The sequence below is a fragment of the Kitasatospora sp. GP82 genome (assembly GCF_029892105.1).
GTDB lineage: Bacteria > Actinomycetota > Actinomycetes > Streptomycetales > Streptomycetaceae > Kitasatospora.
The window spans coordinates 1-57,671 of sequence record NZ_JARZAJ010000010.1 but is presented as its reverse complement, the minus strand read 5'-3'; the positions used below and the strand labels follow the sequence as shown (position 1 = coordinate 57,671).

Genomic DNA, 57,671 nt, shown 5'->3' with positions numbered 1-57,671 from the left:
GATCGGCGAAGTCCCGCCCCAGGCGGGGGTGCAGCTGCCGCCGTCCAGAATGAAGGCGAGCTGGAACGCCTTCTGGCCGGTCGCGTCCATCACGGCGGCCGGGTCCTGCGGGTTGTTGTCCTCGGGCATCAAGTACGGTGCACCGGCGTACCAGTTGCTGCCGAGCGCGGCGGTGGCAGGCGCGGTGGTGGTCACGGCGGCGGCGTCCGGGCCGGCCGTGAAGGCGGTGACGAGCCCGCCGGTCAGCAGGGCGAGGCCGAGGCCGACGGCGAGCGGCGCACGGGCGCGGGGTTGGCGGCGTCTGCCGGGGGTGGGCGGCTGGATCAGGGCCCGTTCCATGTGAACCTCCTGGTGTGTCGGGGAGGGCCGCCCCCGCGCGGACTTCGACCGGGTGCGCGGGGCGGTGGCGCTGATCTTCGGGCGACGGTCGGGTCGCGGGCGGACGGTCAGGTTCGGGTACGGGGCAGGTCGGTGGAGTTCGGCGCAGGTAGTCGACGAGCCCGGCCGGCTTGAGCCCCGCGGCGTCGGCGGCGGCGAGGGCGCGTTGCAGGTCGCTCGGCAGGGTGTCGGTGAAGTGCATCAGGATCACGTCGCCGGGCTGGAGCGGGCCGCCGTGGTAGATGTTCGACTGCCCCCGGCTGAAGTCGGCCGTCGCGGTGAGGACCGTCCGGATGCCGCAGTCGGCGGCGGCCTGGAGGGTGCCGGCGTTCCAGCTGAAGTACGGCGGCCGGAAGACGGTCGGCGGGCGGCCAGCCGCCGCAGGGGCGTGGACACGAGTGAACTCCTGTGTGGAGGAAGGCCGGAGAACTCCCCGAGGGGAGCGGGACGTCGGCATGCCGCACACGGGCCGGAGCCATACATTGGACTGGACCAGAGGCCTCGTCAAGGGTTCGACGGCCTCACTGGAGAGCTTCTGGCGAGTCTTTACCGGCCCAAGACCCTTGCTTCCCGGTCCCGTTGGAGGGCCTGCCATGGTCGTGGCACCCGCGCAGCCGTCGCCGGCGTCCAGGGGAGGTTCAGGGGCGGTAGAGCTCGTCGATGTCGTCCGCGTAGTGCCGGATGATGGCCTGGCGGCGGAGCTTCAGCGAAGGGGTCAGCAGACCCTGGTCGGTGCTGAACTCTCCGGGGAGCAGGCGGAAGGCGCGGATGGACTCGGCGCGGGAGACGGCGGTGTTGGCGACGGCGACGGCGCGCTGGATCTCGGCCAGGAGGTCCTCGTCGGTCAACACGGCCCGGCTGTCGAGCTGTTCGCGGCCCCGGCTCTTGAGCCAGTGGGCGAGGGCGAGCGGGTCGAGAGCGATCAGGGCGGCGACGTAGGGGCGGTTGTCGCCGACGATCAGGCACTGGGAGACCAGCGGGTGGGCCCGGACGCGTTCCTCCAGGGCAGCGGGGGCGAGGTTCTTGCCGCTGCTGGTGACGATCAGCTCCTTCTTGCGGCCGGTGATGGTGAGGTAGCCGTCCTCGTCGAGGGAGCCCAGGTCGCCGGTGGCCAGCCAGCCTTCGTGCAGGGCCTCCTCGGTACAGCGAGGGTGGTTGAGGTAGCCCGTGAAGACCGTGGCGCCGCGTACCCAGACCTCGCCGTCCTCGGCGATCGCCACCGTTGCGCCGGGCACTGGGGGGCCGACGGTGCCGAACTTTGGTCTGCGCGGCGGGTTGGCGGTGATCGCGGCGCTGGTCTCGGTCAGCCCGTACCCCTCGTACACCGTCATACCGGCGCCCGCGAAGAAGAGTCCCAACTCCCGCCCCAGTGCCGAGCCTCCGCTGATCACATTGCGAACCCGGCCGCCCAGCACGGCGCGCAGCCGCTGGTACACCAGCCGGTCGTACGCGCTGTGCCGCAGACGCAGCGCGGCGCTGGGTCCCGGCCCGCGTCCGAAGGCGCGCTGCTCACGGGCGGCGGCCCACTGGATGGCGACTTCGCGTGCCTGCGCGAAGAGTTCACCGCGTCCGGCCTCCTCGGCGGCCTCCCTGGCCCGCTGGTGGATCTTCTCGAAGACGTACGGCACTGCGTGCAGGAAGGTCGGCCGGAAGGAGGCGAGGGCGGGCAGCAGGGTGTCGGTGGAGAGGGTGCCGTGGTGGCCGACCCGGATGCCGCCTCGGAGCGCCGCGATCTGCACGATCCGGCCGTAGACGTGGGCCAGTGGCAGGAACATCAGGGTGGCGGGCGGAACCCCGCCGCTGTCCTGGAACACCTCGTCCCAGCCGATGAGCAGGGCGTCCGCCTCGGCGGCGAGGTTGCCGTGGGTGAGCAGACAGCCCTTGGGGTGGCCGGTGGTGCCCGAGGTGTAGATGACGGTGGCGATGGAGTCCGGTGTGACGCCCAGCCGTTGGCGGTGCACCAGGGTGTCGGGTACGCCGCGTCCGTCCTCGACCAGGGCGGCCACACAGTCGCGGTCGAGCTGCCAGATCCCGGTGAGCTCGGGGAGCGCGTCGCAGACCGCGCCGACCGTCATGGCGTGGTCCTCGTTCTCCACCACGCAGGCGACGGCGCGGGTCTCGGCCAGGATCCAGCGCACCTGCTCGGCGGCCGAGGTCGGGTAGACCGGAACCGGGATGGCGCCGATGGACCACAGCGCATAGTCGAAGAGCGTCCACTCGTACCGGGTGCAGGACATCAGCGCGACCCGGTCGCCGTACCGCACGCCCCTGGTCAGCAGGCCCTTCGCCAGGGCGAGCACCTCGTCGCGGAACTGGAGGGCCGTCACACCCAGCCAGGCGGAGCCGGGCCAGCCGTCCTGAGGGGAGCGTGCCGGGGCGAGGCGGGACAGCTGGACCATGCCGGGGGTGCGCTCGGCGGCGTCGTACACCGGGTCGGCCAGACCGCCGGTGGCGGCGACGGTGACGGGAGGGCTGCTGAACTCGCGCACGCTGCCCCCGATCCTCGTCGCCCGATGCTCGTGGTCCGATCCCTCTGGTGGATCCGGTGGTCCGCGCCGGTGGTCCGATCCGCGGCTGGCTGCGAAGCTACCCGATTGATGCAGGACTTCCCAGGGTTGTCGCGATCCCCGACGAGAACCGGCACATGCCAGGGTCTGCGGTGCCGACGCCCGCCCTGGACAGAGTCCCCTTTATCCGGCGAAAACGGGATCATCACGGCGGCTGCCCCCGGACAATGGATTCGACCCTTCGAACGGATGGTCAGTGAGTAGTAAGCTCGCGCAGATCGACCGGGCCGGTGGCACCGCCGAGCCCGGACGATCCGTGGCCCGGCATGTTGTCCTGCACGGATGCCCCGACAGACACCGTGACCGCAACCCGAGCAGCACAGCCGAAGTACCGTCCCCGTCCGCGCCCGGCCCATCCCGACCGAGGACTCCATGCGTCTGCGCCGCAGTTCGATCCGCGCGAAGATCATCGCGCTGCTCATGGTGCCCATCGTCGCCCTCACCGCTCTCTGGGCCTACGCGACCCTGGTGACCACCGGTGACGTCTGGCAGCAGCTGGGCCTCACGGCCGCCTACCGCTCCTTCGGCAGCGCGACCGACCAGTACGCGCAGGACGTCCAGGCGGAGCGCCGGGCGGCCGTGCTCCGGCTCGCCGGCCCCGGCTCAGACGCGCTCAGGGACGCCTACCAGCAGGCGCAGGCGGTCACCGACCGGGACCTCCAGTCCCTCCGCGCCAAGGCGGACGACTCGAAGGCGGGGCGGCTCGCCGCCAACCAGCAAAGGCGCCTGAACGACATCCTCAACAGCTCCGACCAACTCGCTCCGATCCGGAGTCAGGTGGGCCGCGAGGCCAACAGCTGGGGGTACGTCCTCGACCAGTACAGCGCGCTGATCCAGCCGGTCTTCAGCTTCCGCTCCGCCTTCGTGAGCCGGCAGAGCGGACAACTGCCCAGGCAGGGCACCATCCTGACGGAGCTGGTCCGGGCGCGCGAGTACCTCTCCCGCGAGGATGCGGCGATGGAGGGCCTGCGGCTCACCGAGAAGCCCGACAGCGCGATGCTCCAGCAGGCTCTCGACGGCCTGCACAACCAGCGGGCGCTGTTCGACGTGTACATCGACGAACTGGACCCGCAGGACCAGACCGACTACCGCAACCTGCGCACCGGCAACAACTGGATGGCGCTGGTCAGCGCGGAGGCGTTCTTCGAGGACTCACCGGATCACGCCGGAGCGGTCAAGAAGCTCTCCGACAACTCCTGGCGCGAGGCCGCCGACCGGGCACTCTCCGACCTCGCCTCCCTCAACAGCCGGCTGGACGCGACCATCGGCGAGCGGGCCCGCTCGTACGCGATCAACCAGCTGGTGCGTGGTGGGATCGCCGGTGTGATCGGCCTGGTCGCGGTGGTGCTCTCGATCATGATCTCGTACCGGATCGGCCGGGGGCTGGCGCGCGAGCTGATCGCGCTGCGCAATGCCGCCCAGGAGCTGTCCGGGACCCGGCTGCCGTCGGTGATGCTCCGGCTGCGCCGGGGCGAGGCCGTGGACGTGGCGGCGGAGGCACCCGCGCTGGACCTGGGACCGGCCGAGATCGGCCAGGTCGGACGGGCCTTCAACGCTGTGCAGCGCGCGGCCGTCGAGGCTGCCGTGGAACAGGCCGAACTGCGCCGGGGAGTGTCGGCGGTCTTCGTCAACCTGGCCCGCCGCAACCAGGTCCTGCTGCACCGTCAGCTCACCCTGCTCGACACCATGGAGCGGCGCACCGAGAACCCGGCCGAGCTGGAGGACCTCTTCCGTCTCGACCACATGACCACCAGGATGCGGCGGCACGCCGAGGGTCTGATCATCCTCGCCGGCGGCTCGCCGGGCCGCGCCTGGCGCAAGCCCGTCCGGATGGTGGATGTGGTCCGGGCGGCCGTCGGTGAGGTCGAGGACTACGCACGCGTCATCGTCCGGCCGTTCCCCGGCACCGGGCTGCTCGGCAGCGCGGTCGCCGACGTCACCCACCTGGTCGCCGAGCTGGTCGAGAACGCCACGGTCTATTCCCCGCCGCAGACCCAGGTCACCATCCAGGGCGAGGTGGTGGCCCACGGATTCTGTCTGGAGATCGACGACCGGGGTCTCGGGCTGAGCGAGCAGGCGCTCGCGGAGATCAACCAACGGCTCTCGGTGGAGCAGGAGTTCGACCTCGCGGACACCGACCGCCTCGGCCTGTTCGTGGTCAGCCGACTGGCGCTGCGGCACGGCATCCGGGTGCACCTGCGGCCCTCTCCGTACGGCGGCACCTCGGCGGTCGTGCTGATCCCGCGTGAACTCCTCGCGGAGGCGCCGGACCTGGTGGGCGACGGGAGGCCCTCCGGCGCCGGTTCGCCCGGCGCGGGACGGACCGCGCCCGGTGCGGAGTCGGGTGCGGCTCCGGCCGGAGCGCCGTCCGCGCGGCGCGGGCAGCGTGAACTGGTCGCCGTACCGGCGCTGCCCGAGGACGACGGTGCCCCGCACAATGCGGGGGCGCCCATCTCGGGCGAGGGGCCTGTGCGCGCCGCCGAGCGCCCGCGCGGCGGGCCGCGCCCCTCGGTGCCCGAGCCCGCCCGTACACCCGGCGGACTGCCCCGGCGCCGTGCCGCGGCTTCCGGAGGACCGTCGCTGGTTCCTGCGGACGCCGTGCGCGGTACGGCTGCCGACGGTGCTGCCGTCGCCCCCGACGCAGCCGGCGCCGGCTCGGTCGGCACCGGGACGGGGCATGACCCGGACGCCGACAGCGCGGCCGGTACCGGTCGGCACCGCCGGGCGGACAGCCCGGCCGAGCGAGAGCCCGCAGATGGCGCGGCAGGTGCCGTCACCGCGCCCCCGGCGCACGCTGCTCCGGCCCCGGCAGAGGCGGCCGCAGCTCCGGCGGCGGCCGCACCACCTCCGGCGGGCGGTCTGCTGCCCCGGCGGGTCCGGCAGGCCAACCTCGCACCCCAGCTGAAGGCTGCTGCCGCCGAGGCCGCAGCGGCTGCCGCCGCAGGGGTGGACGGAGCGGCTGCGGCGCGCGAGTCGGTACGCGAGCGCTCGCCGGAGGAGGCCCGGTCGACCTTCGCCTCGTTCCAGCGCGGTTACAAGCGCGGTCGAGGCGACCGGGTCCAGCCGGCCTCGCTGACCGTCGTCCCGGACCCGGACCCGGACCCGGACCCGGACCCGGACCCGGACCCGGACCCGAAGCCGAACCGGGAGTCGAACCCGAACCGGGAGCCGGGCCCGAAGCGGAGCCTCAACCCGAAGCGGAGCCTCAGGCTGAAGCCGGGCCCGAACCCGGACACGAACCCACCCGCGTCCGCCGGGACGGCCGGGCCCGGCACGCAAGCTGCGCCGTCGGCTGCCCCACCGTCCGGCGAAGCCGTCCCCCCGCGCTCGGCGCTGCCCCCGGCACCGGCCCCGGCTGCCCTGCCCGCGCCGCGCGTCCGGCCGGCGCTGTCGGCCCGGCCCGTGCCGCCGCCGCAACCCGCCAAGCCCGTATCACCTGCACGACAAGCTCAGCCTGCACCAGCGGAAGGAACCGAATCATGACCGCAACGACACAGCCCTCCGGAGATCTCAACTGGCTCCTGGACGACCTGGTGGGACGAGTCGCGGCCCTGAGGCATGCGGTCATCCTGTCCAGCGACGGGCTGGCGACCGGCACGTCCAGCGACCTCGCCCGAGAGGATGCCGAGCACCTCGCCGCCGTCGCGGCGGGCTTCCACAGCCTGGCCAAGGGCGCCGGAAGGCACTTCAAGGTCGGTGGGGTCCGGCAGACCATGGTCGAGCTGGACGAGGCCTTCCTCTTCATCACGGCCGCCGGTGACGGCAGTTGCCTCGCCGTGCTGAGCGACGCCGAGTCAGACGTCGGTCAGATCGCCTACGAGATGGCACTGTTGGTCAAGCGGGTCGGCGAACACCTGTCGGCCGAGCCGCGCAACGAGGCCACTCCGCCCGGGAGATGAGTGAGTCGATGAGCATCGAGGACGCCGCACCCGAACCCCTCGCCGCGCTGCCGGCGACGGATCCGTTCGAGCTGCGCCCGCCCGAGGAGGACCGCTGGTTCGACGCCGAAGCGGGCCCGCTGGTGCGGCTGTTCTCGATGACGCGTGGCCGGGTCCGGCCGGTCGAGGACGGTCTGTTCGACCTGATCTCGCTGATCAGAGCGGTCGATCAGACCGAACGGCCGGGCGCGGAGCCCGCCATGGGTCCTGAGCACCATGCCCTGCTGGCGCTCTGCCGCGACGAACCGCTGAGCGTCGCGGAGTTGGGCTCCTACACCGACCTGCCCGTCAGCGTGGTGCGGGTCCTGCTCGGCGACCTCCACGAAGCCGAACTGATCAGCGTCGTCCGACCCGTCCCGCTCGCCCAACTGCCGGACGAGCGCCTGCTGCGAGACGTGATCAATGGCCTCCGTGCACTCTGACCTGTCCGTGTCCGCCGCTGCCTCGCCCTGGGGCGCGGTCGCGCTGAAGATCCTGGTGGCCGGCGGCTTCGGTGCCGGCAAGACGACGCTGGTCGGCGCGCTGAGCGAGATTCGGCCGCTGCGCACCGAGGAGCAACTCAGCGAGCTGGGGCGCCCGTTGGACGACACCTCGGGTGTGGAGGCGAAGCGGACCACCACGGTGGCGATGGACTTCGGCAGGATCGACCTGCGGCCCGGCCTCGCCCTCTACCTCTTCGGCACGCCGGGTCAGGACCGCTTCTGGTTCGTCTGGGACGAGCTGGCGCAGGGCGCACTCGGTGCCGTGGTGCTGGCCGACACCCGGCGGCTGTCGGACTGCTTCCCCTCGGTTGACTTCTTCGAGCAGCGCGGCATCCCGTTCGTGATCGCGGTGAACTGCTTCGAGGGCACCGAGGCGTACGCCCCGGACGACGTGCGGGAGGCGCTCGACCTGGATCCCGGCGTGCCCGTGCTGCTCTGCGACGCCCGCCGCCGCGAGGACGGCAGGGAACTGCTGATCCAGCTCGTCGAACACGCCGCAGCCCGCCGCTGACCGTCTCGGCCGAGCGCCGCACGCCGGTGTTCACCGCTCCACCGTCCCGACAGGTGGGATCACAGTCCGCATATCGGGACGGCCGTCGGATCCGGGTTGCTTCGGACGGCCTGGCCATGGAACGCTCTTTGCCGACAGACACATCGCCGGGCGTCACGTCCGGACCAGTCGGGCCCAGCGCCCGCACCATCCGGGGGGAGGGCAGTGCCGTGACCACAACACGCGTGCTCGGCGTCATGGCCGCCCCTGCCCCGGTCCTCACAGCGTTGACGGTCCGCCGGTTCATCGACCTCGCGCTCAGCTCCAGCGCTCGCTGTCGTTCCTGCCGTTGCGACAGTGCCTGCCGTTGCGACGGTGCCTGCTGTCGCGGTACCTGCTGTCGCGGTACCTGCTGTCGCTGAACTCCTCCTCCAGTCGCACCGACCGTTCCCACCCGCGCACCCACCCACCCCGCGGGATGCGGACGCCAGGTGCGCACCCGGCCACACGCACCGCACATCGAACCTCTCCCGGATCGGGCGAAATGAGCCGTACGCAAGCACCACCGCACCGAACGCTGCGCCAAGGGACAGGGCGCGGCACCCCGTTGAGCCGGTTCAACGGGTGCATGAACCCCGCCGTGGACAGCAGCGCCGAAGGACGCTCCGACCTGGAGCCCTTCTGGCCGTCCCGGCAGCCGCACCTCTTCGACCAGACGTGTCCGGGCTCGCCTCGCGTGTCCCGGTCCTCCGCCCGCTGACCCAGGGTCAGCCGCGGCAGTACGGTCCGGTGGACGCGCAGACGAATCCCTTCATCCGTCACGCGCGAAAGAGCGGCACCATGTCTTCCTCCTCCACTGCCACCCTGTCCATTCCCTCCGCGACCCCGCATCTGCGTGCGGTCCGGTCCATTCCCTCGACGGCCGAGCGCCGGCACTCCACCGGAGCCCAGCACCCCGGCCCCGCGGCCGCCCGCCCCGCCGCCGTACCGCAGCAGGCGGTGCCGCAGCCCGCGCAGGCACTGCTGAAGGCGCTCCCCGAGGGAGCCGCGGTGGTTGCGGCGCTTCCGCAGTCGGCGCTTCCGCAGGGCCTGCTCGCCCAGTACAGCGCACAGTTCGGCACCGCGGTCGGCGCCGACAGTCCGCTGGTCGGATACCTGGTGCTCGTCCCCACGGGGCCGGCCGAACCCGTCGAGGGCCAGTCGCTCCTCGGTCAGCCGACCGTCGGCCAGCCGGTTGCGGCGGCGACGCCCGGGGCCGGGTCCGCCCGGCCCGCCGCCCGTGGCATCAGCGTGGACGTCGAGCGCCGAAGCGCCTATGTGGACGGCAGGCTGCTCGACCTCACGTACCTGGAGTTCGAGCTGCTCGCCCACCTCACCCAGCACCCGCAGCGGGTGCACACCCGCGACCACCTGGTCTCCGCGGTCTGGGGCTACGGCCACGTCGGTGACGGCCGGACCGTGGATGTGCACGTGGCCCGGCTGCGCCGCAAGCTCGGCGCGGCGTACCGGGACAGCATCGTGACTGTCCGTCGGGTGGGATACAAGTACACGCCGGTGGCGTAACGCAGATGAGCAGTACGCGGGCCGACCCGCCGTCAGGCAGGTCGGCCCGCCTGCGTCGGTCCTGGTGATCCTGGTACGACGTCAGCTCGCGAGGAGGCCGCCCGGGCCGGCGTCAGCGGCTCAGCCGGTCGATCTCCGCGAGCTCCTCCGCCGACAGCGGAGTGCCGCCGAGCGCGTCCAGGTTCTGGTCGAGCTGGGCGACGCTGCTGGCACCGATGATCACCGAGACCACCCGCGAGTCCCGCAGTACCCAGGAGAGCGCCAACTGCGCCAGGCTCTGCCCGCGTTGCTCGGCGACCTTCGCCAGCGCCCGCAGCTGCTCCAGCTTGGCGCCGGTCAGCGCCTCCTCGCGCAGGAAGTGCCCCACCGACATCCGGGAGCCGGCCGGTACCTCGCCGCTGAGGTAGCGGTCCGTCAGCAGGCCCTGGGCCAGCGGGGAGTAGGCGATCAGTGCGGTCTGGGTGTCGCCGACGGCGTCCAGCAGGCCGCCGTCCTCCGGCTCCCGGTTCAGGATCGAGTACGATGCCTGGTTCAGCAGCACCGGCGTGCCCAGCTCGCGCAGGATCGCCACCGCCTCCCGGTGCTGCTCGGCCGGGTAGTTGGAGATGCCCGCGTACAGCGCCTTGCCGGAGCGGACCGCCGAGTCCAGCGCCCCCATGGTCTCCTCCAGCGGGGTGGCCGGGTCGTGGCGGTGCGAGTAGAACACGTCCACGTACTCCAGGCCCATCCGCGACAGCGACTGGTCCAGGCTCGCCAGCAGGTACTTGCGCGAACCGCCGTCCCCGTAGGGTCCGGGCCACATGTCCCAGCCGGCCTTGGAGGCGATGAACAGCTCGTCCCGGTAGGGGCGGAAGTCCTGGGCGAAGAGCGTGCCGAAGTTCCGCTCGGCGCTGCCGTACGGCGGGCCGTAGTTGTTGGCCAGGTCGAAGTGCGTGACGCCCCGGTCGAAGGCGCGGCGCAGCACCGCGCGCTGCACCTCCAGCGGCTGGGTGTCACCGAAGTTGTGCCACAGGCCGAGCGAGACGGCGGGCAGCTGCACACCGCTGCGCCCGGCGCGGCGGTAGGTCATCGAGGAGTAGCGGTCATCGGCGGCGAGGTACGTCATGACCCGCATCCTGCCAGTTCACGGCCTGCACAGCGGACCGCTCGCCGAGCGACACCGGCGCGGGCGCCGGGGGCTGCTCAGTGCGATCGCCTCGCGCACCGGCACCATACGGCTCTTCACCACCGTGACGGTGCTCTCCGTCCTGGACCCGGTGCGGGTGGCGGAGGACTACGCGCTGTTGGACCAACTCTCGGCACTGGTCGACCACTACCGACAGGGTGGCCCTTTCCTCTCGCATTCTGTACCTACTGGTATGTACAGTGAGCTCATGGCGACCTCGGAACGACTGATCGAGACCACCCAGGAACTGCTCTGGGAGCGCGGATACGTCGGCACCAGCCCCAAGGCGATCCAGCAGCGCTCCGGTGTCGGCCAGGGCAGCATGTACCACCACTTCGGTGGCAAGACCGACCTCGCCGCCGCCGCGCTGCGCCGCAGTGCCGAGCAGCTCAAGGCGCTGGCCGAGGAGCAGTTCTCCGGCCCCGGCACGGTCTACGAGCGCATCGAGGCGTACCTGCTGCGCGACCGTGAGGTGCTGCGCGGCTGCCGGATCGGGCGGATGGCGCAGGACCCGGAGGTGATCGCCGAGCCGCAGCTGCGCCGTCCGGTCGAGGACACCTTCGACTGGCTGCGCGGCCGGATCGCCGAGCTCGTCGCCGAGGGCCAGGCGGCAGGGGAGTTCGCCACCGGGCCCGACCCGGCCGAGGTCGCGGCGGCCATCGCTGCCGTCGTCCAGGGCGGCTATGTGCTGGCCCGGGCCGCGGACTCGCCCGAGCCCTTCCACCAGGCCGTCCGGGGCGCCCTCGCGCTGTTGCGCACCCACTGAGACCGCGCCGCGGCCGTTCCGTACGCGCCCGTTCCGTACACGCCTGTGCCATAAGCGCCGAAACTGCCCAGTCAGCACCGAAGGCTCCGCAGTCGCCGAGCGCAGCCGAACCGACCACCAGCGCCGAAGGGCCCGCCCGTGCAAGCGATGCAGTACGAGATCACCCTCCCCGCCGACTACGACATGCAGATCATCCGGCGCCGTGTCGCCACCAAGGGCCACCTGCTGGACAAGCTCCCCGGCCTCGGCCTCAAGGCGTACCTGATCCGCGAACGCGGCCAAGAGGGTTCGCCGGTCAACCAGTACGCGCCGTTCTACCTCTGGCGCACCGCCGAGGCGATGGCCGGTTTCCTGCAGGGGCCCGGCTTCGCGGGCCTCAGTGCGGACTTCGGCCGCCCGCCCGTCCGGCACTGGGCCGGCACCGCACTGCGCCCCGGGCCCGCCCGCGAGCTGCCGCCACGAACGGCCACCCGTCACATCGAGCGGCTGGCCGAGGGCGCCGACCCGGCCGAGGCCGCCGCCCGCCTGCTCGCCGACCTGCCGGCCGGGCCGGGTCTGCACTCCGTGGCCGTCGCCCTCGACCCCTACCGCTGGGAGCTGCTGCGCTTCGCCCTGTGGGAGCGGGACGCCCCGGCCGACGAGCAGACGCGCTACCAGGTCCTGCACCTCTCGGCACCCGAATTCGCCACCCTCGCGGCCGCCCCGGCAGGAGCAGCATGAGCATCCCCGTCATCCGCACCGTCCTCGGTGACCTCGCCCCCGCCGAACTCGGCGTCTGCGACGCACACGACCACCTCTTCATGCGCAGCCGGGCGCTCCCCGGCCAGGAGTTGGACGACCCGCTCGCGGCCGAGGCCGAGCTGCGCACCTTCGCCGCGCTCGGCGGCCGGGCAGTCGTCCAGTGGACCCCGCACGGGATGGGACGGCGAATCGCGGACCTGGCCGCGCTCTCCCGTGCCACCGGCGTCCACCTGGTCGCCGCGACCGGTCTGCACCAGGCCGCGCACTACCTGCCGGAGCTCCTTGAGCGGCTGCACGCCCTGGATCTGGCCCAGCTGTTCGTCACCGAGCTCACCGAGCTCACCGAGCTCACCGAGCTCAGTGAGGGTGCCGGGGGTGCCGGGCAGGCCGCCCGCGCCGGTCTGATCAAGGTGGCCGGCGGCTACCACGGCCTGGACGAGCACGCCCGCTGGACCATGGCGGCGGCAGCCGAGGCCCACCATGCCACCGGTGCGCCGATCGCGGTCCACCACGAGCTGGGTACGGGCTCCCTCGACGTCCTCGACCTGCTCTGCGGCCGTCTCGGAGTGCCGCCCCACCGGGTGATCCTCGGCCACCTGAACCGCTTCCCGGACCTGCGCCTCCAGCGCCAAGCCGCCGAATCCGGCGCGTACATCGCCCTGGACGGACCGTCACGGATCAACCACGCCACCGACCACCACCTGTTCGACACCCTTGCCGCGCTCATCGAGGCGGGCCACGCCGAGCGTCTGCTGCTCGGCGGCGACACCACCACCTCGGCCGCCCGTGGCACACCCGGGATGCCGTACCTGCTGGCAACGCTGCGCCCGCGCCTGGTCAGGGAGTTCGGGCCGGAGCCGGCCGAGCTGGTGTTCCGGGCCAACCCGGCCCGTGCGCTCGCCTTCGCACCGAGGTGACCTGCGACAGTGCGTCGCCCGATCGGTGAGGCGGCGGAGCGGCGTGCCGGTGGCCGGAGTGCCGGTGGCGGGGCCCACCCCGACCACCGGCCGGCCCCGGTCTCGGCCGGCTGGTCGCCCGGGCGCAGGCCCGATGGCTCCCGCGGCGGCGCCCGGCAATCCGCGGCCCGCCTTCGCCGGTTCGCCGGTGTCTCCAAGGCAGGCCCGGCGGTGCATCCTGGTACCAGGGCCTTGGACCACGGTCCGAACCGGAGAGGTGCGGAGCGGGCCGGACGAAGGCGTGGAGCACTCCGGGAGCCGATCATGAACAGCAGATCCCCCGCAGGCATCGTCGCCGGGGTGGACGGTTCGCCCCAGGCAGCGGCCGCCGCCGAGTGGGCGGCCCAGGAGGCCGAGCGGCGCGACTGCGCCCTTCACCTGGTGCACGCGGTCAACACCGGCACCGTCACGCTCTCCCCGCGCACCGGCGAGGCCGTGACCGACCTCATCCTCAAGAACGCCCAGAGTGTCCTGGACGAGGCCCTCGGCAAGCTCTCCGCCGCGCACCCCGGTCTACGGATGACCGGCGACGTCGTCCCCCGGGACGCGGCGGTAGCCGTGCTCAACGCCGCCGAGCACGCCGAACTCGTCGTCGTCGGCTCGCGCGGCCACGGAGGCTTCGCCTCCCTGCTGCTGGGCTCGGTCAGCCTGCGGGTCAGTGCCCACTCCACCTGCCCGACCGTCGTGGTGCGGCAGACGCCGTCGGTGAGCGAGCACATCCTGGTGGCGATCAGGGACGAGCGGGACGGCGAGACGCTCCGCTTCGCACTCCGCGAGGCCGAGACCTGCGGGCTGCCGGTGCAGGCCCTGCACTCCTGGTCGCCGGTGGTGGCCGATGTCGCCCACGCGGCGCCGATGATCGACGAACTGGGGGAGGAGGCCAGGCTGCACGAGCAGTTGCTGCGCCGCACCTGCGACCCCGTCCGGGAGGAGTTCCCGGACGTCGTCGTCCACATGGAACAGCGTGCGGGAGCCACCGCCGCCACCCTGGTCGAGGCATCCCGGCAGGCTGCCCTCCTGGTCATCGCCAGGCACCAGCCCGCCCCGCACTTCGGCCTCCGCCTCGGCACCGCCGTCCATGCCGTCCTCCACCACGCCCACTGCCCGGTCGTGGTGGTCCCGTGCTGACCTGGAGATGACGGTCGGTCAGTTCTGCCGAGTTCGTCAGTTCGACGGCCTGGCCGTCGTCCAGAGGTGCAGGCCCGCCGTCAGCTCCCGGATGCATCGCGCCGCCAGCTCGGCGGCCGCCTCGGGCGGTGCCTCCGATGCGGCCCAGGACTCCATGGCCACCCGCATGCCCGTGTTGGCGGCGGCCGCGACCAGCCGGAGCTCCAGCGGGTCCACGTCCGTCCCGGCCAGCTCGGCCAGGACGGGGGCGAGTTCAAGCTCGGAGTCATGGTGTACCCGGTGCCAGACGGCGAGCAGGTCGGGGTCGTGCTGCGCCGCGCGCAGGATCCCGCGCATCAGCTCCAGTGCCGCCGCAGGACGCTCGGGCGCGGGTGTGAGTGCGAGTCCGGCCGAGCGCTCCAGTGCCTGAGGCACTGTCAACTCACCAGGGCCGGCGGTTAGTTCGTCCAGCCAGTGCTGCACGCCGTTGGCCAGCAGTGGGGCGACGGCGTCCTCCTTGGTGCGGAAGTACCGGTAGAAGGTGCGCAGTGAGACACCCGCCGAGCGCGCGATGTCCTCGGCGGTGGTGCTCTCGGCCCCCTGGTGGGCGAAGAGCTGCGCGGCGGCCAGCGAGATCTCGTTCAGGGTGGCGGCCTTGCGGCGTTCGGTCAGCGACGGTCGCGGTGTGGTCACGAGTGCAGCCTACCGCCAGCAGGGCGCGATGTGCGGATATGGCACAACGTGCCATCCAGGCGTAACGTGAAGCCCGAACCGTCAGTACCGTTCCCACAGGGAGAGCACCATGAACCGCTTCGAGGGCCGCCGCGCACTGATCACCGGCGCGGGCTCGGGTATCGGCCAGGCCACCGCCCGCCGCATGCTGCAGGAGGGCGGCACCGTCGTGGCCGCTGACGTTGCCGAGTCCGGCCTGACGGCCACCCGTGAGCTGGCGCTCGCCGACGGCACCGCCGACCGCCTGCTCACCAAGGTCCTCGACATCTCCGACGAGGCTTCGGTCAAGACCGGTGTCGCCGAGGCGGTCGGCGAGCTGGGCGGACTGGACGCGCTGGTCAACGCGGCGGGAATCCTGCGGTCCGCGCACACCGAGCAGACCACGCTGGACTTCTGGAACCGCGTGCTGGCCGTCAACCTCACCGGCACCTTCCTGATGACCCGCGAGTCGCTGCCCGCCCTGCTGTCCACGGGCCGAGGCGTCGTGGTCAACTTCAGCTCGACCTCGGCGAGCTTCGCGCACCCGTACATGGCGGCGTACGCGGCGAGCAAGGGCGGTATCCAGTCCTTCACCCACGCCATCGCGCTGGAGTACGCCAAGCAGGGACTGCGCGCGGTCTGCGTCGCACCGGGCTCGATCAGCAGCGGTATGACCGACGCCTCCGGTGCCAGCGGCCAGAACCGCGGCCCCGGAATCCCCGGGGACGCGGACATGTCCCTGTTCGCCAAGCTCAGCCCGGCCCTCCGGGCGGGCAACGCGTACGGCTTCGCGGGCCCGGAGACGGTGGCCGCCGTGGTCGCGATGCTGGCCTCGGACGACGGCGCCTTCGTCACCGGCACCGAGATCCGGATCGACGGCGGCACCCACGCCTGACCGCGCCCAGGGCCTGTCCGGCCGATCCTTCCGCAGACGGTGCGTATGCACCGTCCCGGGCCCCGCACCCCTGAAGAGTGCATGGCCGGCGTCGTGCCCAAGATCGTCCGGACCGGCCCGTGGGCCCGTGCGGCGACCCCCGTGATCCGGCGTGGAGACGGAGTGCATACTTGAGCCCCGGCGGGGAATTGCCGGGAGTTTCCTGGGCGTCCCCAGCGACCTGACCGCAACCGAGCGTCCCCCTCTCGGCGTAGGTTCGTCCGGGAGCCGCCGCAGTGCCTCCCGCCGGGTCGGAGTTCCGGGTCTGCGGGCCCGGCGGAGCGTACGGGAGCAAGCAGGCGATGGGGCTGACGAGCCACAAGGTGCTGGCGCTGGCGATACTGGTCGCGGTGCTGGCGATGACCGCGACGGTGTGGCTGTGGCCGAGGCTGGCCAGGACGAGCTGGCAGTCGGTGCTCGGCCGGATCGGTGCACTGCTGGTCACCCAGCTGACGGTGCTCTGCGCACTGGCCCTGGTGGCCAACAACTACTTCGCCTTCTACAGCAGTTGGAGCGATCTGCTGGGCACCGGCAACCAGGGTCCGGTGATCGTCCAGAACAAGGCCGAAGCGGGCGGTGACGGGCACAAGTCCCAGGCGTCCGGTGTGCAGTTGCTCGGCAAGGAGGCAGTCCAGGGCGGCGGTGCCGTCAGTCGCGACCCCAAGCAGGTCGGCCAGATCGACGCGGTGCGCATCCCGGGACCGGCCAGCGGGCTGAGCACCGACGGCTACGTCTACCTGCCCCCGCAGTACTTCGACCCCGAGCACGCGCACAGCAGGTTCCCCGCCGCGATCGTGATGACCGGCTTCCCCGGGGACGCCAAGAACCTGATCACCCGGCTCAACTACCCGGGCGCCGCGCTGGCCCTGATGCAGTCCGGGAAGATGCAGCCGACCGTCCTGGTCCTGATGCGCCCCTCCCCGGCGATGCCGACCGACACCGAGTGCGAGGACATCCCGGGCGGCCCGCAGTCCGAGACGTACTTCGCCAAGGACGTGCCCAAGGTGATCGGGACCAGCTACCGGGTGATCGCCGATCCGCACGCCTGGGGCGTGGTGGGCGACTCCACCGGCGGTTACTGCGCGCTCAAGCTGACGATGCGCAACCCCGGGGCCTTCCTGACCGGGGTCTCGCTCTCCGGCTACTACAAGGCGGCCGAGGACGCCACCACCGGCGACCTGTTCAAGGGCAGCCAGCAGCGCCGCAACGAGGCCGACCTGGTGTGGCGGCTGAAGAACCTGCCCAAGCCGGCGGTCTCGGTGATGGTGGCCGGCACCGAGGAGGGCGACGGCAGCTACAAGCAGCAGACCGCCGCCTTCGTGGCCGCCGTCCAGGCCCCGATGACGGTGGCGACCGCCACGCTGCCGAGCGGCGGCCACAACTTCAAGACCTGGGGCCGACTGCTGTCCCCGGCACTGGAGTTCCTCTCCCAGCACCTGGTGGCGCCGACCGCGTAACGGGCCCCGGGCCAGGTCCGGCTGTCCGGCCGACCGTCCGGCCGACCGAGGTACGCCTTCGGCAGTGCCCGGACACCGTCCGCGGAACGGTCAGGAGATCTGCTCCAGCGTGCCGGTGTGCAGCTCGCCGACCCGGCCGCCCTCGCCCTCGTACGTCCAGAAGGCGCGGACCGTCAGCTTGCCGAGGTCCATCACATGGCTGACGGTGAGCCCGCTCGCCTCCGTCCAGCTGACGAAGTACAGCTGCGGGCCGACCTCGGCGACGTGCAGGGCCACGTCCTCCCACTGCCCGGCCGACTCGCCGAGGCCCTCCCAGCGCAGCCGCGTCCCGTCGGCCGAGTAGGCGTTGCGGAAGGCGGCGCCGTTGTCGACCTGGAACAGGTAGGTGTGTCCGGCGAAGCCTGGCAGGGGCGCGGTCATCGTGTGGGTGTTCCTCTGGCAACTCGGCTGGTGGGTGCGACCGCGGTTCGGCCGCACCCACCAACCTATCCGACGCCGCCCCTGATTCGCCGTTGGGTTTCGAAGCGGATCGCCGTGCCGGTTGCTCGGGTGGGCCCGGTCAGCAGCCGAAGTCGATCAGGCGGAACGTCGCGTAGTGGTCGGAGGTGTAGTAATCCTCGTGGTCCGCCTGGCCGGTGATGATCCGCCGGGTGCCTCTGGTGCGGGCGCCGGGAGTTATCACGGTGTACTCGTGGTAGTAGCCGTAGTCCTCCGAGGGCAGCACGCCCTCGCGGTTCGTGAAGACGACGCCGTCCTGCGAGTACGGGAACGGCCCGTCACTGTCGATCAGGGCGAGGGTGTCGTCCGCCTGGCTCGGCAGAGCGGTAAGACAGACGCTGCCGCTGACGTCGGCGTGGGCCTCGGTGGCGACAACGGTGGGGGCCAGGGTCAGCAGAGCGACGGTGGCGACGGAAGCGGCGCGGGTCTTCCACGCGCGTAGAGTGTTTGTCATGGCAGCAGTGTGACGCCACGTCAGTGCAGTTCGGAAGGGCTGACCGAGGTCATGACAAAGACTTCACCTGCAGGTTACTGACGCAAAACCTGCCTGCCTTGTGCCGTATCGCCACCCGTCCCGGACACTCTGTGGTGAACCACCCCGTGGGTGCCCGCAAGGCCGGCCCCGGGATCTCGACGAGAGCCGCAGGCCCGGCGGCGGTATCGTCTTCACAGGCCCACGGCGTTGCCGCCACCACCCGGGACAGGCCGGGGACGGTCTCGGCGACGGCCGCTCCACCGATCCCCGGCCTGTCATTGACCTGGTCGGACGAGTTCACCGACGGTATCGCCTGGGGCTCCAAGTGGGCCGGCGGCAGGACCACCGCCTACCGCTACGACAACCACGTCAACGGGGTCAAGGTCTACGAGGACCACGCCGGTGTCGGTGCCGGCTGGTCCGCGTACCTGGTCCTCAACCTCTCGATATCCGCCGGCCTCTACCACCCGGCGCCCTCGGGCACCGCGCCGATCACCTTCGCCGCGGACTGCGTACGGGTCTACCGCTGACCGGTCGGGCCCGGCCCAGCCCGGCCTGGCGACCCACCGCTTGCCCGAGCAGGGCACCGGGCCTGCGGCGTAGCCTGGATCTGCGGAGGTGATCGCGATGTCCGGACGGGTGTTGAGCGAGGTCAGCGCCGTGGTGGCGGCCGAGCGGGAAGCCGATTTGGTGGACTCCTACCGGGAGTTGGTCGCAGGTCCGCTCCCGGAAGGGCTGATCAGGACCGAGCTGCTGCGCGGCCCCGGCGGGCGCTGGCGGGTGCAGTCCCTGTGGCGGGACCGGGAGTCCCTGGAGGCGGTCCGGGCGAACCCGAAGCTCGCCGCCGCACCCCGGCTCTTCGCCTACGTGGGCGCCGAGCCCGAGCTGACGGTGTTCCAGGTCACGGTCACGCAGGTCGGCACACCGATCCTGGACTAGCGCCCGGGGGCGGGCCTTCGGAGCCCCGCGCCCCCGAGGCTGTCCGAGCCCCCGCAGGGGTTGCTCAGGGGGCAAGAACCTGACCGAGTCGAGTCGCGATCTGGCTCATCACCGGGACGAGCGAGGTGTCGCCCGCCTGTGCCTCCAGCGCTCGGATCCGCGCCTCGGGGCCGGAGACCGAGAGGGCGGTCGGCGTCGGCGCGCCGGGCACCGCCACCGCGATACAGCGAACCCCGATCTCCTGCTCCTGGTCGTCCACCACGTAGCCGCGCTCGCGGGCCACGGCGAGCTGCTCGAAGAGCTGCGCCGGGTCCGTCACGGTGAACGCGGTGTGCGACTGCAGCGGCTGGGTGCCGAGCACGGCGCGGGCCTCGTCCTCGGGCAGCTGTGCCAGCAGGGCCTTGCCCACACCGGTGCAGTGCGGCTGGACCCGCCGTCCGACCTCGGTGAACATCCGCATCGAGCGCCGCGACTGGACCTGGCCGACGTAGACGACCTCGCCGCCCTCCAGGACGGCCAGGTTGGCGGTCTCGCCGGTGGCCTCCATCAGCTCGGCCAGGTAGGGGCGTGCCCAGCTGCCCAGCAGGCGCCCGGCGGTCTCGCCGAGCCGGATGAGGCGGGGGCCGAGGGTGTAGCGGCGGGCGGTGTCCTGCCTCACATAACCCTGCTGGACGAGGGTACGGATCAGACGGTGGATGGTCGGCATCGGCAGACCGGAGGTGGTGGACAGCTCACTGAGGGTGGCGATGCCGCCGGAGTCGGCCAGGGCCTCCAGCAGCTGGAAGGCGCGTTCGACGGACTGTACGCCGCCGGCCGCGCGGTCGGTCCCTGTGGGCGCTGTGGACGGGGTGCTGGCCACCGGCGTTCCCTTCGCTGTCGGAGGAGGAGTAGAGTCCCAGCGATCTCTCAACAAACCGTTGAAATTCTGTATCGCGGAAACTACTCTCCACCTTACAGAACAGAACCCGCCAGTACGCGGGTTCAGATCAAGGAAGTTCCCACCGGAACTCCCTTCGCTGGCTCAACCGTCCAAGGAGTGTCCTGCCCATGGCTGCAGAACAGGGACCCGTCGGCGCTTCCCCCGCCGCTCCGGTCGTCACTGTCGCCGGTCCGCGCGTCCCCCGCGCAGAGGAGGTGCTCACCCCGGAGGCGGTCGCCTTCGTGGTCGGGCTCCACCGCGCATTCGAAGGCCGCCGCCAGGAACTCCTGACCCGACGGAAAACCCGCCGCGCCGAGATCGCCAGGGCCGGCACCCTGGACTTCCTCCCCGAGACCGCCGCGATCCGCGAGGGGGACTGGAAGGTCGCCGAGGCCCCGCGCGCGTTGCAGGACCGCCGGGTCGAGATCACCGGCCCGACCGACCGCAAGATGGTCGTCAACGCGCTCAACTCCGGCGCGAAGATCTGGCTCGCCGACTTCGAGGACGCCACCGCGCCGACCTGGGAGAACGCGGTCACCGGCCAGATCAACCTGATCGACGCCTTCGAGGGCCGGATCGACTTCACCTCCCCCCAGGGCAAGGCCTACACCCTCAGGCCCGCCGCCGAGCTCGCGACCGTCGTGGTCCGCCCGCGCGGCTGGCACCTCAACGAGAACCACCTGCTGGTCGACGGCACCCCGGTGGCCGGCGCCTTCCTCGACTTCGGTCTGTACTTCTTCCACAACGCCGCCCGACTGCTCGCCAAGGGTGCGGAGGACCCCAACTCGGGCCCGTACTTCTACCTTCCGAAGACCGAGAGCCACCTTGAGGCCCGGCTCTGGAACGACGTCTTCACCCACGCCCAGGCCGCACTCGGCATCCCCTACGGCACCATCCGGGCCACCGTCCTGATCGAGACCATCACGGCCTCCTTCGAGATGGAGGAGATCCTCTACGAGCTGCGCGACCACGCCGCCGGTCTCAACGCGGGCCGCTGGGACTACCTCTTCTCGATCGTCAAGAACTTCCGCGACGCGGGCGCGCACTACATCCTGCCGGACCGCAACAGCGTCACCATGGCTTCGCCGTTCATGGCCGCCTACACCCGGCTGCTGGTGCAGACCTGCCACCGGCGCGGCGCCCACGCCATCGGCGGTATGGCCGCCTTCATCCCCTCCCGCAAGGACCCGGAGGTCAACGCGGCCGCCCTGGAGAAGGTCAAGGCCGACAAGGACCGCGAGGCCGGCAACGGCTTCGACGGCTCCTGGGTCGCCCACCCGGACCTCGTCCCCGTCGCCCGCGCCTCCTTCGACGCCGTCCTGGGCGAGCGCCCCAACCAGAAGGAGAACCCGGGCCCTGCCGGGAGTGTGACGGCGGCTCAGCTGCTCGACATCGCGGGCGCCGGCGGCAGTTGCACCCGGGCCGGACTGCACAACGCCGTCCAGGTCGGTATCCGCTACATCGAGGCGTGGCTGCGCGGCCTCGGCGCGGTCGGCATCTTCAACATGATGGAGGACGCCGCCACCGCCGAGATCTCCCGCTCGCAGATCTGGCAGTGGATCCACAACGGTGTCATCCTCGCCGACACGGGCGAGAAGGCCACCGCCGAGCTGGTCCACCGGCTCGTGGCCGAGGAACTCACCGCCCTGCGCACCGAACTCGGCGACGTCACCTACGCCGGTGGGCGCTGGGCCGAGGCCGCCAAGCTCTTCGAACAGCTCTCGCTGGCCGAGGAGTTCGTCGACTTCCTCACCCTTCCGGCGTACGAGCTGCTCGGCTGAGCCTCAATCTATCCACCCGCCGCCGGTCGGCCCTCCTTACAGGTCGGCGAATCCGCAGCACCGATTGCTCCGTTCCGTAGGGCGCGCCGCCCGCCAGATACGTCACGGACACAACAGCACGGCTGCGGCCGGGGACTCCTGGGGAGGTTCGCCCCGGCCGCAACCGTTCGTCCCCCGCGCATTCCCTGTCAGGAGAGACCTCTGATGGCCCGTATCTTCTTCAACGGCCAGGCCATGGTCGGCGGCCCCTTCCACCACTCGGTCGCCGACGCCCTGATCGGCCCCGTCACCACCGCTCCCGGCTACCGTTTCTTCTCCATCCGCGACGAGTGTCCCGGGCTGCTGCCCGCGCCCGAGGTCGGCACCGCCATCGAGGGCGAGCTCTACGACGTCACCCTGGAGCACCTGCGCGACGTCATCCTCCCCGGCGAGCCGCGCGAACTCGAACTCGGCATCATCGAGCTCGCGGACGGTTCCCCCTGCCTCTCCATGGTCCTCGCCCGAGGCGAACTGGAGCGCGGCGTCCACAAGGAGATCACCGAGTTCGGCGGCTGGCGCGCCTACCTCGCCACCCTGGGCCGCACCTCCTGACCCCTTGCAGGGCCTGCCGCCTGCGGCGTTGTCAGTGATGATCGCTACGGTCGTGCGCAGCAGAGCAACAAGGAGCGCAGACCCATGAGATCCCCGGCTGAACTGGACGAGGTCCAGTGGCACACCCTGACCCACGCCTACGGTTCGGCATCGGACGTCCCCGAGCTGATCAGGGCGCTCCACTCGACCGACGAGGACACCGTCGCCGAGGCCGTCGACGAGCTCTACGGAAACATCCACCACCAGGGCACGGTCTACCCGGCCTCGGCCCCCGCCGTGCCGTTCCTCGCCCACGCCGCCCGGCACGCCCCGGCCAAGCGGGACGAGGTGCTGATGCTGCTCGCCACCCTCGCCGACCACGACCCCGAGGACATCGACTCGCCGCACTGGCCCACCAGTCCGGTCGCCGCGGTCTGCTCCGAGCTCTGCCGGGTCCTGCCGGAGCTGCTGCCGTGCCTCGACGACCCCGAGCGCGCCATCCGCCGGGCCATGCTCCGAATAGTCGGCGCCGTGGCCGAGCTGCTCCCGGCGCAGCTGCGCAACTCCGTCCTGTCCGGGGCCGAGCAGCTGTACGCCGACGATCCCGTCCCGGTGGTGCGGGCGGACGCGCTGTACGTACTTGCCCGTCTGGGCCGTCGGATCGAGGCGCTCGACAGCCCGCTGCCCGAAGTCCGGCTGGCGGCGGCCATGCTGGCCGTGGAGCAGAGCGAACCACCGTACCCGGCCGAGCCGGTGGCGATCCTTGCCGAGGCCGGTGCCGACCCGGGCGCGGCGAGCGACGAATTCCCCTGGGAGGGCGGGACCACCCAGGACGAACGGCTGCGCCAACTGCTCACCAGGGACCCGGACACCGCACTCGCCGTCGCCGCCCGCTGGATCGAGGACGGCGACCTCGGCTCGCGCGGCTCCTGGTTGGTCGACGACATCGCCGCGACCTGGCGCGACCGCGAGCCGGAGATCGTCGCGCTGCTGATCGCCGCCCTCCCGCACCAGAAGGACGCCACCGGCCTCAACTACCGCCTCCGTCAGGTCACCCGCTGGATCGGGTACCTGCCCAGCCCCGGCGCGGACGTCCGGGACACGCTCCACCGCCACGCCCGATCGCAGGACGAGGGGACGGCCGCCGCCGCGCTCGCCGCCCTGCTGCGCTGCCGGGACTCGCGAGCCCTGCCGCTGGCGCTGAGCCGCCCCACCGCCCAGGCGCTCGGCGCCGCCGCCGAGTTCTTCCCCGAGGCGGCCGATCAGCTGATACCGGCGATCCGCCGCGAACTGGCCCAAGGGGCCACCGACAACGCGGCGATCGCCCTCGTCAACGCCCTCGCACCGATGGGTGCCGCGGCCCGCCAGGCACTGCCCGAACTGGCCGACTGCCTGCGGACCAACCGCGCGGCCGTCGTGGCGGCCCGTCAGCTCGGCCGCTGCGGCATACCGGACCAGGAGATCCTCGCCCTCCTCACCGCGGCCATGCGGAGCGACGACCCGTCGCTCCGCAGCTCGGCCGCCGTGGCCCACTACCAGCTGACCGGCGACGCCGCCCCGGCGCTCACCGCCTTCGAGACACTGCTCACGACCTCGGGCCAGACCCACTGGCACCTCAGTCGCCTCCAACCGCTGGGGCCCTGTGCCGTCGGGCTCCTCCCGCTCGTCGAGCCGCTGCTGACCTCCCCCCAGGACTGGAGCAGAATGGCCGCCGCCGAGGCCCACCACTGGATCACCGGCACCTCCACCCGCGCCGTCCCGGTCCTCGCCGACCTGGTCGCCGCTTCCCCCATCGGCCTCCGAGCCCTCCAGGCCCTCGCCGACACCGGCCGGATCCCCGACCGTCTCCTCCCCACCCTCCGCGCCTTCGCCTTCTCCCCACTCCGCCTCCTCGGCGACACCTGGCCCGCCACGCGAGTCCACCCCGACGAGCAGCTCCGCACCCTGGCCCGCCGCCTGCTCACCGCTTCCCGCTGAGCGCCGTCCCGCCCGGGTGGGACGGAAGCCCCATCCGGCATCCGGCATGCGGGATGCGGAGGCATGGCATCGGCAACTCGGCCCCCGACGCGACCCTGGGATCGCATCGGGGGCCGGCGTACGGCAGCGGGTGGCACCTGGGTCAGAACGCCGTCGTCAGCTCCCGGGGAGCGCGGCGGTCCGCACGGGTGCCGCGTTCGAGATGCTCCAGCGCTGAGCCGTCACACTGGCGCAGTCCCAGACCTGGAGGCGTGTCCCGTTGTCGGTGCTGGCGTTGTTGTCGTCCAGGCAGCGACCAGAGGCCGGGTTGTACAGGCCGCCGGTGCCGGTCGGAAGCCACTGCTGGTTGAGGTTGCCGACGCAACTCCACAGCTGGACGAGGGTGCCGTTCGCCGCCGTTCCGTTGCTGACATCCAGGCAGTGGCCCTGATTGGTGATCGTACCGTTGGCGTTGACGCTCCACTGCTGGTTGGTGTTGGCGGGGTTGCAGTCCCAGATCTGGACGGAGTTGCCGTCGCTGGTCTGGCCGTTGCTGTCGTCGAGGCACTTCGCGGGGCTGGTGGCGCCCTGGATCACTGTCGGCGCGGCGGTGGTCACCGCACTGGCGAACGGGTAGACCGAGACCTCGGCCGCGCTGCCGTTGAAGTAGCTCGCCGACGCGCCGTTGCTCTTGGACCTGCCCAGTACGAGCGGTCCACCGGTCTGGAACATGGAGCGGTGCAGTCCGGTCGAGGCGAGTGAGCCGTTGACGTAGAGCAACAGCTGCTTGGTGTCGGCGTTGTAGGAGGCCGTCAGCTGCTGCCAGGTACCGAACTGCACCCGTGCGGCGGCGTTGCTGGAGTCCGTCTGGTCGATGACGGCGCCGTTGGTGTCGGACGCCGCCATGCCGAATCGCCACTCGGACACGCCGGACCCCCGGTCGATGGGCCAGAGTTGGAGGGTGCTGGCAGCCGTACCCTCCTGGGAAAGGACGACGCCGCCGGAGGTGTTCGCCTTGGCCCAGAGGGAGACGGTGAACGACTGGGTGGTGTCGAGGTTGAAGCCGCCCGTCGTCAGTGTGGAGTCGGTGCCGTTGAACGCGGCGACGTTGGCTGTCCGGCCGCCGACCGGCTCGCTGTGGAAGGCTGTGCCGCCCTGGGCAGTCAACGGGTGGAGCCCAGTGGCGTCGGCTGCGGTGGTGCTGCCGGTCGCTTCGTTGAGCTTCCAGCGGCCGAGCGGCGCGCGGAGGTCGCCCACCGTAAACCGGGTGCCGAAGTCGGTAACCGGTTTGGCGGTTGTGTTGTCGGAGGTATGGCCGGGCCAGACGACCAGCGTCCCGTTGGCGTCCAATGCCCAGAGGTCGGCGATGCCGTCACCAGTGAGATCGCCATTGGAGCCGACCAGGGGGAAGGCGGAGGGGGACACTCCGCCGGTGTTCGCAATGGTGCCGGTGGTCGGATCGGCGAGCGCGCTGAAGTTGGGTGAGCCGTCCGCGTTCTTGGTGATCGGATAGGCGTGGATGGTGCCGTTGATACGGTCGCGTGTCCACAGGGTCGGCTGGTTACCGCCGTTGGCCGGGCCGGGCCCGATCAGGTCGTAGTTATCCCAGTCGCCCTTGGAAACCTGGGTGTCGGTCGGCTTGAGCAGCCGGGCACTGGTGGTGCCGGGAGGGAAGAGCCAGAGCTGGTGGTTGATGACGGCGAGGAGTGAGGTACGGGTGAGGACGTGGTTGCCGTTGGTGTCCGTGGCAACGTTCTCGCCCTCCGGGGTGCCGACGGCGAGGATCTGAGTGGCGTTGGACCAGTCGCTCCCGAAGTCTGAAGGGCAGGCGATGGTCGCGCCGGTGATGTCCTGGCAGGTGACGGGGGTTTTGGCGGTGGTGCCGGACTTGTAGAACGAAGTGCGGGAGACGAGGTTGCCGTGGCCGTCGTTCTGGTAGAGGTACAGCTTGGGGTCGCGGGCAGGGTGGGCGATCAGGTCGTCCACCGCGACGCCGCCGAACAGCGAGGCGCGGTGGGTAATCTGGACCCCCGTCCAGTTACCGGTCGGTGAGGTCGCGGCAGCGCCGCTGATGTTCCCGGCAGAGGTTGCCCCGTCGAGTGCGGGGCGGATCAGCCGAAGGTTGCCGTTGGCGTCCGGCAGCACCACATCGGGTTTCCCGTCTCCCGTGAGGTCGCCGAAGACCGGCAGACTGTTGGGCTTCCACGGTGCGTAGAAGCTGTAAGCTGCGGGCTGGCTGTAGTTACCGGCGTTGTCCTGCGACTGCACATAGAGGATGTTGGTACCCCAAGTGCCCGGTGTGTAGTTGAAGTTGGCCGTACCCGAGGCGTCGGCCGTGACGGTTCCCGCATCACCGCACCGCCAGCCGGTGACCGGCGCGGGGTTGTTGGTCCAGCGGAAGCACGCGACGCCTGAGGCACTGCTGCCGTTCGGAGCCGGATCGGTCCCGCTGATGGTGAAGCTGCCCGCGTCGGTGTTGAACTTGGTCGGGTTGCTGTTCGCCGTGCCCGAGGGGGGAAAGTCGGTGGAGATCACGCTCACCGTCGGGGCGGTCTTGTCGACCCGGAAGTAGCACGAGGCGGAATCCGACGAGGTGAGGACGTCATCGGTGGCGTTGGCCGCCCAATGGTACTGGTGGCCGTCGCTGAGGGACCCGATGCCGATGGAGACGCTCGCCGCGTTGGACGAGCCCTGCCATCCGCTGTCGGCGGACCAGTTGAACTGGCTGTTGTTGTCGTCCCACATCCGGAACCCGGAGTGCAGGTTGAGGCCGGCAGGGGACCAGTTGTTCACCGACAGGGTGACATTCTGGTTGGCGCCCACCCAGCCTGGGTTGTACGAGGCGTTGCCGCCGGGGCTCTGGCAGTCGTTGTGCTGGTTGGTGCTGGCGAAGCCCGGTGCGGGGCTGGTGCGCGGGTACCAGATGCTGGGGGTGATGTCGTAGTTGGTGACGATCTTCGGGTTGTTGGAAAGGTGCTTCCGATAGGTTTTGTCGGTCTCGTCGTCGGGCACGATCGCGACCGTCCAGTTGCTCCACTTCTGAGCGACGGCGCTCTGCATCATGGAGGTCACGTCGTAGGTGATCGGGCCAGTTCCGGTGATCCTGAAGGAGGCCCCGACCTTGTCGCAGCCGCTCATCCCGTCGCCGCACGGCTGGTTGTTCCACGCCGTGTGGCTGTTGATCTGCGGTGTGTCGTAGAGCCCGAGCGGAACCTCGGTGCCGGGGCTGGAGGCGTCGGTCACGTTCCCGTAGAACGTCGAGCTGTAGATGGTCGGCGGTTTGGGTGCGCCGCTCGGCTGAGTGTAGAGGGTCGGGTTGACACCGATCTGGTAGTAGGCCCGGTAACGGCCGTAGCCGGTGCAGTCGTCATAGCCGCAGTAGCCGGTGCCGAGGTTGGTCACCGCGTTGTAGTTCTCGATGTCCGGGTAGTTCTCCTGGACCTGGACGGAGGCCTGCGTGCTGCTGGCCCCGCTGCTGAGCGTCGGGTCGAGATACCAGGGACCGGTGCCCTTGCCGAATGTCGCGGTGTCGGGGGTGAGGTCGATCGCGGTGTCGGTGGCCTTGACTCCGATCCGGGTGACGGTGGCGCCCGCACCTGGTGCTGTCGCGCTGGACCGGCCATCGGCTGGCGGAGCTGCCGCCGTGATTCGCGGGCTCGCTTTGGCGGCCCTGGCGGCAGCGACGGGCGCAGCGGAGTCCCACTGGAATGGCGTTGGGGCGTGCAGACGCACCTTCCCGTCGGTGTCCTTGAGGCTGATGTTGCCGACTGTGTCGGTCGTCACGCTCAGGCCGGTGGCGCTGAGCGGGAAGTGCAGGGTCTTCAGCTTCGGATCGGCGGCTGCGGTCGCGGTGCGCACGATGACGACGTCCCGCCAGCCACCGTCCGGCAGGGCGGTCAGCTGTAGATCGACGTCGGGCAGGACCGCGGGATAGGTGGCGGTGTCACCGGCCAGCGTGGGTGCGGGCAGCGTGAACGGGGCGGTGACGGCGAGCTTCTTGCCGTCGGCGGTGGTGATGGTGGCCAGCGGGTTGCCACCACCGCCGGAGATTGTCAGTCCGTTCGTGGTGACTGCCGGGCTGATCGTCCCGTCGGCATTCCTACGCAGCGTGGTGTCCAGGTCTGCCCAGTTCGTACCGCGCCTGGCCCGCACGGGTGCGACGTAGTCGGAGCTTGTCAGTGTTCCATTCGGGTTGGCCAGTGTCTGCGAGGTCTCGGTGGTCAGTGCGTCCACCACGACAGCCTTGCCAGTGGACTTCGCCCCCAGGCGGGCGTTCAGGATGGCCTGATCCCGATCCGTCGGAGTGGCCTGGACGGCAGCCGAAGGCGTCGACCCGGTGGCGCCGACGGCCGGAATGGTCGGCAGCCCTATAGCCAGCACGGTGGTCACTGCCAGAGCCACCAGCCGTGAGGTTCGTCGTTGCGGTGCGCCTGGTGTTTTCGGCACCGGATTTGTCGGTTTTGTATACAGCATGATGGTGATTCGCTCCCCTCTCAGCACTCGCGGACTTCGCGCAGCTGTTCGGAGCGGAACGATGTGGGTTCCATAGGGGTGCCGTCAAATGACAAATCGCGATATCGCCATATGTCCTGATTGATAGTCAGCTAATCGGTAAAGAATTTGCAAATCACTGGCCCTGTCGTGTCCGTGGACAGACGGATCGTCGGTGACGGCTTCTAAGGTCTGACTGATCTTCGGATCTTTACGTCAACAAGCCCACCCGTTGGGGTGGATAACACTCGGAGTGGTACTTTGAGAGCCGCGTGCGCTCAAGGACCAGTCGGGCGATGGCTGCGTAGTCGGCCTCGCTGGCTGAGTCTCATAAGTCTGCTGGCGGTCCTGATGACCCTTCTGGCGGCGCCGTCCGCCGAGGCGTTGGCAGCCCGTCGGCCCCATGGCAAGGTGTGGACCCCGCTGGGTACACCCCTGGGCAAGGGCATGAAATCGGTCCGCGGCAAGGACCTCGCCATAGGTAAGCTCGGCCCGCCCCAGTTCCCCGTACCGCGCGACTGGAAGCCCTCGGGACATCAACCGGTGGCCGGGTCGGCGATGGTGGCCCTGGGCGCCGACGCAGGCCCTCTCCCCAGGAGTCTCGCCGGTTCGGCTCCCGCAGCGGGAGGCCAAACTCCCATGCAGGCAGGGAAGTTGCCGGTAGCGCTCGCTCCGGCCAAGAGGGCCGACGGCTCGGCCCGGCAGGTGCGTGTCGAGGTGACGGACCCGGCGAAGGGTGAAGCCGCCGGAGTCCGCGGGCCCGTGGTCGCGCTGACGGACACGGCTCCCGTCGAGGGTGTGGCGCACAGCGTCACGGTCGCGATCGACGTGAAAGCTCTTCAGGGCGACGGATGGTCGGACCGCGCCCGCTTGGTGGCCCTGCCTGCCTGCGCGCTGACGACACCGCAGCTGGCCGAGTGCCGCGAGCACACCCCCGTCGCCTCCTCCGTCGACGCGCGTACCGGTGTGGTCACCGCCGAGGTGAAGTTGCCCGGTAAGCAGCCGGCGGATTCCGCGAAAAGCGCGCTCTCCTCCGGCGCCCACCGTGCCGGTACACCGCAGCAGGGCCTGCTCCAGACCGCCGCTGTCGGCTCGTCGTCGGCCACCGTGCTGGCGGCCGAATCCGCAGCAGGCGGAGCCATGGGCAGCTATTCGGCGTCACCGCTCTCGCCGTCCGCGGCCTGGGGCGCCGGATCCAACACAGGCAGCTTCACCTACTCGTATCCGATCCAGACCCCGGCCGCCATCGGTGGCTCGGCGCCGTCGGTCAGCCTCTCGTACGACTCCTCGTCGATCGACGGCAAGACCTCCTCGACCAACGCGCAGGCATCCTGGGTCGGCGAGGGCTGGGACTACCAGCCCGGCTTCATCGAGCGGTCGTACCGGAGCTGCGACAAGGACGGCATCAGTAACTCCGGCGACCAGTGCTGGGCCGGCTGGAATGCCCAGCTGAACCTCGGCGGCCACTCCGGGACGCTGGTGCGCGACGACGCAACCGGTACTTGGCGCCTACAGGGCGACGACGGCTCGAAGGTCGAGCGGTTGACCGGCGCGGCCAACGAGGCGCGCAACGGTGAGTACTGGAAGGTCACCACCACCGACGGTACTGCGTTCTACTTCGGTGCCAACCACCTGCCGGGTGGCGGTAACAGCGACCCGGCGGCCAACTCCGTCGAGTACGAGCCGGTGTACTCGCCCAACAGCGGTGACGACTGCTACGACGCCGCCAAGGGCAAGGCGTCCTGGTGCCAGGAAGGTTGGCGCTGGAACCTCGACTATGTCGTGGACCCGCACCAGAACCTGATCACCTTCGGCTACCAGCAGGAGATGAACAACTACAGCCGCGGTGGCGGCCAGAACAATGGCAACGGCACGCTCACCGCCTATGTCCGAGCCGCCGAGCTGGCCCAGATCGCATACGGGCAGCGCCTGCCCGAGCAGATCGCGGCCAACGGCAGTGCGAAGCCGGCGGCCAAGGTGCTGTTCACTGCCGCCGAACGCTGCACCCCGAACGGCAGCATCACCTGCACCTCTGCCCAGCGCACCACGGCCAACCAGTCGTCCTGGCCGGACACTCCGCTCGACCAGAACTGTGCCGCCACCGGTGCCTGCACCAACTACTCGCCGACGTTCTGGTCCCCGCTGCGGCTGGCGAAGATCGAGACCCAGGTGCTGGTCGGCACTTCCTACACCACGATCGACACCTGGGACCTCAAGTTCAAGTTCCCGGACCCGGGTGACGGGACGAAGCCCTCGCTGTGGCTGAGCTCGATCCAGCGTACCGGCAGCAATGGACAGTCGGCTCAGACGCTGCCCGCAGTCACCTTCACCGAGCGGATGCTGGCCAACCGCGTGGACGGTCTCGTCCCCGCCGAGCCGGCGTTCAACCGGCCGCGCATGCAGCAGATCGTCACGGAGACCGGCGGCAAGATCACGGTCAACTATCAGTCGACCGAGTGCTCACGGATCAACAACACCATGCCATCCTCCGAGGACGGCAACACCAGAGCTTGCATGCCGGTGAAGTGGTATCTGCCCGGCTCGTCCTCGCCGGACCCGGTGAAGGACTGGTTCCACAAGTACCTGGTCTCCTCGCTCTCCGAGCAGGACGCGGTCACCGGACCAAGCCTGGTCAAGTCCACCGACTACAGCTACGGCGGCGGCGCAGCGTGGCACCGCAACGACTCCGAGCTGACCGAGGACAACACCCGGACCTGGGACGAGTTCCGCGGCTACCAGACGGTCACTACCACCACCGGTAGCGCCTACCCCGGCGAGGCCCCGAAGACCCAGCAGGTGAGCACCTACCTGCGTGGCATGGACGGCGACCGCAAGGCTGACGGCAGCACCCGCAGCGTCTCGGTGTCCTTCACCCCGTACCTGGGAGCCACGCCGGTCACCAGAACCGACGACAACTGGCTCGCAGGTGCCGTCCTGGGCCGGCAGACCTACGACAAGTCGGGTGGCGCCGTTGTCGTCGCCGACGCAGCGGTCGCGTCCGGGGATGTGGTCACGGCTACCCACAAGCAGGCCAAGGGCATGCCGGACCTGGTCGCCCGCTTCACGTCCACCCGATCCGACAGCACCTCCTGGGGGCAGAAGGCGGACGGCTCGTGGCGGGCCATCTCATCTGTCGCGACCACGGACCCCACCCACGGGAACCGGCCGCTCCAGGTCGACGACAAGGGCGACGGCACCGCCGCCGTGCCTGAGATCTGCTCCACCAACAGCTACGCGGTCGGCAGCAACCCGATGATGCTCACCCTCGTCTCCCGCGAGCTGACCGTCACTGGCCCCTGCGGCACCACGCCGAACACGTCGAACACCCAGAAGGACAGCCGCACTCTCTTCGACGGCCAGCCGTTCGGCCAGGCAGGCGCGACCGCCGACCCGACCAGCACCCAGACGATCGACTCGTACGGCACCGACGGCAACCCGGTCTACACCACGCTGACCACGGCGACCTTCGACGCCTACGGCCGGCCGAAGACCTCGGCGGGCCCTGACGGCAGGGTCACAACCACCGATCTGACGCCGACCAGCGGCGCGATACCGACCCGGGTCACCCTGACCGGACCGATGGGTGCGGCCTGGGCCACGTCCCAGACCTTCGACCCGGGCCGCAGCCAGCCGCTCGTGTCGACCGATGCCAACGGCCGTACCACGACCAAGCAGTACGACGGCCTCGGGCGCCTGACCTCGGTCTGGAACGCCGATCGCGCGACCAATCTGAAGCCCAACTACACCTTCTCGTACGCAGTCAACGGTCTCACCGCACCGTCGGTGGTCACCTCCAACTCGCTGAACGAGGACGAGTCCTACTCGACCCGCAACGATCTGTACGACGGACTCGGCCGGCTGCGCCAGACCCAGAGCACCTCGGCAGCCGGCCCGGGCTTCGGCCGTCTGATCACGGACACCCTCTACGACTCGCACGGCTGGCCCGTCAAGAAGTCGTCGCCGTACTTCGATGCTGCCAACCAGCCGAATGGGACGGTGTTCGCCCCGCAGGACTCGCAGGTGCCGGCGCAGGACTGGGCCACCTACGACGGCCAGGGCCGGGTCGCTTCCGACGCGTTCGTCTCCTACGGGCAGCAGCAGTGGACGTCCAGCACCGCCTACCCGGGTGTGGACCGGACCGACTCGACGCCGCCGCAGGGCGGACAGCCGAGCAGTACGCTCACCGACGCCCGCGGCCGTACCACCCAGTTGTGGCAGTACCGCACCGCCACTGCCACCGGCGTTGCCTCGGACGCGAACGTGACGTCCTACACATACACGGCGGCCGGCCAGCCGGATAAGCGCACCGACTCCGCCGGGAACGTCTGGTCGTACGTCTTCGACCTGCGCGGCCGGCAGACCTCGGTGACCGACCCGGACAGCGGTACCACCACGACGGCGTACGACGCCAATTCGCGGATCTCTTCCACCACCGATGCCAAGGGCAACACGCTCCTCTACACCTACGACGTGCTCGGTCGTAAGACCGGCATGTATGCGGGCAGTGCGGCGCCGACCAACCAGCTCGCGGGCTGGACGTACGACACGGTGGCGGGCGCCAAGGGCCAGGTCGCCTCGTCCACCCGGTACGTGGGCGGTGCCTCGGGCTCCGCGTACACCCAGGCCGTCACCGGCTACGACACCATGTACCGCCCGCTGGGCACCAGCACCACCATCCCGGCGTCCGAGGGTTCTCTCAAGGGCACGTACACCACGGGCAACCAGTACTCGCCGATCCTCGGATCACTGATCCACACGGATCTGCCAGCGCTGGGGGGCCTGCCCTCGGAAGGCGTCGACTACGCCTATACCAACACCGGTCTGCTGCTCGCCTCCGGCGGCAACAGCACCCTGGTGACGGACGTTCAGCACGACCCACTGGGTCGGCCAACGCGGACCACCATCGGTGACTGGGGAACCCAGGTCGTCTCCACCCAGCAGTACGACTGGGCCACCGGGCGCGTTACACAGTCGTTCGTGGACCGGCAGGTGAGCAAGACCTCGCTCGACCAGACCGGCTACACCTACAACCCCGCCGGCCAGGTCACTTCGGCCACCGACCTGCAGAGCGGATCGGCGACCGACCAGCAGTGCTTCACCTACGACTACCTCGGCCGGCTCACCAACGCCTGGACCGACACCGCAGGCACCACCACCAAGCCCACCGGCACGTGGACAGACACCTCCGGTACGGCCCACGGCTCGGGCACCGCACAGTCGGTCCCCGGCATCGGCGGCTGCACCAACGCCAATGGCCCGGCCTGGACCGGGACTCCGTCCAAGCCGAGCGTCGGTGGCCCCTCGCCGTACTGGCAGACCTACGGCTACGACACCACCGGCAACCGCACCGGCCTCGTCCAGCACGACACCACTGGTGACACCAGCAAGGACGTCACCACCACCCAGACGTTCGGCACCGGGCGTAACACCGCGACCAACGCCCCGAACACGGGTGGCGGCACGGGTGGTCCGCACGCCCTGCTGAGCTCCTCGGTCAAGTCGGCCTCCGGTACCAAGGTGACCTCCTACCAGTACGACGTCGCCGGAAACACCACCGGAATCACTGACACGGCGGGAACGACGGCCCTCACCTGGAATGGTGAGGACAAGCTCGACACCCTTGCCAAGAGCGGCCAGTCGCAGCCCACGTCCTATCTCTACGACGCGGACGGTAGCCAGCTGATCCGCCGCGACCCCGGCAGGACCACGCTCAACCTGGGTGCCGACGAGGTCACTCTCGACACATCGTCAGGAACGATGTCCGACGTGCGCTACTACAGCGCCCCGGGCGGCCTGACGATCACCCGGGTCACGGCGGCCACCGGCGGCGGCAAGCTGGTGTACCAGGTGTCCGACCCGCACGGTACCAACGGTGTGCAGATCGACACCGACGCCGCGCAGACCGTCACCCGCCGCCCGACCGATGCGTTCGGCGACCCGCGCGGCACCCAGCCAGATGCCTCAACGTGGGCCGGAGACAAGGGATTCGTCGGCGGCACCAAGGACGACGTCACCGGCCTGACCAACCTCGGCGCCCGCGAGTACGACCCCGCCCACGGACGCTTCCTCAACCCCGACCCGCTGCTCGCGGAATTCGACCCGCAGCAGTGGAACGGCTACGCCTACAGCGACAACTCGCCGGTCGACAAGGCCGACCCTTCGGGACTCGCGTGGATGTGCATGGACACCTGCGGGGCAAGGGATCGGCCGCGCGACGGCACCCCGTTGTCACCTGTGGCCCAGGCCGAGGTGGACAACGCGCAGATTGCCCACGACCAGTCCGTGGCCACAACGGGCAGCAACGGTTCAGGCCACGGAGGAAACGGAGGTTCTGGCGGCCACTCGAAGAGCAAGTGCGGCGGTTTCGGCGGTTGGCTGAAGTGCAAGGCCCAGAGCGCTGCGCATGCAGTCGTCAAGGTCGTCAGGGAGCATCCGGTCATTGCCGCGATGGTCGTCACAGCCGTCGTCGTTGGTGGCGCAGCGTGCATCATCATGACCACCGGTGCCTGTGCGGGCATGCTGGTTGCCGCAGGTGAAGCCGCGCTGGGTGGTGCGGAGGTCGGCGGTGTGGCCGGTGCCATAACCGGCGCTGCGGTCAGTGTGAGCGTCGAGGGCGGCGTCGCCCTCGGGGGCGCTGCGCTGGCGACCCTCGGGGTGGGCGGTGCCGTGGCGGCCCAGACAGCCCAGAGCGCCGAACAGTCTGCCGGTGGTGTGAGCGCGCGTGCGGCTCAGCCGACGGCCAAGGAGGCCACCGAAACCAGCAAGGGTGCTCGCCCGAGCAGTGAAGGTGAAAGCTCGTGCAACAGCTTCCCGGTAGGTACCCAGGTGAAGCTGGCGGACGGCACCACCAAGCCGATCGACCGCATACAGCTGGGTGACGAGGTCACCGCCACCGATCCGCAGACCGGTGTGACCGCACCCCGTGCGGTCACTGCCACCATCGTTACCCCGAACGACGAGGAGTTCACCGACCTCACCCTCTCGACAGCCGGCCCCCGCGCCCCGCCAGCCGAGCAACAGGCCATCACCTCGACGGCACACCACCCGTACTGGGACATCACCACCCAGCGCTGGACCAACGCCGCCGACCTCAAGCCCGGCGATCACCTTCGCGGTCAGGACGGCACGACCATCGAGGTCGTCGCCGCCCGCCCCTACCACACTGACCCGCACACCGCATACAACCTCACCGTCGCGGACCTGCACACGTACTATGTGCTTGCGGGGGCCACGCCAGTACTGGTCCATAACTGTGGGCCAACGGGAGATGAAGCGGCACAGGAGGCGCAGGAAACGCTGCTCCACGGTCCTTTCCATCGGAAGGCCTCGCCGACTCAGACCGATGAGCATGCACGGCTGCAGCAGGAGAATGGTGAGCTTTGGGGTGGACTCTCGCGCTTGGGGGGAGATGAAGCCGCGAAGGCCCATATTGGCCCGCTTCCTGACGGTGTCCGAGGTGTAGAGTTCTATACCACTATTCGCCCTCGGGAGCCATTCCCCGGATATGCATGGTGGGAAGTTGGAAGGGTTCCTGGGGTGAGGTTGGAGGATGGATTTGCAAAGATTCCAATCGTCATCAGTAAGAATACGCAAATTGGCTAGTCTGTCGACTGGCTGATGTGATCACTGGGCCTACCGGGATTGCCGTACGGTTCAGAGTGATCACGCGCCCGGCCGGTCGCACCAAGCTTCTGCTAGGTGCGGCCGGCCGGGTAAGTTCATAGGGGCTTGGGTCGCGTTGCGGACCTGGGCTGCTTGTGCGAGTTCTAGTTGCGAAGAAAAAGGAAGACTGAATGTCTGGCTGGGAGCAGGTTGGGATCTCGTTCTGGGAGACGGCGCGGGGTGAGAAGGCGGCACTCGCCATGTTTGTGCAAACTGCCCATCAGGAGCCGTTCGCTGATCTGAACTTCGAATATCCAGAAGATGAGGATGGGCTCGGATTTGCAGTAGTGAGACTGCCGTCCCAGGTGCTCGTTGCGGTAATTGACGACCTGGATAATTTGGTCAAGGGGGCGGTGTTGTATCGAGTTGGTGACATCGATGAGCAAGCCGTTCTCCGGGAGTTTACAGAGGTATTCAACATCAGCGCCTCGGATATCAAGTGGGTCGCTGGTCAGTCGATGACCCTTGATTCCTGACCTGATTCACCTTCGATACCTCTGGCAACACTCGGAGCGTCCTGACGGCAGTAGTTGACGGCAACGTCAACAGACGGGTGCTGCACAAAGCGGTGGCTCGTCGCCGTCGTCGGGGCCGGGGGCGGCCTCGGAGGGCTCGCCGAGGGTGCGGCCGAGGAGGTCGATGGCGTCGCGCTGGAGGCGGAGGCGGACGTGTAATGGTGACGTCGGGTATTGGAACTATCCGAATGCCTGCCATGCAGAGCTGCTCGGGGCGGACTTACAGGTAGTCAAAGAAGCGGTCCCACCAGGTTGGTGGGTGCTCAGGCGGGTTGTAGGCAGCGAGGTTGCTGGCGCCGTCGTAGTGCGTCCAGAGCAGGTGCTCGGAGACGGCGATATAGCCGAGCGCTTCGAGTTCGTCGTCGATGCGGTGCCGGTCGGCAGTCTCGAAGAGGAGGCTCTCTTCTTCCTCGTCGTAGCTGCCAGGGTTCCCCAGCGTCACGGCGACGAGGTTGCCGAAGTTGCTGACGCGGATGGCGACGTGGTCGCCGCTGGCCGTCGCGGTGGTGGGGATGACGATCGTCCCGTGGTGACTGGCGTCCTGGACGCCTCGATCGACGGAGCAGGTGCAGTGGAACCGCTGATCCAGCCTGGTTGCGAGCTGGTCGAATCGGGCTCGGGTCGTGGCGTGGTCGTAGTACTGAGGGAACTCCATGTGGTCGGGATCATCGAGGTCTCTCAGCAGAGCCCAGATGTGCTGGTCATCGAGGGGCATGGTGATCATCTCCGTGCTGGTGGGGCTGGTTGATGCGGTGGCTGACCTGGGAGGCGTAGTTGGTCCAGTCGCCTGCGGAGAGTCGTTGCCAGGCGACGGCGACATCGGTGTGGATGCCCAGGGTGCGGGCGAGGATCGCGGCGGGGATCTCGGTGGCGAGTTGAAAGAGCGCGGTGCTGCGGGCCTGATTGGGGCGGATCCCGAGGTTGTTGAGCCGCTGGGTCAGCTGGGTGGTGCTGATCGGGCGTCCGGGTTGGCCGCCGGGGAAGAGCCAGAGCGATGGCGTCAGTGCCCCGATGGTCGCGTGGCCCTTGTGGTTGGCTGAGACGGCGCGTGCGAGTGCAGCTACTGGCTCGGGCAGCTGGATGGGGGCTTGGCCAAGGTGGACGCGCACTCCTTGAGTGTCGGCTTCGACGTCTGCGGTGGTCAGGCGGCTGATCGCTGCCGGTGTTTGGGCGTAGAGGAGGAGAAGCAGGCCGGCCAGCCGGTCCTCGGATTTGAGGGTGCCGTCGTGCAGGAGCCGGCGTGCGGTGTCCCATCGGTGCTGGTCGTCCAGCGGTTGGGTCGGGCCGCTCCAGCGGTGGGCGGGGGCGTGGATGGTGGTCAGCTTGTTGGTGCGGGCCCAGCGGATGAAGTGGCCGGCGGTCCAGCGGTAGGTGGCCGAGTCGTCGGTGAGCCAGCGGTCGAGGTCGCCCTGTCCGCAGGTGGCCAGGGTGAGGTTGTGGGTGGCGAGCCAGCCCAGGAAGGCGACGGCTGCGTGGGTGTGCTGGCGGATGGAGTTGAACTGCTGCGGCGTGGTGGGTCGGCCGTTGTTCTTGCTGCGCAGGCGTCTGACGAGGTGCCAGGTCGTATAGCGGTGGAGGAGGCTGCGCTGGTCAGGGTCTTGCTGAGATGCGAGGAGATCGGCGAGGAAGCGTTCGATGCGGGCCATGTGCTCGTCGCGTTCGGGCAGGGCGCCGACGCTGACGAGTACTTGACGCAGATGCGCGAGGGGCTGGGTGTCGGGCAGTTCGTCGAGGGCTTTGTGGGTGAGTGGTCGTCGGCCGGCAGCGAGGTCGGCGAGGACCGGGGCGACGGACGGCTTGTTCAGCCAGCGCCTGGCGGTGGTGGGGTATTCGGCGGTGGCGATGTTGAGCCGGAGGGCCTGGAGCCCGGGGTGGAGCGTCTCGGTTGGAGGTCCCAGCAGCTTGTTGAGGCGCTGGTTGAGCAGGCAGCGGGCGCACTGGCCTGGGTGCGGATGGTCGGGATCGGTGCAGGTGGGGCAGGTGTGCCAGACCTCGGGGGCGGTGCAGTCGACGCAGAGGGGTTCGGCGAGGGTGCCGGAGATGACCGCTGCGATGCGGCCGCAGGCCGAGCAGGAGGCGGTGCGGCGTTGACAGGTGGGACACCAGGGGCGACCGGTGGCGCGGGAAGTGCCGCAGGGCCTGTTCTCGCCGCAGATGGAGCAGGTCGCGGTGCGAAGAGCGGGGCAGCTCGGACAGATCGGGCCGTCTGGCGTGCGGGTATCCACCAGCCGTCGGCGGCCGCAGTTGATGCAGAGTTCGAGGTTCGCGGGGTCGGTGATCAGGCAGTTCGGACACAACGGCCGGCCCTGGCCGTCGCGGGTGGCGGGTTCACGGTGGGCTCCGCAGCGCGAGCAGTCCTGGAGTCGGCTGTGGGCGATGCAGGTGCGGCAGACCCGCTGTCCGTCGAGTGGTTTGTCGATGCGGACGACTCTGTGGCAGCGGGGACAGGCGGGTGGGACGACTCCGGCGATGCCTGCGGTGTGCAGGAGGTCGATCAGTCGCAGAATGGCGCGAAGGGGTGAGAGGTGCCCGTCCCCGGTGAGCAGGCCGGGGTCGGTTTCCAGGGCCCAGGCGAGTTTCTGCTGGTAGGAGGGGCGTGGTGCCGACCGGCGGACCGCATCGGCGATCGCCTCGCGATCGGCGGCCGGGTCCAGAGCGGTGACCACGGAATGGATGACGGTGATCGGATCCCGATCGTCGAGGTCCGGACACATCTTGCAGCGCGGTCGCCCGGCGCGGTCCCGCGTCGTGATGCGGCGGGTGTTGCCGCAGGCGGCGCAGGGTTCGGGCTGCGGTCTGTAGCTCCAGCAGTACCAGTCCTGCCCGCGGCGCTGGAAGGTTCGCATCGGCTTGCCGCAGTCGGCGCAGCACGGGGACGAGATGTGCGAAGCGCCTGCCTCGCGGAGCGCGATGAGCAGGTCACCGATGGCCCTGGGCGCCGGTGACCGGCCGTCGGTCAGCACGCCGGGACGCTCGGCCAGGTGTGAGGCGAGGCGGCGGGCCTTCGCCCGGCCGCCCGCGAGGCTGGTGACCATGGTGCGGATCTGCTCGATTGCCAGCTGAGGTTCGATGGCTGCGACCAGGTCCGCGATCGTTCCGATCGGGTCGGAGATGGCCCGGCCTGGGTGTCCCGGTGTGGTCACGGTTGCTCGGCACCACGGATGCGGGCGCGCTTGGGTCGAAGGTCACCGACACTGGCCTCGGCGCCAACTGCCTTCTTCATCCGGCTGGTTGTTGCGGCGCCGGCCGCGGGCACGGGTTCGATGAGGTCGTCCATGGTGCAGTCGAGGATGTCGAGCAGGGCCATGAGGATTCTCAGGCTGAGCCGTTCGGGGCGTTCGACGACGAGCCGGTAGACCTGACTGGAGGACAGGGTGATGCCGCGTTTGTCCAGCAGTGGGATGAGGTCGGTGGTGGAGAACAGCCCCCGGTCGGCCATGACCTTGCGCAGGTGCCAGTGGTAGTCGAGCTTGGCGGCCATCAGCGGTCCTTGTCTGCGGAGGTGGTCGGGGCGAGCACGGGCGCGAGCGCCTTGTGGAGCATGGTGTTCATGAAGTCGTCGCTGACGTGGGTGTAGATGGCGGTGGAGCTGTCATTCTCGTGACCGACCTGCTGCTGGATGAAGCGGCGGTCGACGCCGTCCTCGGTGAGGTGGGTGACGTAGGCGTGACGGGCGGAGTGCACGACCAGCTCCTTCGGGAGCTTCAGCGCGTCTCGGTAGGCGACGAACCGGGCGTTGATCTCCGCCGGCTTGATCCGGCCGCCTCGCTCGGTCACCCACAGCGCGGGGTGGTCCTCGCAGCCGAACCGCGGCCGGACGATCTCGACGTAGTCGGCGACCGCCTCCACCGCCCAGTCCATCACCGACAGCACGTTCCGGCGCCGGGGCGGCTGGCCCTTCTTCGCTTTGCCGTAGCGGACGTTGAGTGTGCCGTACCGGCCGAACTGCGGAGCCGAGGCATTGCGGCCGAAGTCCACCAGATCAAGCTTGGCCGCCTCGGTGCGGCGCAGGCCCCACCCGTAGATGACCTTGAAGAGGGTGGCGTCCCGGTAGGCGGCGAGGGCTCCCTTGCGCTTCGCGCGCACCGCGCGGTCGACCTGGTCGTCGGCGTAGTCGAGGAAGAGCTGGATCTCCTCCCGGGTGAACGGCCTCGCCTCCGGCCTGCCCTCGTAGTCGTTGAGGTGGGCGATGGTGTTCCACTCATGGCAGATCGCCACCGGATGGGTGCCGAAGGCGTCCTCGCAGGCCACCGCCCAGCCGTAGCGGCCGTCGATCAGGAACTCACTGAACAGGCGCAGGCCGCCCTGGTAGCTGCGGATCGTGGACGGCGCCAGGTGCTTCTCGCTGGTCAGCCACAGTGACCACTCGTCCACATGCCCCGGCGTCCAGGCCCACGGGTACTCGTTGGTGTGCTCCAGAAACCGGCGCACGAGCCGTTCGCGGGCGGTGACCGTGTCCTCGCGCAGCCCGCGGGCGGCCTGCTGGGCCCGCCACCCCCGCAGCATCGCCTCGACCATCGCGTCCTGCGGACGCAGCTGGACCACCCCGGAGACCAGTTCCAGATGAGCCGCCCCGGCCAGGTCGGCACGTCGCTGTTGACCCACTCCTGCCCTCCCTTCCAGAGGGCAAATCCTGCATCAGATGGGATCTGATCTACAAACTCCCTGATCAGGCCACCAAGTTGTAGGAGGATGGAGCCCCCGTCGGACGCCGCCCTGACCTCGCGACCTGCGGTTTCCCGCCCAGCTGATGCAATTCCCGAGGGTTTGCGTAGACGGTGGCGGTGACGCCGATGTGGGCGTGGCCGAGGAGTTCCTTGATGACGACGAGTTCGACGCCTTGTTCCAGGAGGAGGGTCGCGGTCGAGTGCCTGAGGTCGTGGAAGCGGATCTGGCGGAGGTGTGCGCGGCGGAGGAGTGCGTTGAAGTGGCGGGTGAGGGTGGCAGGCTCGATGGGGTGACCGTCGGGCCGGGTGAAGACGTGGCTGCTGTCCACCCAGCCCGCGCCGGCCTTCTCCTTCTCCTGGGCCTGCTGCTTGCGGTGGGCGCGGAGCGAGAGCAGACAGGGGGCCGGGAGGGCGATGCGGCGTTCGGAGCTAACTGTCTTGGTCGGCAGGGTGGTCAGGCCGCCGCTGCGTGTGCGCTGGAAGGTACGGCGGATGCTGGCGGTGCCGCTGCCGTGGTCGAGGTCTTCCCAGCGCAGGCCGAGGATTTCGCCCTTGCGCAGTCCGGTGCGGAGGGCGAGTTCGAACAGCGCGTGGAGGCGGTGGCCCTGGGCGGCGGTGAGGAGGGTGCGGGCTTCGTCGGCGGTGAGGGGTTCGAAGCGGCGGGGGCGGGGCGTGCCGATGCGGACGTTGCGGGCGACATTGCGGGGGATCTCTTCCTCCCGGACGGCGTGCTCCAGGGCGGACTTGAGCACGGAGTGGACGTAGGCGAGGGTCAGTGGGGAGAGCCGCTTGCCGCAGCACATGCCGGTCGCGCAGCAGCGGGGCTGGTTGCGGGCGGCGTCGAGGCGGCGGGTGCAGCACTGGCAGGTGGTGCGGAGCTGGTTGAGCCAGGTCCGGACGTCCTTGGCGGTGAGCTTGGCGAGCTTCTTCTTTCCGAGGCCGGGGATGAGGTAGCGGTTCGTGCAGGCGGTGTAGCGGGTGTGGGTGTTCTCGCGGAGCTGGTGGACGGCGACGTTCTCCAGCCAGTACGTCAGGTAGGCGCCGACGCTGCCCTGTGCGGTCGGTACGGGGACGCCGCGGTTGCTGGCGGCGGTCTTCTCGGTGAGCTTGGCGAGGGCTTCCTTGCGGGTGATGCCGTAGACGCGGACGCGCTTGCGGGTGTCGCCGGGGGCGAGGACGTAGCCGGCGGCTTCCCAGCGGCCGTCCTTGCGCTGGTAGACGGTGCCGTCGCCGTTGGCGCGGCTGCGGCGGGAGGCGGGGGTGTCGCGGGGTGTGGGCATCAGGCGGCTTCCTGTTCGAGTCGGGTGCGGATGAAGTCGGTGAGGGCGTGGGCGGGGATGCGCCGGGCGCGGCCGAGGGTGATGGAGGCGAGTTGCCGGGAGCGGAGCAGGTCGTAGACGGCGGAGCGGCCGAGTTGGAGGCGGGCCATGACCTGGGGGACCGTCAGCAGGTCTTCGCCCGTGCTCGAAACCGCGAGCAACGTGCTCATCAGCAGCCGCCTTCTGCGGTGAACTGCCGTTCCAGCTCTCTGCGGTGGCACACGGCGGCGGCGAGGAGTTGCGCGCCGGGGCTGTAGCCCGAGCCGTGGTAGGCCCAGTGGCCGATGACGAGGGTCGTGCTCGGGTCGAGGTCGGGCAGGCCGGCGTGCGCGCGGGCCTGTTCGGTGCGCCAGGCGCGGCGGTCGTCGCGCAGTTGGCCGAGGGTGACGGAGTAGCAGCGGGACTTGGTGGAGAAGTGGCCCCGGAAGCCGAGCATGTGCGCCCACTTCCAGAGCTTGAGGCCGGCGAACTCCGGACGCTTGCCCAGTTCCCAGCAGGTGCGGATCATCTGCCGCACGTGGCGTTCGACGGCGAGGCGGGGCAGCGGCCGGGCCTGTCCGGTGCCGCCGCAGGTGGTGCACTGGAGCGGGGTTCCGTGGCCGGTCAGGGTCATGCCGCGTCCCTGGCAGGGGCGGCAGTACAGGGCGCGGTCGAGAGCGCCGGATGAGTCGGCGGACTTGGTGGCGTACTTGGCCACGTAGGCGGCGACCGCGTGATCGGTCAGTTCGGCGTCGGTGCCGAAGGCGGCGATCTCGCGTACGTCGAGCTGTTTGCCCCAGGCGAGTTCGCGTTCCCCGACCGCGTCCGAGACAACGCTGACCGAGACGCGGGCGGCGGCGGCCCGGATGGCGTCGGCGAGCATGGTCACGGTGGCGGACGGGGGCGGGGGCTGGGTGCTGCCGTCAGGGCCGTCGAGGCGGATGACGGCGTGGAAGTGGACCAGGCCGCGCTTCTGGTACTCGGCGACCTTGGCGAAGGAGACGCGCAGCACGGCGCGGGCGGCCTTCTGGGTCAGGCCGAGCCGGGCGGCGATCTCACGGCGCAGGTAGATCGTGAAGCGCGCCCACAGGGCTCCGGCGTGGGCGTTGAACAGCACCGCGCCCGGGTAGTCGTAGGTCTTCGGGTCCAGCGGTGTGCCGAGCAGCGCGTCCGTGGGTTCGTGGCGCTTGCCGCAGCGGCAGGGCCGGAGGCCGCCGGCTGTGTCGGCGGGGCGGTTGTGGACGGGGCCGAAAGAGGGCGCGGTGAGCGTGGCGAACACGCGGGGGTGGGTGCGGACGGTGTCCGGCACGCTCTTGCCGCCGGTCAGGCCCGCGCGGATCAGGTGGAAGGTGTCGGCGGCGTAGACGCGGGAGCAGGCCGGGCAGCGCGAGGCGCGGCGGTTGCCGCAGGCCGTCAGCAGGCTGCCGGTGGGCTCGGCGGTGGTGGTGTAGGAGCGCAGTACCTCGCCGGTTGCCGTGTCGATGGTGGTGGTCTGGCCGAGCAGGCGCACGGGTTCGGTGCAGCCGCCGAGGCGGTCGATCTGCTGGTGGGCGCGGTCGAAGTCGGGCAGGTTGACCAGGTGGATCAGGTCCCGCAGGGCGGGGTTTGCCACGTGGCGCAGGTCCAGGGTGACCATTCGGGGCGTGTCCCTTCTGTGGGTGGGGTGGCCCCGAGCAGCAACCAGCCAGTCAGGAAGGCGTGTTGGTGCTGCTCGGGGCATGGCGAACCGAGCCCGGTAGGGCGGGGTCGGTCAGGTGGGGAAGGGGCCGGCGGGGCTCAGGCGGAGAGCTGAGCGTGTGCGGCGGTGGCCAGCGGCAACGTGACGCCCAGACGGGCCTTCAGCTGACCGGGCGTGATGTGCTCGCCCTGTTCGGCGTGGTGCGTCTCAGCGATGCGCCGGGCAGCGGCCAGCAGAGCCTCAGGGACGACCGGGAGCGTGGCGGACGCGGTCGTCTTGGCCGACACGGGAGCAGGCTCAGCGGTGACGACCACAGCCGGGGCAAGCGCCGGTCCGGAGGGCCGTACGAGAATGGGCTCCGGCGTGGGGTCGAGCGATGCAAGCGGGTCCGCCAGGCGCTCCATAGCCGGGACCAGGACGGGAGCCTCCGCTGGGTTCGGGGCGCTCAGGGCGTGGAAGTGGCGGAGGAACTGCGGGCCGACCTGGCCCCAGCCGAGCAGCAGCAGCGGGGCGACCGCATCGACGGCGGCGCGGCCGTAGTGTTTGGCTACCAGGGGTTCGGCGACGTTCAGGGCCAGGGTCAGCAGGCCGCACAGGTGCATCAACCGGGTTGCGGCCGTCAGCTCCTCCTGCGGGACGCCGCGCAGGGACAGCAAGCGCAGACCGACGAGGAGCCCGATCACGGACAGGTCAACCATGGGGGCGATCAGCGGCGCGACCGGGTGGGGCACCCCGAGACGCAGGGCCAGTGCCCAGACGTTGCCGAAGGAGAATACGAACGCCAGCAGGGCGATGACCGCCATGACCACGGTCACGGTGCGCTGTGTGAGGCGATCCTCGGCCATCAGGCCAACTCTCCTTTCTTGGTGGTGAGTTACCGGAGGCGTCAGGCCGCTTCGGTCATCAGGGTGTCGGCGTCGTCGTCCATGAAGGCGGGCTTCCAGTCGACCGGGCCCGGGTAGACGTCGAGGTACGCGGCCGGGTCTTCGGTCAGGTGGGCGGTGTCGTCGGCGATCCGGGCCGCGTCGGCGTCGGACACGTACGGCGTGCGCACGCGGGTGAAGCCCGGACGGCCCTGCACTCCCATCGAGGCGACCCCGACATAGGCCGGGTCCTGGAGGTTGACCGGGTTCGCGTCCGGCCAGTTGCGAATGTCGTCCCCGAGCGCGGCCACGGAGGCTTCCGCCGTCTTCTGCGCGAAGGACAGCCCCAGCGGGCACACGTCCCGGATGAACGTCGGGATCGCGTCGCCGGTCGCTTTCTGGGTGGCCAGGATGACCATGATCCCGACGCTGCGGCCCTTCTTCACCAGGTCCTCAACCAGCCGGGCGTTCTCCGCCGACAGGGCAGCCAGCTTCTTCGTCTCGGCGTCGTTGCCCTTGTACTCGCGGAAGTAGGTGTGCGCTTCGTCGATGATCAGGATCGTCAGCGGCCAGATGCGGGACGGCCCGACGTGCCACATGTTCTTCACGCCCAGGACGGCGCGGATGGACGAGGACCGGCCCCGTCGCAGCTTCACCATGCGCTTGAACAGCGCGTTCGCTTCCGCCAGGTCGTCACCCGCGAAGGCGAACAGGCGGGGCGTCAGATCGGCGTAGTCCCCTTCGTGGGCAGTGGAGACCTTGCCGTCCGCCACGGCAAACTGGACCGCCTCGGAGGGGGCGAGGTCGCAGATGAGCTTGTTGATCAACGAGGTCTTGCCGAAGCCGGGCAGGCCGGCGACGGTCACGCCGGGAACGTTCGCCAGCGGCAGGCTGACGTCGTCGGCGTACTCGTCCAGCCCGAGCCCCCACGTATCCAGGCTCCTGGGAACCGCGCCTGTGGGGATGTGCTCGGTCGGCGTGATGAGCGGGTCCAGGCGCACGGCCCGGATCACCACCCGCCCTGGACCGTCCGGCAGCACGGACACCCGAGTGCAGCGCCAGGCGTCGGCGAGGAAGCGCGCCGATCGCTGAAACTCCTCCAGCCCCACCTTGGGCAGGCACTTCGCCAGCACCACCACCCCGAACCGGTCCGGCTTCACCTTGATCCGAGGCACCAGGACCCGGGGCTTGGGCGTCTCGCCCTCCCGGCTGACCAACTCGGCGAGGAACGTCGGGGTCTTGTCGGTCACCGACAGGCCCGCCATCTTGGCCAGCCGCTCCCACCCGAACCGGATACGGACCCCCTGCCGGATGCTCGCCCGGGTCTCACGATCGACCCGCAGGTACCGGACCAAGCCGACCGTGGCCCACAGGGCCGCCAGGGCGAGGACCGCCCCGATCACGACTGGGGCGATCTCGTTCACGTCCTTCACTTCACGCCTTCCACGTTGTAGCTAAACCCGAGGGCGAACCGGTTGCCGGTACTGGTTGAAGCGGGCAGTCGGAAAGTCAACGTCGTTACAGTGCAGCTCACTTGACCGAGTCCAAGCGACCTGCCCGGTAGGCGATGCCCTCGGAGAGCTGGCCGTTGAAGATCCGCGCCCACGGGGTAGCGAACAGGTCCACCGGGCGGACCATGACGCCCGGCTTGAGCCCGTCGGGAAGGCCGGACTGGGGGACGGTGAGCTTCATGACCTCCGCGCGCCCCTCCTCCATGAGCATCACCGTGACCGTGAACAGGTGCTCGCCCGTCTCGCGGTCGGTGGCGATTTCCCCGGTCTGCGGGTCCTTGATCTTCGGTGTCGCGTCGGTGCCGGTCATGCAGACGGCAGAGGGCAGCAATCCGACGCGAATCCTGGTCATAGCCATGGCAGTTCCCTTGTTCGGGGGTCACGTGTTCGACCCGCCAGAACCATAGCGCGACGGTCGCACACCCGCAACGGTCATACAGTCGAGCAGTTTGGCGATGCGATACGCCCGTACTGTTGGGCCACTACGCCCACTACAGAGGAGCGCACGGGCGTGTCATCCGTGCGGGACCGCCGCTACCCTCGGTGTATGACGTTGCCGCTCGAAGAGGACCCCAGGCCGCCGTACCTCCAGGCCGCCGATGTGCTGCGTGCCGAGATCCTCGAAGAGCGGATCCGTCCCGGGGAGAAGCTCCCGTCCACGCGCACGCTTCAGGAGCGGTACGGGATCGCCAGCTCCACCGTCCAGAACGCCCTGCGCGTACTCAAGGACGAGGGGCTCGTCTACTCGGTCCAAGGGCGCGGCAGCTACGTCCGGAGCCACGAGAAGGAGCACCGGGAGAAGGCCATCCTGGAGGAGATCCAGCAGATCGCCGACCAGGCCAAGGCCGAGCGGGAGCAGGCCAAGCACAGCACTCAAGACGACCCCGCCGGCCCCGGAAACGCTCAGCCGCCCGTCCTGAAAGCGATCTGGGCCATCCGCGAAGCGATCGTCGAAGGGCGCCTGAAGTTCGAGGACAGGCTCCCCGAGCCCATCAAGCTCCAGCTGATGTTCGCCACCGACAGCGAAACCGTCGAACGGGCTCTGCGGCACCTGGCGCACGAGCACCTCGTCCACCGCACCCCCCGAGGTGCCCTCACAGTCGCCCACACCGGTGGTGGGCGCAACAACCTGCGACGCTCGATGCTCGCCCAAGCCCGCATCGAGTCCCTGCGGCGCGCCGCCGAACGCGAGGGCGAAACACTGGCCGATGACTTCGCACTCGATGAGCCGGTGGAGGAGGACTCCCGGCCGCCTTACATCCAGGTCGCCGATATTTTGCGCAGGGAGATCCTTGACGGCGCGTTGAAGCCCGGCAGCCAACTGCTGGCCGCGCGCGCACTCCAGGAGCGCTTCGGGGTCGCCAGCTCCACCGTTCAGAACGCCCTGCGTCTCCTCAAGGGCGAAGGTCTGATCTACTCCGTCCTCGGCCGTGGCAGCTACGTCCGCAAGACACAGGTGAGCAAGGCCCCGGACCCTGACGCAGCAGTTGAACGTGTCAAGGAGGCCCCGACAGCCGAAGACGATGCCGAGGAACTTGTCCGCCTGCGGAAGCAGGTGGCACAGCTCCAGAAGACACGTCATCAGCTGGAAGCCGAAGTCAGCCGCTTGACCAAGGAACTTGAGAAGCGGGGATAGGCCAGCCCAAGGATGAACAGGGCCGACGGCTGAGCTGTCGAGCTGTTCAGAGTTTCTTTACTGGATCAAGGCGGCCCGCTGTCGCGGGCCGCGCGCGCTCCGGCCCGGCGGGGCCGCCGCCCGCTCCTGTCTCCGCCCCGCTCAGCGACGGCCCCGCCCGTCCGGGCGCGCAACACCAGCGAGAGCAGCGCAGTCCGCAAGGCTCTACCTCACCCCAGGCCCTCCCTCCGAGGGACGGGGGCCGAGCACTGGCGCGGCACCGTCGTGGTGAGAGGTCGCGGGTCGCGGGTCGTGCCCCTCGCCGGCCGGTCCCCGGAGGCGTACCAGGAACCCCCGGGGGCCGCCAAGGCCGAGCGCCAGCGTCACGGTGTGAGCCTTGGCGGCCCCCGGAGAACCCTGGTCCGGCGAAGCTGCCCGACCGACGAGGGACCCGCCCCGCTCAGCCCGCAGCCTGCCGGAGGCTCCGGCGCCGCGCCGTTCCAGTCAACCGCGTGCCCGGCGTCGCGCGTGGCGGTGGGTCACCGTCCCGGGTGGGTATCTGCCCAGAGAGCCCGGTCAGTTCGCCCATCAGGCGTACCGTGGCGCTGGAGGTGGTGAGCAGATGACGATGGAACTCGCGGACAACGTACGGAAGTACCGGCGCCGCGCCGGGATGAGCCAGGAGGAACTCGCCCACGCGGCGGGCCTGTCCCCGGCGACCGTCCGCAAGGTCGAGCAAGGCGGAACGGTCCGCATGGAGACGCTTCACACGCTGGCCCGCGCTCTGGGCATCCCCACGGCGACACTCATCGCGTCCGACGCACCGGAGCCCGTAGGACAGGCGGAGGAGCCGAACCGGCTCAACCTCATCCAGCTTCGCGCCGCCCTCACCCCGGCAGTGGGGCTTGTGGACCAAGACGCCGAGGCCGTGGGCGAGGAACCGAACCTGCGCGCCTACGCTCGAACGGTTCGAGACGCGCGGGTGCTGTACTTCTCCGACAGCTACAAGAGCGTCGCCGCCCAACTGCCCGGCCTGTTGCAGGACGCGGCGCGGGCCGTCGCCCACTACGACAGCGGCGAAGAGCACCAGCAAGCCCTGCTTGCCCGCGCCGAGGCGTTGCGCCTGGCCGGCACCTACCTCACGCAGGTGAGGCAGTACGACATCGCCTACACGGCCCTGCGAGGAGCCATCGCGGACGCCCGGGAGGCTGGGGACCTGCTCGCGGCCGGTTCCGGAGTCGGCTGCATGTGCTGGCTGCTGGTGCGACAGGGCCGGCTGGAGGAGGCGGAACGGATCGCCGCCCAGAGCATGGACGTGGTGGAGCCGAAGATCACCGGCGCCGAGCCGGACCACTACGCGGTGTGGGGAGGGCTGGCCATGGAGGCCGCCGCCGCGGCAGCACGCAACAACCGCCCGGACGAGGCCAAGGAGTACCGCAGGGCGGCGCGGGTGGCGGCAACCGCCGTCGGCACGGCGCACCGCAACGTCTCCCGACACTGGTCCGTCTTCGGACCGGTGACCGCCGCCATCAAGGCACTCGAAGACTCCATGGTCGTCGGCGACGCCCGCGCGGTGGTGCGCAAGGCGAGCGAAGAGGTCGAGCTGTCGCCGACGGCGTGGAAGCGACTGGGCAGGCCCAGCACGAACGACGGGAACCGCTTCACCCTGGACATGGCGCGCGCCCACACGCGAACAGGAGACCTGTCGGCGGCCATGGACGAGCTGACCCGCGCCCGTGAAGCCGCCCCCGAGTGGCTGCGACACCAGAACTCGGCGGCCGAGACCATGCAGGAGATCCTGAGCAAGCGCAAGCGCACGCTGACCGGCGACATGCGCGAGATGGCCGGCTACCTGGGCGTCGTCGGATAGCTGCTACGTAGCGTGGCAGTTCGCAGACCGTGCGTTGCAATCTGCCCTGCTGGGTCCGTGGATTGGCGTGTAGTCAGATCGCTACGGTCGCCGTGTCCTGTTCCAGCGACCGAGGCCGGGGATCCACTGTGGGCATGCCGAGGAGCGACGCGGACCGTCTGCGCCGCAGGGAGTTGCACGAAGCGGCGTCGGGCATGGCGGGACCCCGCCTGCTGCCCTGGACCACCGAGGACGGGCGCCCCTGCTACCTGAGCACCGACGGCAAGGGCTACATCTCGACGCTCGCCGACGGCATCGAAACCGTGCAGCTCGGCATGGGCCAGGAGCTGCTGGAGTACGCCCGAGGTGTCCTGGCCCCCGGAGCCAAGGCACAGTCGGCGATCGAATACCGCTGGCTCGCCCGCCGGCTGACCGAGGCCCTGTCGGACGCGCTCAGGGTCGCCCAGTCGCGTGGAGAGCGCATCCCAGCGCCGCAGGAGGAGGCGGCCGAGGAGGGTGAACCTGCGAGCGACAGCCCCCTTGATGGACAAGGGGAAGGCTGATGGGCAAGGCCACCCGCTACCGCTTCCGCGAGTACCACGTGACCACCGTGACCGACCCCATGGCGCTGCCGACCTTCGAGGCGGTCTGCGTCACCGGCGAAGAGCAGGACTGTGCTGCCGCATCCGGCGAGCTGCACACCCCCGAGGAGCTGACGCGCTGGATCGCCGGCCACTGCGCGCAGACCGGTCACCAGTCGTACGAGCAGACCACGCGCACCGTCGTCCGCGCCGAGCCCGGAGCGTGGCAGTAGGATCACGCGCGCGGCCGACAACAGCACGACTGGTCTACACCTCTGACGGCAGTAGCGACGGCAACAACCACGGACTTCGGCGCACAACCACGGACACCGACGGACCGTCAAACCGCCGTTGACCTGCGAAAAAGCAGGTGGAGAGGGGTCGCGTAGCACACGTACTATGTGCTGGCGGGCGCTACGCCCGTACTTGTGCACAACTGCCCAAGTGGGGGCGGATTCTTCTCGAAGCTTTTTGGGAGAAGTGGCGAGGAGTCGGCGCCTGCCGCCAACGCGACTGTTCGCGATTTGAAGGGAATACCCCATGACAATGTTGGCGAAAATGGAAAGTGGAATTATGACCCCGTGAAGAGGGGCATGCTCCAGGGTCAAGATGATGACCAGCTACTTCGATCTGTATTCCATCCGGATGACAAGTACAAGACCTACATGACCATCCATAGTGATGGCCATATGCTGGAAGGCAATCACCGCATGGCGGAGCTGTTGGAAAGGGCTGAGAACGGGCGCATCGACTGGAATGAGCCTATCTATATCCGTGGATTCGGCGGCTAGTCGGGTGTTCGGAGCGATTCGATCTGCGCTTACCCGGTCTGCCGAACGTAGGGTGAGGAAGGTTTCGCCGAGCTGCTCTGCTGAATTGATGGCGATTGCCTCTGAGTACGGGATGGCTCATCAAGGGAATGCTCAGTGGCTGGCGGATAACCGGGATGCCGTGTCCCGGATCTATCTCGTGCCTGTGCTGAAATACAGCTTGAAGGCGAATAGCGTTCGCTGCATTGTCCTCCTAGTGTTGCGGGAAGGCTCTCCGGCCTGGATGACCTTGGATGTCAATCGTTGGAGGCTTCTTAGGCTGAAACCTGCCGCGGCTCGTGAAGTTGTCGAATTGGTTGGAGAGCTGGCCGCCCGCTATCCTGTGGTAAAGTGGGACGGTTCTCTGGGGGGCGACCCCAAAATGGGGTAATGGAACCTTTTCTGGCCTGAATCTCTTAGGCGCCAATGACCCAGCAGAAGGACCCCGCCGAGTACGCGCCGGTGGGGTCCTTCTGCGCTCTATGACTTGGAGCGGCCCAGGTCTGTTCCGCCTGCACGGTCAGTCCAGAACCGCCATACTGTAGCGGCACGCAAACGCATACGACCTCACCGTCGATCAACTCCACACGTACTATGTGCTGGCGGGGACCACGCCGGTGCTCGTGCATAACTGCCCCGGTGGCGGTGGGTTCTTCTCGCGAATTTTCGGAGGTGGGTCAAAGGCGGCTGATGCTGCCCATGAGCCAAATGCAACAGTCGGCGACCTCCGTGGAATTGGGCACGACAATGTCGACGCCAGTGGGAACTGGCAATCAGACCCTCTCAAGGCTGGAATGGCACGCTCGATGTCAGACGAGCAACTTCTGAGGAGTACAACGCAGCCAACTGGTGGCGAATTCTCTCTCCTGCGGTATCATGCGGAAGACAACTACATGATCGAGGGGAATCATAGAATGGCTGAGCTGCTCAATCGTGCGGCAAATCCAAATCACCCTGGGATCACTTTTGATACACCGATCTACATCCACCTCTGGCCAGGCGCTGGGTGATCGCTAGGCTAGCTGTAGTGAAGTGAATGAGGGGGATGCAGCCTGCATCCCCCTCATTCGTCTGCTATGAGTTCTGTTCACTGGAGAAGGTTGGAGTAGGTGGTGAGGCACTTGGATGACTGGGATGCAGGCTCGTTCTTGAAGAACACGGCCATGCTTGAGATTAGGGCGATGGCGCGGCGGGCAAAGCCTATTGAACTTTGGCCGGATGATGACTATGTGGCTTGTATCGCATGGCTTGCGGACCTCTGCCACAGCATGCCGGATGCTTCTCTTCGGGACGTCGGCCTTCGTGGGATGATTCGACTCCGCAGCTATCGCGAGCGCCCATTTCTTCATGCGTGGGCGGTAGCCGATTCAATGGGGCGAGAATGGATCATTGATCGGCTGAAGCGCGAGGGAATTTCGTGGACTCCTCCAGTGCCGGAGCGATAAATTTCTTGATTCTTGACCATGGGCTGACGCGACGCCGAGTGGAGCCTGTTGAAGACGTGCGGAATCCGCATTGGCAGTCATACTGCGGATAGCCGTCAGCGGCAATGGAAAATATGTCAGAGGCTCCGCCAGGTAGATCCTGGCGGAGCCTCTTTGGGGTCTTGACGGCAGTAGTTGACGGCAAGGTCATCCCTGAAGGGGCGGGGCTGGTCAAGTCCACCGCGGGCCGCTTGGCGGCGGCTTCCGGCTGGTTTTGGGCATGTGTGAACACGGCGTCCTATGGGTCGAGGCGGAGCGCCCGCAGGCGAAGCCGAGGACGAACGGCCTTGGGGCCGGGCCGCTGTGCTCGCGACGATGTTGGTGCCGGAAGTGCTGGTGTGGTTGTGCGGAGTTCCTGGTGGGCTTGTGGTGGGGTGTTTGGTGTCGTCTCCAGGGTCCGGGCGGTGCCGGGGTGGGCAGGCCGTGGGCGTGGCTGCCGGTCATCCCTTCGCCCCGGGGGGTGGGGCATGGAGCGGTTCGGCGTGCGGCCGGGCGGGGTCAATCAGCGGGGCGACCTCGCCGCCTTGAGGCGGGGGTCAGACGTTGCGCGACCTCGCGCCCGGACATGGCAGGGTGCCTGGTCATGCTGTGGCCTTGTTTCGACGTAGGGCGCGGATCTCGCCGTCGCGCGGGCCGTAGTAGACCAGGGTCAGGGGCCTGCGGGCCACCGCGACGGTGGCGATGTTGCGGCCGCGGCGTTCGGTGATGGTGGCCCGGGTGGTGGTGAGCCAGCTGCCGGACGGAATCCTCTGGACAGCCTCGATCGCGGCCCAGCGCACGAGTGTGGAGCCTTGCTTGGTGATGCGTCCTCGGTGGATCTTGGCGTCGGATTCGCGGTGACGTGCTGTCATACCGGCCCAGGAACACAGGTGAGCGGCGTCGGAGAAGCGGTTGACCTCGCCGATCTCGGCCGTGAAAACAGCGGCCAGGGTGGGGCCGACACCGGGCAGGGTCTGCAGGGCGTGGTAGCCGGCGTGGTTGGCGAGGCGGCCTCGCGGCCAGCCGTCGGCCAAGTCGATCTCGAAGTCGTGGGCGTCGATGAGTCGGAGTGTGGCGTTGGCCCGGGCCCGGAAGGGAGGGTCCAGTGGCGCCACGGCGAGGAGGTCCCGACCGCGGACGCCGAAGATGTCGCTGACCGGCAGGGTGATGCCTTGCTTGGCGAGGATGGCATGGATCTCGGCCTTCATGCCGGATCGCAGGGCGACGCACTTGGCCCGGTGCCGGACCAGCTCGCGCAGCTCACGTACGGCGGGCGGGGCGAGATAGGCCTCGGGGAGCCGGCCTATCCGCAGCAGGTCGGCAAGATCCCCTGCGTCGCGCACATCGTTCTTCACCCGGCGGTAGGCGAAGTCCTTGATGCCGAGCGGATGCGCGAGGTGGACGGTCGCGCCGGCGGCCTGGAGCACATCGGCAGCCCAGTACCAGCCGTAGGTTGCCTCCAGTACCACGTCCAGGTCGGGACCCGCCTTGGCGATCTGAAGGGCCAGCGCCACGGGGTCGTTGTCGATCCGGACGGTCTCCAGTAGTTCGCCTTGATCAGTCTGCCTCACGATTACCGAGCGGCGGCGGTGCAGGTCGATACCGACGTACTGCCGCCCGGCGTACTCTGCACGCACAGGGGCCTCCATCGTTGTGCAGGTTGCATGGACAAGCCCAGTGTCGGCTGACGCCGGGAGCGCCCACGAGGAGCGGAGGCCCTGCCCCTTCATCGCATCAGCGGACGGGTGCTGCACATAGTGGCGGACCGTCCCCGTCGGCGGGTCCGGGCGAGCACCGCCCGGAAGCCCGGCTGAGCCCAGCGAGCAGGCTCACCCTGTCGGTTACGGTCGCTCGCTGTTCACACCGGGGTCTTGGCGGGCGGCGTACCGTTGGCGAGGAACGAAGTCGCAGGTGCGGGGGTGGCCATGGCGGAGAGCATCGGGGACCGGATCGGGCGGTTGCGCCGACGCCGGGGCATGACGCAGGAGCAGCTGGCCGAGGCGTCCGGGGTGTCGGTGGCGACCATCCGGAAGCTGGAGCGCAACGACCGCGAGAGCGCCCGCATGGGCACGTTGTGCCAGCTCGCCCAGGCGTTGGGTGTGAAGACGACGGATCTGATGCAGACCGGTCCGATCGAGGCCCCGGTTGCCCCGGAGGTCGATCCGGCTGGGATTCTGGTGATCCGTCGGGTGATCACACCCGCGAGGGGTCTGGGCCGGGTGGCCCACGCTGATGACGCTCACGATGCCCCGACCATCACCGGGGTCCGCGTGTCGGTGCGTGAGGGAAACCGCCTCTACCAGGGTGACGATTACGCGGCCACGCTGGGGGCACTGCCGAGTGTGCTGACCGAGGCCGCTCAGGTCGCCGAACTGGCAGAAGGGGAAGCGCGGTTGGCGGCGCTGGAGGTGCAGGCGCAGGCGTACCAGTTGGCGGGCTCCACGCTGATCCACTTGCGTCATGACGATCTCGCCTACCAGGCGCTGAGCCGGGCCATCGACCTGGCCGAACGGAGCGGGAACCAGGTCCTCGGGGCGTCCGCGGTGGTCTCGCTGTGCTGGCTTCTACTGCGGCAGCGCCGCTTCGACGAGGCCGAAGACGTGGCCGTCGCCACGGCGGACGCCATCGAGCCGTCCTTCCGGCACTCCACCGCCAGCCACCTCGGAACGTGGGGCTGGCTGCTGCTGCGAGGATCGGCTGCGGCCGTGCGCAACAACCGGACCCCGGAGGCGGACGAGATGATCCGGCAGGCCAAGGCCGCCGCCGTCCTGGTCGGCCGGGACGTGATCGACTACCACGAGTACTGGACGACCTTCGGCCCCAACACGGTGGCCATGAAGGAGGTCGAGAACGCCATGGTCCTGCGCGAGTACGGCAAGGCCCTCCAGCTCTCCGGGCAGGTCACCGCCCCTACGCGCTCGACCTCCAACAATCGCAACCGCCATCTGCTCGACCTCGCCGCCGCCCACACCGAGCAGCGCGACTACGCGCCGGCCACCGAGATCCTGATGGGCATCAAGCAGGCCGCCCCCGAGTGGCTGCGCTACCAGCGATACGCCCGGGACATCGCCACCACCCTCGTCACCCGACGCAAGCGCGGTCTGTCCCCACAGCTCGTCGAACTCGCGGACTTCCTCGCTGTCGAACTCTGACCAGGCCGGCAGAGACACTACGTATCAGATCCACATCGGGGGGCAGGCGAACTGACCCCGCATGTTCCTGGGCTACCGGATGCCGACGCCCGACGATCTCAGTAACCGCACGAACGGCATGGACCGACGCAGCGTCACCAACGGTCCCGCGCCGCGCCGAACTGAGATGGGACGAAGAGATGACCAAGCCCGCGAAGCCCACCGCCGTCGTCTACCTGTGCACCGCCAAGGACGAGCCCGTGGTCACCCGGCAGGCGATGTGCGAGCGGATCGCCCGCGAGTCGGGCCTGCACCTCGTGGGCGTGATCCACGACGACGAGGGCGCCACCGAACCCGACCAGCGCCGAGGACTCACCTACGCGCTTCAGATGCTCCTCGACGGCGACGCCGACACCATCATCGTCCCCACCGGCGAGATGCTTTCCGTTCTGCCCGATGAGAAGGCCCGCGTCAGCCGGTCCGTGAGGAGGGCCGGCGGCCGGATCATCGTGGCCAGCGAGGTGAGCGCCCGATAGCTGAGCCCGGCTTCTCCGCCCTCGCACAAGGCTGCCGCCTCGGGATGCAGGGAGCTGGTCTCTCGGCCATCGGCTGTGCCGCAGTTCATTGCGGACATGGCCAGTCCAGTGAACAGCGGTGGTGGACAGGCCGGTTCAGCAGTCCGGCGAGACACGGTCCCGGTAGTGGAGTGCGTCGAAAACGGCCCGGCGTGCGGGCCGCGCGCGCCCGCACGTTCGAGCCGGTCATGGATCGGATCCGGGTCCCCCGGCCGGTGGCCGGTCGGCTCGTACGAAGCCGGACAGCGTCAGCGCGGACAAGGGGTACAGTAATCGCCGTACTCGCGCCTACCTGCGCAAACGCGGTATCCGGCACGTGATTCCGGAGGAGGCAGACCAGGCGGCGAACCGGATCCGGCGGGGAAGTGCCAGCGGTCGACGGCCCGGCTTCGACAAGGAACGCTACAAGAAGCGCAACACCGTCGAGCGGGCGATCAACCATCTGAAGAACTTCCGCGCCGTCACGACCAGGTATGACTGTGAGGATGGTCGGGTGCCGCCCCGGGCGGTGGTCTGGCCCGAGGTACGACTGGCGCTTATGCCTTGAGTTTGATCTGCCGACCACTGCCC

44 protein-coding genes and 3 pseudogenes are annotated in these 57,671 nt (G+C 69.5%); 28 read left to right on the top strand and 19 right to left on the bottom strand.

The window, feature by feature from the left end:
• Both P3T39_RS12415 and P3T39_RS12410 read right to left on the bottom strand, forming a co-directional pair.
• Window positions 1–339: pseudogene (locus tag P3T39_RS12415) on the bottom strand (chitinase); the annotation flags it as partial.
• Window positions 340–1,016: 677 nt separating this feature from the next.
• A complete protein-coding gene (locus P3T39_RS12410; RefSeq protein ID WP_280697561.1) occupies window positions 1,017–2,867 on the bottom strand; it encodes a long-chain fatty acid--CoA ligase in 1,851 nt (616 codons plus the stop codon).
• A 450-nt stretch (window positions 2,868–3,317) separates the two neighbouring features.
• Here P3T39_RS12410 and P3T39_RS12405 point away from each other — a divergent pair, with 450 nt between their 5' ends.
• The 5 genes from P3T39_RS12405 to P3T39_RS12385 all read left to right on the top strand — a co-directional run bounded on the left by P3T39_RS12405 (window position 3,318) and on the right by P3T39_RS12385 (window position 9,418).
• The gene (locus tag P3T39_RS12405; RefSeq protein ID WP_280697560.1) at window positions 3,318–6,428 is read left to right on the top strand and encodes a nitrate- and nitrite sensing domain-containing protein; all 3,111 of its coding nucleotides are present in this window, start codon (window positions 3,318–3,320) and stop codon (window positions 6,426–6,428) included.
• Window positions 6,425–6,844, top strand: coding sequence for a roadblock/LC7 domain-containing protein (locus P3T39_RS12400; RefSeq protein WP_280697559.1), 420 nt, complete (start codon window positions 6,425–6,427; stop codon window positions 6,842–6,844). Before P3T39_RS12405 ends, P3T39_RS12400 begins: the two co-directional genes overlap by 4 nt.
• A gap of 8 nt (window positions 6,845–6,852) precedes the next feature.
• Window positions 6,853–7,305, top strand: a complete 453-nt coding sequence (locus P3T39_RS12395; RefSeq protein WP_280697558.1) for a DUF742 domain-containing protein — start codon at window positions 6,853–6,855, stop codon at window positions 7,303–7,305.
• Window positions 7,286–7,876, top strand: a complete 591-nt coding sequence (locus tag P3T39_RS12390; RefSeq protein ID WP_280697557.1) for an ATP/GTP-binding protein — start codon at window positions 7,286–7,288, stop codon at window positions 7,874–7,876. The genes P3T39_RS12395 and P3T39_RS12390 overlap by 20 nt, the downstream gene beginning before the upstream one ends.
• A gap of 819 nt (window positions 7,877–8,695) precedes the next feature.
• Window positions 8,696–9,418, top strand: a complete 723-nt coding sequence (locus P3T39_RS12385) for a winged helix-turn-helix domain-containing protein (protein WP_280697556.1) — start codon at window positions 8,696–8,698, stop codon at window positions 9,416–9,418.
• Window positions 9,419–9,530: 112 nt separating this feature from the next.
• Here P3T39_RS12385 and P3T39_RS12380 read toward each other — a convergent pair whose 3' ends face one another.
• Window positions 9,531–10,523: an aldo/keto reductase gene (locus tag P3T39_RS12380; RefSeq protein WP_280697555.1), complete on the bottom strand. Its 993-nt coding sequence runs from the start codon at window positions 10,521–10,523 to the stop codon at window positions 9,531–9,533.
• Between P3T39_RS12380 and P3T39_RS12375 the strand changes: the two are divergent.
• The 5 genes and pseudogenes from P3T39_RS12375 to P3T39_RS12355 form a co-directional block, all read left to right on the top strand.
• Window positions 10,522–10,704, top strand: a pseudogene (locus tag P3T39_RS12375) (LLM class flavin-dependent oxidoreductase); the annotation flags it as partial. The gene P3T39_RS12380 and the pseudogene P3T39_RS12375 overlap by 2 nt on opposite strands.
• Window positions 10,705–10,776: 72 nt before the next feature.
• Window positions 10,777–11,349 carry a TetR/AcrR family transcriptional regulator gene (locus P3T39_RS12370; RefSeq protein WP_280697713.1) on the top strand — a complete coding sequence of 191 codons (573 nt, stop codon included), beginning with the start codon at window positions 10,777–10,779 and terminating at the stop codon, window positions 11,347–11,349.
• Between the two features lie 138 nt (window positions 11,350–11,487).
• The gene (locus P3T39_RS12365) at window positions 11,488–12,069 is read left to right on the top strand and encodes a DUF4865 family protein (RefSeq protein WP_280697554.1); all 582 of its coding nucleotides are present in this window, start codon (window positions 11,488–11,490) and stop codon (window positions 12,067–12,069) included.
• Window positions 12,066–13,007: a phosphotriesterase gene (locus tag P3T39_RS12360; protein WP_280697553.1), complete on the top strand. Its 942-nt coding sequence runs from the start codon at window positions 12,066–12,068 to the stop codon at window positions 13,005–13,007. Before P3T39_RS12365 ends, P3T39_RS12360 begins: the two co-directional genes overlap by 4 nt.
• Before the next feature lie 303 nt (window positions 13,008–13,310).
• Window positions 13,311–14,174: a universal stress protein gene (locus P3T39_RS12355; RefSeq protein WP_280697552.1), complete on the top strand. Its 864-nt coding sequence runs from the start codon at window positions 13,311–13,313 to the stop codon at window positions 14,172–14,174.
• A 36-nt stretch (window positions 14,175–14,210) separates the two neighbouring features.
• Here the strand turns inward: P3T39_RS12355 and P3T39_RS12350 are convergent, their stop codons facing one another.
• Window positions 14,211–14,846 (bottom strand): TetR family transcriptional regulator, encoded by a 636-nt coding sequence (locus P3T39_RS12350; RefSeq protein WP_280697551.1) that lies wholly within the window; start codon window positions 14,844–14,846, stop codon window positions 14,211–14,213.
• Between the two features lie 109 nt (window positions 14,847–14,955).
• On the opposite strand from P3T39_RS12350, the gene P3T39_RS12345 reads away from it, so the two are divergent.
• The gene (locus P3T39_RS12345; protein ID WP_280697550.1) at window positions 14,956–15,759 is read left to right on the top strand and encodes an SDR family NAD(P)-dependent oxidoreductase; all 804 of its coding nucleotides are present in this window, start codon (window positions 14,956–14,958) and stop codon (window positions 15,757–15,759) included.
• Window positions 15,760–16,100: 341 nt separating this feature from the next.
• Window positions 16,101–17,255, top strand: a complete 1,155-nt coding sequence (locus tag P3T39_RS12340) for an alpha/beta hydrolase-fold protein (protein WP_280697549.1) — start codon at window positions 16,101–16,103, stop codon at window positions 17,253–17,255.
• 90 nt (window positions 17,256–17,345) lie between these two features.
• On the opposite strand, the gene P3T39_RS12335 is transcribed toward P3T39_RS12340, so the two are convergent.
• Both P3T39_RS12335 and P3T39_RS12330 read right to left on the bottom strand, forming a co-directional pair.
• Window positions 17,346–17,675 (bottom strand): hypothetical protein, encoded by a 330-nt coding sequence (locus tag P3T39_RS12335; RefSeq protein WP_280697548.1) that lies wholly within the window; start codon window positions 17,673–17,675, stop codon window positions 17,346–17,348.
• 139 nt (window positions 17,676–17,814) lie between these two features.
• Window positions 17,815–18,207 carry a ribonuclease gene (locus P3T39_RS12330; RefSeq protein WP_280697547.1) on the bottom strand — a complete coding sequence of 131 codons (393 nt, stop codon included), beginning with the start codon at window positions 18,205–18,207 and terminating at the stop codon, window positions 17,815–17,817.
• A gap of 299 nt (window positions 18,208–18,506) precedes the next feature.
• Here P3T39_RS12330 and P3T39_RS12325 point away from each other — a divergent pair, with 299 nt between their 5' ends.
• Window positions 18,507–18,758 carry a hypothetical protein gene (locus tag P3T39_RS12325; RefSeq protein WP_280697546.1) on the top strand — a complete coding sequence of 84 codons (252 nt, stop codon included), beginning with the start codon at window positions 18,507–18,509 and terminating at the stop codon, window positions 18,756–18,758.
• A 97-nt stretch (window positions 18,759–18,855) separates the two neighbouring features.
• Window positions 18,856–19,167: an antibiotic biosynthesis monooxygenase gene (locus tag P3T39_RS12320; protein WP_280697545.1), complete on the top strand. Its 312-nt coding sequence runs from the start codon at window positions 18,856–18,858 to the stop codon at window positions 19,165–19,167.
• Window positions 19,168–19,231: 64 nt separating this feature from the next.
• Here P3T39_RS12320 and P3T39_RS12315 read toward each other — a convergent pair whose 3' ends face one another.
• Window positions 19,232–20,026, bottom strand: coding sequence for an IclR family transcriptional regulator (locus P3T39_RS12315; protein ID WP_280697544.1), 795 nt, complete (start codon window positions 20,024–20,026; stop codon window positions 19,232–19,234).
• Between the two features lie 188 nt (window positions 20,027–20,214).
• Here P3T39_RS12315 and aceB point away from each other — a divergent pair, with 188 nt between their 5' ends.
• From aceB to P3T39_RS12300, 3 genes are all read left to right on the top strand, one after another.
• Window positions 20,215–21,867 (top strand): malate synthase A, encoded by a 1,653-nt coding sequence (gene aceB, locus P3T39_RS12310; RefSeq protein WP_280697543.1) that lies wholly within the window; start codon window positions 20,215–20,217, stop codon window positions 21,865–21,867.
• Window positions 21,868–22,071: 204 nt separating this feature from the next.
• Window positions 22,072–22,458: a gamma-glutamylcyclotransferase gene (locus P3T39_RS12305; RefSeq protein ID WP_280697541.1), complete on the top strand. Its 387-nt coding sequence runs from the start codon at window positions 22,072–22,074 to the stop codon at window positions 22,456–22,458.
• Window positions 22,459–22,542: 84 nt separating this feature from the next.
• Window positions 22,543–24,414: a hypothetical protein gene (locus P3T39_RS12300; protein WP_280697540.1), complete on the top strand. Its 1,872-nt coding sequence runs from the start codon at window positions 22,543–22,545 to the stop codon at window positions 24,412–24,414.
• 156 nt (window positions 24,415–24,570) lie between these two features.
• Here the strand turns inward: P3T39_RS12300 and P3T39_RS12295 are convergent, their stop codons facing one another.
• Window positions 24,571–28,794, bottom strand: coding sequence for a ricin-type beta-trefoil lectin domain protein (locus P3T39_RS12295; protein WP_280697538.1), 4,224 nt, complete (start codon window positions 28,792–28,794; stop codon window positions 24,571–24,573).
• 441 nt (window positions 28,795–29,235) lie between these two features.
• On the opposite strand from P3T39_RS12295, the gene P3T39_RS12290 reads away from it, so the two are divergent.
• Window positions 29,236–36,486 (top strand): polymorphic toxin-type HINT domain-containing protein, encoded by a 7,251-nt coding sequence (locus tag P3T39_RS12290; RefSeq protein ID WP_280697537.1) that lies wholly within the window; start codon window positions 29,236–29,238, stop codon window positions 36,484–36,486.
• Window positions 36,487–36,677: 191 nt separating this feature from the next.
• Window positions 36,678–37,022 (top strand): hypothetical protein, encoded by a 345-nt coding sequence (locus P3T39_RS12285; RefSeq protein ID WP_280697536.1) that lies wholly within the window; start codon window positions 36,678–36,680, stop codon window positions 37,020–37,022.
• A gap of 259 nt (window positions 37,023–37,281) precedes the next feature.
• Here the strand turns inward: P3T39_RS12285 and P3T39_RS12280 are convergent, their stop codons facing one another.
• The 10 genes from P3T39_RS12280 to P3T39_RS12235 form a co-directional block, all read right to left on the bottom strand.
• Window positions 37,282–37,776 carry a hypothetical protein gene (locus P3T39_RS12280; protein ID WP_280697535.1) on the bottom strand — a complete coding sequence of 165 codons (495 nt, stop codon included), beginning with the start codon at window positions 37,774–37,776 and terminating at the stop codon, window positions 37,282–37,284.
• Complete coding sequence (locus tag P3T39_RS12275) at window positions 37,763–40,204, bottom strand: site-specific integrase (protein ID WP_280697534.1); 2,442 nt, start codon at window positions 40,202–40,204, stop codon at window positions 37,763–37,765. The genes P3T39_RS12280 and P3T39_RS12275 overlap by 14 nt, the downstream gene beginning before the upstream one ends.
• A complete protein-coding gene (locus P3T39_RS12270; protein ID WP_280697533.1) occupies window positions 40,201–40,542 on the bottom strand; it encodes a helix-turn-helix transcriptional regulator in 342 nt (113 codons plus the stop codon). Before P3T39_RS12270 ends, P3T39_RS12275 begins: the two co-directional genes overlap by 4 nt.
• Entirely contained in the window at window positions 40,542–41,666 is a 1,125-nt protein-coding gene (locus tag P3T39_RS12265) for a tyrosine-type recombinase/integrase (protein WP_280697532.1), read from the bottom strand. Before P3T39_RS12265 ends, P3T39_RS12270 begins: the two co-directional genes overlap by 1 nt.
• A 64-nt stretch (window positions 41,667–41,730) precedes the next feature.
• Window positions 41,731–43,008, bottom strand: a complete 1,278-nt coding sequence (locus P3T39_RS12260; protein WP_280697531.1) for a site-specific integrase — start codon at window positions 43,006–43,008, stop codon at window positions 41,731–41,733.
• Entirely contained in the window at window positions 43,008–43,217 is a 210-nt protein-coding gene (locus tag P3T39_RS12255; RefSeq protein WP_280697530.1) for a helix-turn-helix domain-containing protein, read from the bottom strand. Before P3T39_RS12255 ends, P3T39_RS12260 begins: the two co-directional genes overlap by 1 nt.
• On the bottom strand, window positions 43,217–44,662 hold the full coding sequence (locus tag P3T39_RS12250; RefSeq protein WP_280697529.1) for a replication initiator: 1,446 nt from the start codon (window positions 44,660–44,662) through the stop codon (window positions 43,217–43,219). Before P3T39_RS12250 ends, P3T39_RS12255 begins: the two co-directional genes overlap by 1 nt.
• A 140-nt stretch (window positions 44,663–44,802) precedes the next feature.
• The gene (locus tag P3T39_RS12245; RefSeq protein WP_280697528.1) at window positions 44,803–45,549 is read right to left on the bottom strand and encodes a DUF2637 domain-containing protein; all 747 of its coding nucleotides are present in this window, start codon (window positions 45,547–45,549) and stop codon (window positions 44,803–44,805) included.
• Between the two features lie 41 nt (window positions 45,550–45,590).
• On the bottom strand, window positions 45,591–47,000 hold the full coding sequence (locus tag P3T39_RS12240; protein WP_280697527.1) for an FtsK/SpoIIIE domain-containing protein: 1,410 nt from the start codon (window positions 46,998–47,000) through the stop codon (window positions 45,591–45,593).
• Between the two features lie 97 nt (window positions 47,001–47,097).
• Entirely contained in the window at window positions 47,098–47,436 is a 339-nt protein-coding gene (locus P3T39_RS12235; protein WP_280697526.1) for a hypothetical protein, read from the bottom strand.
• Window positions 47,437–47,625: 189 nt separating this feature from the next.
• Here P3T39_RS12235 and P3T39_RS12230 point away from each other — a divergent pair, with 189 nt between their 5' ends.
• From P3T39_RS12230 to P3T39_RS12205, 6 genes are all read left to right on the top strand, one after another.
• A complete protein-coding gene (locus P3T39_RS12230; protein WP_280697525.1) occupies window positions 47,626–48,714 on the top strand; it encodes a GntR family transcriptional regulator in 1,089 nt (362 codons plus the stop codon).
• 601 nt (window positions 48,715–49,315) lie between these two features.
• Window positions 49,316–50,563, top strand: coding sequence for a helix-turn-helix transcriptional regulator (locus tag P3T39_RS12225; protein ID WP_348534333.1), 1,248 nt, complete (start codon window positions 49,316–49,318; stop codon window positions 50,561–50,563).
• Window positions 50,564–50,697: 134 nt separating this feature from the next.
• Window positions 50,698–51,105 (top strand): hypothetical protein, encoded by a 408-nt coding sequence (locus P3T39_RS12220; RefSeq protein ID WP_280697524.1) that lies wholly within the window; start codon window positions 50,698–50,700, stop codon window positions 51,103–51,105.
• A complete protein-coding gene (locus P3T39_RS12215) occupies window positions 51,105–51,356 on the top strand; it encodes a hypothetical protein (RefSeq protein ID WP_280697523.1) in 252 nt (83 codons plus the stop codon). Before P3T39_RS12220 ends, P3T39_RS12215 begins: the two co-directional genes overlap by 1 nt.
• A gap of 195 nt (window positions 51,357–51,551) precedes the next feature.
• The gene (locus P3T39_RS12210; RefSeq protein WP_280697522.1) at window positions 51,552–51,914 is read left to right on the top strand and encodes a hypothetical protein; all 363 of its coding nucleotides are present in this window, start codon (window positions 51,552–51,554) and stop codon (window positions 51,912–51,914) included.
• Between the two features lie 88 nt (window positions 51,915–52,002).
• Window positions 52,003–52,323, top strand: coding sequence for a hypothetical protein (locus P3T39_RS12205; protein WP_280697520.1), 321 nt, complete (start codon window positions 52,003–52,005; stop codon window positions 52,321–52,323).
• Window positions 52,324–53,997: 1,674 nt separating this feature from the next.
• On the opposite strand, the gene P3T39_RS12200 is transcribed toward P3T39_RS12205, so the two are convergent.
• Entirely contained in the window at window positions 53,998–55,032 is a 1,035-nt protein-coding gene (locus tag P3T39_RS12200) for an IS110 family transposase (protein WP_280697519.1), read from the bottom strand.
• A 288-nt stretch (window positions 55,033–55,320) separates the two neighbouring features.
• On the opposite strand from P3T39_RS12200, the gene P3T39_RS12195 reads away from it, so the two are divergent.
• The 3 genes and pseudogenes from P3T39_RS12195 to P3T39_RS12185 all read left to right on the top strand — a co-directional run.
• Window positions 55,321–56,547 (top strand): helix-turn-helix transcriptional regulator, encoded by a 1,227-nt coding sequence (locus P3T39_RS12195; RefSeq protein WP_280697518.1) that lies wholly within the window; start codon window positions 55,321–55,323, stop codon window positions 56,545–56,547.
• Between the two features lie 179 nt (window positions 56,548–56,726).
• The gene (locus P3T39_RS12190; RefSeq protein ID WP_280697517.1) at window positions 56,727–57,062 is read left to right on the top strand and encodes a hypothetical protein; all 336 of its coding nucleotides are present in this window, start codon (window positions 56,727–56,729) and stop codon (window positions 57,060–57,062) included.
• Between the two features lie 221 nt (window positions 57,063–57,283).
• Window positions 57,284–57,579: pseudogene (locus P3T39_RS12185) on the top strand (transposase); the annotation flags it as partial.
• Window positions 57,580–57,671: the final 92 nt, after the last annotated feature.

Coding starts and splice junctions, on each gene's coding strand:
- P3T39_RS12390 (WP_280697557.1), top strand. CDS start 7,286: ATGGCCTCCGTGCACTCTGACCTGTCCGTGTCCGCCGCTGCCTCGCCC.
- P3T39_RS12215 (WP_280697523.1), top strand. CDS start 51,105: ATGGGCAAGGCCACCCGCTACCGCTTCCGCGAGTACCACGTGACCACC.
- P3T39_RS12250 (WP_280697529.1), bottom strand. CDS start 44,662: ATGGTCACCCTGGACCTGCGCCACGTGGCAAACCCCGCCCTGCGGGAC.
- P3T39_RS12205 (WP_280697520.1), top strand. CDS start 52,003: ATGGCGATTGCCTCTGAGTACGGGATGGCTCATCAAGGGAATGCTCAG.
- P3T39_RS12380 (WP_280697555.1), bottom strand. CDS start 10,523: ATGACGTACCTCGCCGCCGATGACCGCTACTCCTCGATGACCTACCGC.
- P3T39_RS12245 (WP_280697528.1), bottom strand. CDS start 45,549: ATGGCCGAGGATCGCCTCACACAGCGCACCGTGACCGTGGTCATGGCG.
- P3T39_RS12345 (WP_280697550.1), top strand. CDS start 14,956: ATGAACCGCTTCGAGGGCCGCCGCGCACTGATCACCGGCGCGGGCTCG.
- P3T39_RS12400 (WP_280697559.1), top strand. CDS start 6,425: ATGACCGCAACGACACAGCCCTCCGGAGATCTCAACTGGCTCCTGGAC.
- P3T39_RS12220 (WP_280697524.1), top strand. CDS start 50,698: ATGCCGAGGAGCGACGCGGACCGTCTGCGCCGCAGGGAGTTGCACGAA.
- P3T39_RS12360 (WP_280697553.1), top strand. CDS start 12,066: ATGAGCATCCCCGTCATCCGCACCGTCCTCGGTGACCTCGCCCCCGCC.
- P3T39_RS12235 (WP_280697526.1), bottom strand. CDS start 47,436: ATGGCTATGACCAGGATTCGCGTCGGATTGCTGCCCTCTGCCGTCTGC.
- P3T39_RS12230 (WP_280697525.1), top strand. CDS start 47,626: ATGACGTTGCCGCTCGAAGAGGACCCCAGGCCGCCGTACCTCCAGGCC.
- P3T39_RS12195 (WP_280697518.1), top strand. CDS start 55,321: ATGGCGGAGAGCATCGGGGACCGGATCGGGCGGTTGCGCCGACGCCGG.
- P3T39_RS12280 (WP_280697535.1), bottom strand. CDS start 37,776: ATGCCCCTCGATGACCAGCACATCTGGGCTCTGCTGAGAGACCTCGAT.
- P3T39_RS12190 (WP_280697517.1), top strand. CDS start 56,727: ATGACCAAGCCCGCGAAGCCCACCGCCGTCGTCTACCTGTGCACCGCC.
- P3T39_RS12270 (WP_280697533.1), bottom strand. CDS start 40,542: ATGGCCGCCAAGCTCGACTACCACTGGCACCTGCGCAAGGTCATGGCC.
- P3T39_RS12320 (WP_280697545.1), top strand. CDS start 18,856: ATGTCCGGACGGGTGTTGAGCGAGGTCAGCGCCGTGGTGGCGGCCGAG.
- P3T39_RS12285 (WP_280697536.1), top strand. CDS start 36,678: ATGTCTGGCTGGGAGCAGGTTGGGATCTCGTTCTGGGAGACGGCGCGG.
- P3T39_RS12340 (WP_280697549.1), top strand. CDS start 16,101: ATGGGGCTGACGAGCCACAAGGTGCTGGCGCTGGCGATACTGGTCGCG.
- P3T39_RS12225 (WP_348534333.1), top strand. CDS start 49,316: ATGACGATGGAACTCGCGGACAACGTACGGAAGTACCGGCGCCGCGCC.
- P3T39_RS12395 (WP_280697558.1), top strand. CDS start 6,853: ATGAGCATCGAGGACGCCGCACCCGAACCCCTCGCCGCGCTGCCGGCG.
- P3T39_RS12330 (WP_280697547.1), bottom strand. CDS start 18,207: ATGACAAACACTCTACGCGCGTGGAAGACCCGCGCCGCTTCCGTCGCC.
- P3T39_RS12305 (WP_280697541.1), top strand. CDS start 22,072: ATGGCCCGTATCTTCTTCAACGGCCAGGCCATGGTCGGCGGCCCCTTC.
- P3T39_RS12335 (WP_280697548.1), bottom strand. CDS start 17,675: ATGACCGCGCCCCTGCCAGGCTTCGCCGGACACACCTACCTGTTCCAG.
- P3T39_RS12370 (WP_280697713.1), top strand. CDS start 10,777: ATGTACAGTGAGCTCATGGCGACCTCGGAACGACTGATCGAGACCACC.
- aceB (WP_280697543.1), top strand. CDS start 20,215: ATGGCTGCAGAACAGGGACCCGTCGGCGCTTCCCCCGCCGCTCCGGTC.
- P3T39_RS12290 (WP_280697537.1), top strand. CDS start 29,236: ATGACCCTTCTGGCGGCGCCGTCCGCCGAGGCGTTGGCAGCCCGTCGG.
- P3T39_RS12355 (WP_280697552.1), top strand. CDS start 13,311: ATGAACAGCAGATCCCCCGCAGGCATCGTCGCCGGGGTGGACGGTTCG.
- P3T39_RS12385 (WP_280697556.1), top strand. CDS start 8,696: ATGTCTTCCTCCTCCACTGCCACCCTGTCCATTCCCTCCGCGACCCCG.
- P3T39_RS12405 (WP_280697560.1), top strand. CDS start 3,318: ATGCGTCTGCGCCGCAGTTCGATCCGCGCGAAGATCATCGCGCTGCTC.
- P3T39_RS12255 (WP_280697530.1), bottom strand. CDS start 43,217: ATGAGCACGTTGCTCGCGGTTTCGAGCACGGGCGAAGACCTGCTGACG.
- P3T39_RS12300 (WP_280697540.1), top strand. CDS start 22,543: ATGAGATCCCCGGCTGAACTGGACGAGGTCCAGTGGCACACCCTGACC.
- P3T39_RS12260 (WP_280697531.1), bottom strand. CDS start 43,008: ATGCCCACACCCCGCGACACCCCCGCCTCCCGCCGCAGCCGCGCCAAC.